Below are 57,671 nucleotides of genomic sequence, written 5' to 3'. Positions count from 1 at the left end.
CGAAGTATGAAGAATCGCCTTATCCGCTGGTCGACGACCTGGAGCGCTTCTATCAGCATATGGAACAGATGATGCTGAACAGCGGCTTTATCCGTGAAGCCAATCCTGGTCAGGTGATGAGCAAACTGCGCCGTCTTTATACCCGCGCGCGTCCGGAACGCGATGAACTCAACATTCTGCGCGGCATGCTTTCCTCCTTTGAAAAGCCAAAAAGCGATAAAAAATAACAGGTTAATAGTTGACTGAATTACCAGGTTAAATAGTTGAGTGTTTTACCAGGTTAAATAGTTGACCAATTTACTCGGGAATGTCAGACTTCAGAGCATCTGTTGCTAATCCTCCGATAACCGGACGCTATTGAGGTCGTATGCTATGAGACTGACATCCAAAGGACGTTATGCCGTTACCGCAATGCTGGACGTTGCCCTTCACTCCCATGAAGGCCCGGTCCCGCTGGCTGATATTTCAGAGCGTCAGGGCATTTCGCTCTCCTATCTGGAGCAGTTATTCTCGCGGCTGCGCAAAAACGATCTGGTCTCCAGCGTCCGGGGACCGGGCGGCGGTTATCTGCTGGGCAAAGCGTCCAATACCATCTCTGTCGGTGAAGTGATCACCGCTGTAGATGAGTCTGTTGATGCAACGAAGTGCCAGGGGAAAGAGGGCTGCCAGGGCGGCGAACGTTGCCTGACCCACGTACTGTGGCGCGACCTGAGTGTGCGCATCAGTGACTTCCTGAATAACATCACGCTGGCTGAGCTGGTGAACAATCAGGAGATCCTGGATGTCGCCGACCGGCAGAATGCGATTGATAATCGCCGCTTCCAGAGCCCGCGTACTCAGGAAATCAACATCAATCAGCGCGCCTCGTAATCCCCCCTGTTGCGGCCCTTACTGCTAACGCGGTCAGGGCCGAATCTGCTATAAAGACGTATGATTTTTTATACGGAGCTGTAGCGCAATGAAATTACCGATTTACCTGGATTACGCCGCCACCACGCCGGCCGATCCGCGTGTAGCCAGCAAAATGATGCAGTTTCTGACGCTGGATGGCACGTTCGGTAACCCGGCCTCGCGATCGCACCGTTTTGGCTGGCAGTCTGAAGAAGCGGTCGATGTTGCGCGTAATCAGATCGCCGAACTGGTCAATGCCGATCCGCGTGAAATCGTCTTTACCTCAGGCGCCACCGAATCTGACAACCTCGCGATCAAAGGTGCGGCCCACGCCCATCAGGCGCGCGGCAAACATATCATCACCAGCCGGACCGAACACAAAGCGGTACTCGACAGCTGTCAGCAGCTGGAACGTGAAGGCTTTGAGGTCACCTGGCTTACGCCAGGCACTGACGGCATTATCTCCCCTGACCAGCTGCGGGCGGCGCTGCGCGACGACACCATTCTGGTCACCCTGATGCACGTCAATAATGAAACCGGCGTGGTTCAGGATATCGCCGCCTTTGGTGAACTCTGCCGCGAACGTGAGATTCTGTTTCATGTGGATGCGACCCAGAGCGTCGGCAAGCTGCCTGTCGATCTCGGCGTGCTGCCGGTGGATCTGATGTCCTTTTCTGCTCACAAACTCTATGGCCCGAAAGGCATCGGCGCGCTCTATGTGCGGCGGAAACCGCGCGTGCAGATCGCCGCCCAGATCCATGGGGGCGGGCACGAGCGCGGTATGCGATCCGGCACCCTGCCGGTTCATCAGATTGTCGGGATGGGGGAAGCCTTTCGCATCGCAGCTGAAGAGCGCGAAACCGAGATGGCGCGTCTGCAGGCGCTGCGTGAGCGTCTGTGGCAGGGCATCAGCACCCTGCCGGGCGTGACCCTTAACGGCCATCCTCAGCAGAGCGCGCCCAATATTCTCAACGTCAGTTTCGCTGACGTTGAGGGTGAGTCATTGATCATGGCGCTGAAAGATCTGGCGCTCTCTTCCGGCTCGGCCTGTACCTCCGCCAGCCTGGAGCCTTCCTATGTTCTGCGGGCGCTGGGGCTGAGTGAAGAGCTGGCGCACAGTTCGCTGCGCTTTTCGCTGGGACGCTTCACCACCGATGAAGAGATCGACTATGCCATCGCGCTGGTGCAGAAATCCGTGACGCGTCTGCGGGCATTAATGAAATCCTGACACCCGGTCAGAATCCGGAAACGGCACCTGTCATTGCACTTCGCTGGCATCACCCGACGGAATCTGTTATCAGGTCTGTCTGCGGATTGCATTTAACATCTTATTAAAGCCGTTATAACAATCAGGCTGGATGAAACAGATAACGATTATGGAGCTTTTCGATGACCACACAACCGATGAACATCACGCTTAGCAGCCAGCCCGCCGATGCGCGCTGGGGCGAAAAAGCGATTCTCAGCAGCAACGACAGCGGCATGACGCTGCATCTGACCGGCGCGGATGCGCTGAATACCATTCAGCGTGCGGCGCACAAAATCGACAGCCAAGGGATCCGCCACGTGGCGCTCACCGGCGAAGGCTGGCATCTTGAGCAGTGCTGGGCATTCTGGCAGGGCTTCCGTGGCCCGAAAGTGCAGCGTCAGGTGGAGTGGCCGGCGCTGGGCGAACATGAGCAGGCGGAGTTTGACCGTCGTCTGAAAGCGATCGACTGGGTCCGCAACGTCATCAACCTGCCTGCAGAAGATCTGGGGCCGGAACAGCTGGCACACATGGCGATCGATCTGATCAGTGAAGTGGGCGGCAGCGCCGTCAGCTATCGCATCACCAAAGGTGACGATCTGCGCGAACAGGGCTACATGGGCCTGCACACCGTAGGACGTGGCTCGAATCGCCCGCCGGTCTTCCTGGCGCTGGATTACAACCCGACCGGTGATGAGAGTGCGCCGGTCTATGCCTGTCTGGTCGGTAAAGGCATCACCTTTGATACCGGCGGCTACAGCCTGAAGCAGAGCAGCTTCATGGATTCGATGAAGTCAGATATGGGCGGAGCGGCGACTGTCACCGGCGCGCTGGCGCTGGCGATTTCCCGTGGACTTAACAAGCGCGTCAAACTCTACCTCTGCTGTGCCGACAACATGGTCAGCAGCAACGCCTTTAAACTGGGCGATATCATTCGCTATCGCAACGGTAAATCGGTGGAAGTGATGAACACCGATGCGGAAGGACGTCTGGTTCTGGCCGACGGCCTGATCGATGCCAGCGAACAGAATCCGACGCTGCTGATCGACGCTGCCACCCTGACCGGCGCAGCCAAAACGGCGCTGGGTAACGATTACCATGCGCTGTTTACCTTTGACGACGTGATGGCGCAGTCGCTGATGGGCAGCGCGGTGAGCGAGAATGAACCTTTCTGGCGTCTGCCGCTGGCAGAATTCCATCGCAGTCACCTGCCGTCTAACTTCGCCGACCTTAACAATATCGCCAGTCCTTCCCATGCGGCGGGTGCCAGCAGCGCGGCAGCGTTCCTGTCCCACTTCGTCAGCCACTATCAGCAGGGCTGGCTGCATATTGACTGCTCTGCGACCTATCGCAAAGGCGCGGTCGATCAGTGGGCCGCAGGCGCAACCGGCCTGGGCGTGCGCACTATCGCCAACCTGTTACTGAAATAAGCTGACCCCAGCGGTGGCCGATGCCACCGCGATGCAGAGAGCAACTATGAACCGTCTTGAAGAGGTGCTGAAGCTGGCCGCAACTGAGCCAGCCCATCGGCCCGAATTTTTTCAACTGCTGCTGGAGTCCGATGTCTGGGTACCGGGTGAAAGCACCCAGCCACAGCTCGATGCCAGTACGCCGGTTGATCTGCAGCACTGGGAAAAAGAGGATGGCAGCAGCATCATTCCTTTTTTCACGTCGGAACAGGCGATGAGCGAAGCCGTCACGGGTGAACAGGCCTGGCTGCGTCTGCCGGTGCGGACGCTGTTTGAGATTACGCGCGGCGAAACGCTGTTTCTCAATCCAAAACTCCCTTCCGGCAAAGAGTTTACCCCGGCAGAGATTACGCATCTGCTGGCGGAGCAGGGCAGTGCGCTGAGTCAGCAGACCGTGCTGGAAGGCGGGCACGCCCTGCTGCTCTCTGAGGTGGCCGAGCCGCCTGCGCAGATGATCGACTCGCTGACGCAGCTGTTCAGCAAGCACAAAGAGGTGCGGCGCGCCTTTGTTGCCAGCATTCGCGAGCAGGCCGACGAAGCGCCTAATCTGCTGATTGGTATCGAAGCGGACAGCAACATTGAGGCAATCATTCAGGCGGCGGGCAGCGTGGCAACGGATACGCTGCCGGACGATGCGCCGATTGATATCTGCGAAGTTACCCTGCAGGACCGGGGTATCAGCCACTTCTTTACCGCGCACATCACGCCCTTTTATGAACGTCGCTGGGGCAGTTTCCTGCGTGACTTCAAGGGCAGCGAGCGGATTATCTGACGCAGTTAAAAACAGGCGGCTCATGGGCCGCCTGTTTTTTATTTCGCAATCGGTAAGTCGTCGCGACTGCCCCATTCACCCCAGGAGCCGTCATACAGCGTGACATCCCGCGCTCCCAGCGCCGTCAGCGCGAGGATTACCACCACCGCCGTGACGCCAGAGCCGCAGCTGGCCACTACCGGTTTGCTGATATCGACGCCGGCGTCAGCAAACAGCTGGCGCAGCGCCGCCTCCGGCTTCAGTTCTCCCTGTTCTACCAGACTGTTCCACGGCACGTTCAGACTGTTGGGAATATGCCCGCGATGTAATCCGGGACGCGGCTCGTCCACTTCCGCGTTGAACCGACTGGCCGCACGTGCATCCACGATCTGTGCGCCGCCTTCATGGCTGATCAGCAGCACGTCCGTCAGACGTTTCACCCGGCTTTCATCCGCCTGAGCCTCAAACTCACCTTCCGGCAGGCTGACCTCGCCGGTTTCCAGCGCAAATCCCGCTGCTTTCCAGCCCTGCAGTCCGCCCGCCAGGATCGACACCTGCGCGACACCAAAGGTCTTCAGCATCCACCAGGCGCGTGGCGCGGAGAAGAGATTGCCTTCGTCATAGACCACCAGGTGTTTATCGCTGCTGACGCCCAGCTCGCGCATCGCCACGGCAAAGCGTTCGGCGCGCGGCAGCATGTGGGGATAGGGGCTGGTGTGGTCGGACAGCGCTTCGATATCGAAGTAAGGGGCGTCGGGTAAGTGTCCCGCCAGATATTCAGCCTGAATATCACGCACGGCCTCCATGCCGGGTGGCAACATGCGCGCATCCAGAACCTGAAGCCGCTCATCATCATAGTGCTCTTGTAACCAGTCGGCGGACACAAACAGTGGCGTCGTCATAACAACCTCATCTCAGCAATCTGTGATAGCAGTGTCGGGGAATGTGGAGACCATCTCAAGCGATGCGTTAATAAAATGGGGCAGGGGAGGAGAAAAAGCCTGGCGTGCTGCTCAGGAATCGTCCGTCAGGGCCGCAGCACCGGCGCTTTTTCAGGCAAAATCATAACGAAGACGCCTCTGCGTCGACTCAGATCAAGAATTTTCAACAAATTAGGGATCTCTGATAGGCAATGCCGCACTCAGCCCCTATAATCGGCGCCGTTTATTGGCCGGGGGCTGCGCCGCCGGTTTCTTCAGGACGTCAAGACAGAGGTCATCATGGCAATCGAACGTACTTTTTCTATCATCAAGCCAAACGCCGTCGCTAAAAATGTGATTGGTGCTATCTACAACCGTTTTGAAAGCGCTGGCTTCAAAATCGTTGGTGCAAAAATGCTGCAGCTGAGCAAAGAGCAGGCTGAAGGTTTTTACGCTGAGCACCAGGGCAAGCCATTCTTTGATGGTCTGGTTGAATTCATGACCTCTGGCCCGGTTGTCGTTTCTGTACTGGAAGGTGAAAATGCCGTTCAGCGTCACCGTGACCTGATGGGTGCGACTAACCCGGCAAACGCACTGGCTGGCACCCTGCGTGCTGACTACGCAGACAGCTTCACCGAAAACGCCACGCACGGTTCAGATTCTGCTGAATCCGCTGCCCGCGAAATCGCCTATTTCTTCGGCGAAAACGAAATCTGCCCACGTACCCGTTAATCGCCTGGCGATAAACAGCAGGTCGGCTTTACAAAAATCTGCCTGAGGGAGCCACTCCCGCCTGTTATCAGGCCGCAGATGTTGTACAATATTGCGCCTTCATTGACTTCGCTTAATGAAGGCGCAATTTTTTTCACCTATCCCTGAACAGCGCCATAACGTGTAACAACGAGGCCAGAGAATATTATGTCCGAACAGATTGTGACGTCCGCGTCCGCATCCCCCATTGTCGTTTCCCCTAAAAGCCAGAAAATCAACCTGCTGGATCTCAACCGTCAGCAGATGCGCGAGTTTTTCCAGTCGCTGGGCGAAAAGCCGTTCCGTGCCGATCAGGTCATGAAGTGGATTTACCACTACTGCTGCGACGATTTTGAGCAGATGACCGACATCAACAAAAAGCTGCGTAACCGGCTGATGGAGCTGACGGAGATCCGCGCACCGGAAGTGGCTGAAGAGATGCGCTCCACTGATGGCACCATTAAATGGGCCATCCGCGTGGGCGATCAGCTGGTGGAAACGGTCTATATCCCGGAAGGCGACCGCGCCACGCTGTGTGTTTCTTCGCAGGTGGGGTGTGCGCTGGAGTGTAAATTCTGTTCGACCGCACAGCAGGGCTTTAACCGTAACCTGCGGGTGTCAGAAATTATTGGTCAGGTGTGGCGTGCGGCGAAAATCGTCGGCGCAGCAAAAATCACCGGCCAGCGTCCTATCACCAACGTGGTGATGATGGGCATGGGTGAGCCGCTGCTCAACCTCAATAATGTGGTTCCGGCAATGGAGATCATGCTGGATGACTTCGGCTTTGGTCTCTCCAAGCGTCGTGTGACCCTCTCTACTTCAGGTGTGGTGCCTGCACTGGACAAACTGGGCGATATGATTGATGTGGCGCTGGCCATTTCACTGCACGCGCCTAACGATAAGCTGCGTGATGATATTGTTCCGATCAACAAAAAGTACAATATCGAAACCTTCCTGGCAGCGGTGAAACGCTACATTGGCAAATCTAACGCCAACCAGGGACGCGTGACCATTGAGTACGTCCTGCTGGATCATGTCAATGACAGTACCGACGATGCGCATGAGCTTGCCGCATTACTGAAAGAAACACCGTGTAAAATCAACCTGATTCCGTGGAACCCCTTCCCGGGTGCACCTTATGGCCGCAGCTCAAACAGCCGCATCGACCGCTTCTCCAAGGTGCTGATGGACTACGGTTTTACCACCATTGTGCGTAAAACCCGTGGCGACGATATTGATGCCGCCTGTGGCCAGTTAGCGGGTGAGGTAATCGACCGCACCAAGCGTACGCTGCGTAAAAAAATGGCGGGTGAAGCCATCTCTGTGAAGGCGCTCTAGAAGCGTGACAGAGAACGTTTCCTGACGTGAAGACGCGTGGCAGGCTGCAGCCTGTCAATGTCAGGCAGAGGGAAACGATCGTGCGTAACGGATTACCCGCCAGTGTACTGGCGCTGTTTGTTGTAAGCGGGTGTGTCAGCCAGCCGCACTCATCCGGTGCTGAAGAGGTGCGTCTGCAGTTAGGGATGCACTATCTGGCGGCGGGTGATTATGCCGCCGCTGAGCGAAACTTTCTGCGCGCGCAGGCCGCCGCGCCAGAGGATTACCGGGTCTCGCTTGCGCTGGCACGACTGGCGCAACAGCAGGGCAATCAGACAGCAGCCCAGGCAGGGTTTATACTGGCACAGCAGCAGGCCCCGGATAATGGTTTTGTTGCTAACAATTACGGTGCGTTTCTCTGCGCTTTAGGGCAGTATGACGAAGCGCATCAACAGTTTAGTCGGGCAGAAACCGCTCCGTCGTCTGATGCACGCAACGACGCGCTTGAACTGGCAGGTTTTTGTTACCTGCAGGCGGGAGATGTTGTTGCCGCCCGCAGGACGCTACGCCGGGCCATTGAAGCCGACAGGCGAAAAGCTGATTCGCTGCTGGCGGAGGCTGAAAAGCAGATGGCTGAAAACCATCTGGCGAGGGTGCAGATTTTGCTCGACGTTTACCAGCTACAGTTGCCCGAAACGGCACGCAGTCTGGCGTTACACTTACGTTTCGCCGCGCTACAGGGAAATGCCGCAGACGTTTCACGTTATGGCGACCAGTTAGCGCGACGTTTTCCGCAATCGATACAGTACCAGCGTTATTTAGCTAATGAATACTGAAGCCACTCAAGAAAACTCTGCATTACATTCAACAGGTGATCGCCTGCGTCTGGCCCGTGAGCAGATGGGGCTGTCACAGCAGAACGTCGCTGAACGTCTGTGTCTGAAACTCTCTACCGTGCGTGACATCGAAGAGGACAAATCGCCTGCCGATTTAGCCTCGACGTTCCTGCGCGGTTACATCCGCTCTTATGCGCGTCTGGTGCACATTCCTGAAGAGGAACTGCTGCCGATGATGGCGAAACAGACGCCGGTCCGGGCGGCAAAAATCGAGCCGATGCAAAGTTTCTCCCTGGGCAAGCGCCGCAAGAAACGCGACGGCTGGTTAATGATTTTTACCTGGCTGGTGGTGTTCGTGGTGATTGGCCTGACCGGCGCCTGGTGGTGGCAGAATCACAAAGCGTCGCAGGACGATCTGGTGCCGATGACCGACCAGAACGGCAGCAGCGGCGATAGCGGCCAGTCGATTCCGCTGGGTGAGACCAGCGGTGACAGCGCGGCGCCAGCCGCGCCTGACGAAAGTAATACGGCCGCCAGCGACAACAGCGCGACCAGCACGCCAGCCACCTCTGCGCCGGCTGCCAGCACGACCACTACCCCAGCCACAACGCAGACCGACAGCAGCAATGCTGTCGTGTCACCGAGCCAGGCGCCACAGGACACCACATCGGCAGCACCGGCCACGACTAACCCTGCAACCAGCACGACACCACAGATGCCGGTCGGCGCTGCCGCAGTCAGTGAACCGGCGGCCGACCCGAATGCGGTGGTCATGAACTTCACCGCCGACTGCTGGCTGGAAGTGAGCGATGCCACCGGCAAAAAACTGTTCAGCGGCATTCAGCGTAGTGGTGGTAAACTGAGCCTCGCGGGCACACCTCCGTATCGTCTGAAAATTGGCGCGCCGTCCGCGGTTCAGGTGCAATATCAGAATCAGCCCGTTGATTTAAGTCGTTTTATCCGTAATAACCAGGTTGCTCGCCTGACGTTGGGTGCGCAATAACAGCGTATCGCGTACCGGGCAATTGTGGAGAAGAAATATGCATAACGAAGCACCCATTATCCGTCGTAAATCCAGACGCATTTACGTCGGCAAGGTGCCGGTCGGTGACGGCGCACCTATTGCCGTCCAGTCGATGACCAACACCCGCACCACTGACGTGGAAGCGACGGTAAATCAGATCAAAGCCCTTGAGCGCGTCGGTGTCGACATCGTTCGTGTCTCGGTGCCGACCATGGATGCCGCAGAAGCGTTCAGGCTGATCAAACAGCAGGTGAACGTGCCGCTGGTTGCAGACATCCATTTTGACTACCGCATCGCCCTGAAAGTCGCCGAATATGGCGTTGACTGCCTGCGCATCAATCCCGGTAATATCGGGAACAATGAGCGTATTCGTATGGTGGTTGACTGCGCGCGCGACAACAATATTCCGATCCGGATTGGCGTTAACGCCGGTTCGCTGGAAAAAGATCTGCAGGAAAAGTATGGCGAGCCGACGCCGCAGGCGTTGCTGGAATCGGCCATGCGTCACGTCGATCACCTCGACCGTCTCAACTTCGACCAGTTTAAAGTCAGTGTAAAAGCCTCTGACGTCTTCCTGGCGGTGGAATCTTATCGCCTGCTGGCAAAACAGATCGATCAGCCTCTGCATCTCGGGATCACCGAAGCGGGCGGGGCGCGCGCTGGCGCAGTCAAATCGGCGATTGGGCTGGGTCTGCTGCTGTCAGAAGGGATCGGCGACACGCTGCGTATCTCGCTGGCGGCCGATCCGGTTGAAGAGGTCAAGGTCGGCTTCGATATTCTGAAATCACTGCGCATCCGTTCGCGTGGGATTAACTTCATCGCCTGCCCGACCTGTTCACGTCAGGAGTTTGACGTGATCGGCACCGTCAACGCGCTGGAGCAGCGTCTGGAAGATCTCATCACGCCGATGGATGTCTCCATTATCGGCTGTGTGGTCAACGGACCGGGCGAAGCGACGCTCTCGACCCTGGGCGTGACCGGTGGCAGCAAGAAGAGTGGTTTCTACGAGGATGGCGTGCGTCAGCGCGATCGTCTCGATAACCATGACATGATCGATCAGCTGGAAGCGCGCATTCGTGCCAAAGCGTCGATGCTGGATGCCAGCCGCCGGATTGACGTGCAGCAGCTGGAAAAATAATGGCGTGCGCAGCCTGCGTGCGTGACTTTTTTGACTGAACCTGTGCGGTTTCATCCTCATAAGGTATGATGCCGGACAGGTTTTTTTGCATTAAGAGATTTTAACGTGGCGAAGAATATTCAGGCGATTCGCGGGATGAACGACTACCTGCCTGCGGATACCGCTCTCTGGCAACGGATTGAAGGCGTACTCAAGCAGACGCTGGCGAGCTACGGCTACAGCGAAATTCGCTTGCCGCTGGTGGAGCAGACCCCACTGTTTAAACGCGCCATCGGTGAAGTCACCGATGTGGTTGAAAAAGAGATGTACACCTTCGAGGACCGCAATGGCGAAAGCCTGACGCTGCGTCCGGAAGGAACCGCAGGCTGCGTGCGAGCCGGTATTGAGCACGGTTTACTCTACAATCAGGAGCAGCGCCTGTGGTACATGGGGCCGATGTTCCGCTATGAGCGTCCGCAGAAGGGCCGTTATCGCCAGTTTTACCAGATCGGCGTCGAAGTGTTTGGTCTGCAGGGACCGGACATCGATGCGGAGCTGATTATGCTCAACGCCCGCTGGTGGAAAGCCTTAGGCATTGCCGACCACGTTCGCCTGGAACTCAACTCCATCGGCTCACTGGAAGCGCGTGCGCACTACCGCGACGCACTGGTCGCCTTCCTCGAACAGCACAAAGAGGTGCTGGATGAGGATTGCAAACGCCGCATGTACAGCAACCCGATGCGCGTTCTCGACAGTAAAAATCCCGATATTCAGCAGCTGCTGAATGATGCGCCGCAGCTCGGCGACTATCTTGATGACGAATCACGCGACCATTTCAGCGGCCTGTGTGCCCTGCTGGATGACGCGGGCATCCGCTACACCGTCAATCAGCGTCTGGTGCGCGGCCTGGATTACTACAATCGCACCGTGATTGAGTGGGTCACCGACAGCCTGGGTTCACAGGGTACCGTGTGCGGCGGCGGTCGCTATGACGGCCTGGTAGAGCAGCTCGGTGGACGTGCCACCCCTGCGGTGGGCTTCGCGATGGGCATGGAGCGTCTGGTGCTGCTGGTTCAGGCGGTGAATCCGGAATTTGAACCGACGAGCAATGTGGATGTCTATGTTATCGCTTCCGGTCAGGGCGTGCAGTCCGCTGCGATGCAGCTGGCTGAGAAATTGCGCGATGAAGCGCCAGAGCTGAGGCTGATGACTAACTTTGGCGGCGGCAACTTCAGGAAGCAGTTTGCCCGCGCTGACAAGTGGGGCGCTCGCGTCGCGCTGGTGCTGGGCGAGGATGAAGTCAAAGCCGGTCAGGTCGTGGTGAAAGATCTGCGCCGTGGCGAGCAGCAAACGCTGGATCAGGCAGAGGCTGCTGCTGTATTGCGCACGCTGTTACAGGCGTAACACAGCACCAACCATAGAAAGGAGAAGGATTGCGTGGAAGTGTATAGCAATGAGAACGAGCAGACCGAAGCGCTGCGCAACTTTTTTACCAGCAATGGTAAGGCGTTAGCCATTGGCGTAGTCATCGGCATTGCTGCGCTGGGTGGCTGGCGTTACTGGAGCAGTCATCAGGACGATACCGCAAAAACGGTATCGGCCCAATATCAGCAGCTGACCACCGCCATGCAGGCGGGCAAACCTGAGACGCTGGAAGCGGTTAACCGGTTTGCCAGCGAAAACAGCAACACTTACGGTGCGCTGGCGGCGATGGATCTGGCGAAGCAGTATGTGGATGCCGGTCAGCTTGATAAAGCCGCAGCACTGCTGCAAAACGGACTGAAAGATACCAAAGATGCCAATCTGCAGGCGGTCATTAACCTGCGTCTGGCTCGCATTCAACTGCAACAGAATCAAGCGGATGCGGCGCTTAAAACCCTTGACGGTGTGAAGGGTGATGGCTGGACAGCCATTGTGGCCGATATTCGCGGCGAAGCGCTGCTGGCCAAAGGCGACAAGCAGGGCGCGCGCGATGCCTGGAGTAAAGGGGTGGAATCTGACGCCTCTCCGGCATTGAAGCAAATGATGCAGATGAAGATGAATAACTTAAGCTAAGCCAGTCAAGAGAGAGCGCATGGAATTACGTAAATACCTGCTGCCGGGACTGATTTCAGTCACTTTGCTCAGCGGTTGTTCGCTGTTTAGCGGCGAAGAAGATGTAGTGAAAATGGCCCCGCTGCCGAAGGTGGAAAATCAGTTTACGCCAGAGAAAGTGTGGAGCACCTCAGTCGGCGATGGCGTGGGTGATTTCTACTCCAATCTGCATCCTGCCTGGCAGGACAGTACGGTCTTCGCAGCCGATCGCTTTGGTATCGTGAAAGCGCTGGATGCCGCAGACGGTAAAGAAAAATGGAAAGTCGATCTCTCTGAGAAAACCGGCTTCTTCTCGAAAAATCGCTCAGCCCTGTTATCGGGCGGCCTGACGGCGGATGGCGATCGGATCTATGTCGGCAGCGAGCGCGGTCAGGTTTATGCCCTGAACAGCAGCGATGGCAGCCTGGCCTGGCAGACGAAAGTCGCCGGTGAAGCGCTGTCACGTCCGGTGGTCAGCGATGGCCTGGTGCTGATCCATACCAGCAACGGCATGTTGCAGGGGCTGGACCAGAGCAGCGGGGCAGTGAAGTGGAGCGTTAACCTGGATATGCCTGCGCTTTCACTGCGCGGTGAATCGGCTCCGGCTGTTGCGTTTGGCGGGGCCATTGTCGGTGGTGACAACGGCCGCGTCAGTGCCGTTGTGCTGAACCAGGGACAACTGATCTGGCAGCAGCGTATTTCTCAGGTCAGCGGCGCAACCGAAATCGATCGTCTGAACGATGTCGATACGACCCCGGTTATCGTCAACGGCGTGGTTTACGCGCTGGCGTACAACGGTGACCTGACGGCGCTGGATCTGCGTTCCGGCCAGATTCTGTGGAAACGCGAAATCGGCGGTGTGAAAGATCTGATTGTTGATGCCGGCCGCATCTATCTGGTCGATCAGGATGACCGTGTGATTGCCCTGAACGCGGATGGTGGCGTCGCTATCTGGCGTCAGAGCGATCTGCTGCATCGCAACCTGACTTCACCGGTGCTCTACAACGGCTATCTGGTGGTCGGCGACAGCGAAGGGTATCTGCACTGGCTGAACACCACCGACGGCCGTTTTGTCGCGCAGCAGAAGCTGGACAGTTCCGGTTTCCAGACCGAGCCCGTGGTCGCCAGCGACAAGCTGCTGATCCAGTCGAAAGATGGTGAGGTTTATGCGATTACCCGTTAACGGGTAAACGTCCGGCAGGTGAAATCCTCCGTTCCGACGGCTCCTGATTTAATCAGGGGCCGTTTCGTTTTTAGTCAGGCATGGTATTCTTTGCGCCTTAAGCCTGAACTTAACGGCCAGAGCCGTTATAATCACGCCATTCGGGCGATTCATTTTTTATTGAGGCATTTTGTTATGGTACCTGTGGTCGCGCTGGTTGGGCGTCCCAATGTGGGAAAATCTACGCTATTTAACCGCTTAACCCGCACTCGTGATGCGCTGGTAGCGGATTTTCCCGGACTGACTCGCGATCGCAAATATGGTCGCGCCGAAGTGGAAGGGCGCGAATTTATTGTTATTGATACCGGTGGTATCGACGGCACTGAAGAGGGTGTTGAAACGCGGATGGCCGAGCAGTCACTGCTGGCGATTGAAGAAGCGGATGTCGTACTGTTTATGGTTGACGCACGTGCGGGCATGATGGCCGCCGATCAGCAAATCGCTAAACACCTGCGTTCCCGCCAGAAAGCCACTTTCCTGGTGGCGAATAAAACTGACGGGCTCGATCCGGATCAGGCGGTTATCGACTTCTACTCACTCGGCCTGGGCGAGATCCACGCCATTGCGGCATCGCATGGTCGCGGTGTCACCAGCCTGATCGAAACGGCGCTGCTGCCGTGGATGGAGACGGTTGAGCCGGTCGAACTGACCGAAGAAGAAGAGAACCAGGCCTACTGGGCGGCGCTGGACGCCGAGGAGATTGCTGAGCAGGAAGCCGCCGAGGAAGAAGAAAACTTCGACCCGACAGGTTTACCTATCAAGCTGGCCATCGTGGGGCGCCCTAACGTAGGTAAGTCAACGCTTACTAACCGTATCCTCGGTGAAGACCGCGTAGTAGTCTACGATATGCCCGGCACCACCCGCGACAGTATCTATATTCCGATGGAGCGTGACGGACGTGATTACGTACTGATCGACACCGCCGGGGTGCGTAAGCGCGCCAAAATCTCTGACACCGTAGAGAAATTCTCGGTGATCAAGACGCTGCAGGCGATTGAAGATGCCAACGTGGTGATGCTGGTCATCGACGCCCACGCCGGTATCTCGGATCAGGATCTCTCCCTGCTGGGCTTTATTCTCAACAGTGGCCGCTCGCTGGTAATCGTGGTTAACAAATGGGATGGCCTGTCGCAGGAAGTGCGTGACGAAGTGAAAGAGACGCTGGACTTCCGTCTGGGCTTTATCGATTTCGCCCGCATCCACTTTATCTCTGCGCTGCACGGCAGCGGCGTGGGTAACCTGTTTGAATCGATCACTGAAGCCTATGACTGTTCGACCCGGCGCGTAAACACCTCGCTGCTGACGCGCATCATGAACATGGCGGCAGACGATCACCAGCCACCCCTGGTGCGCGGCCGACGCGTTAAGCTTAAGTATGCCCATGCCGGTGGTTACAACCCGCCCATCGTGGTCATCCACGGGAATCAGGTGAAAGATCTGCCAGATTCTTACAAGCGCTACCTGATGAACTATTTCCGCAAATCCCTGAATGTGATGGGAACGCCAATCCGTATTCAGTTCAAAGAGGGTGAGAACCCTTACGAAGGCAAGCGTAACCTGCTGACGCCGACTCAGCAGCGTAAACGTAAGCGTCTGATGGCGCATATGAAAAAGAATAAGCGTTAACGAGAAGAGGGCCATGAGGCCCTCTTTTTTTTATGCTGAACACGCCACTCAGGAGGAGAAAGGTGACTATTCACTGCGAAAAATGTCAGCAGCCACTGCGGCTCAGCGACGGCGAATTTATCTGTGACCGCTGCAGTGCGCACTATCCGGCGCAGCCCGTCTGTCCGGACTGTCACCAGCCACTGACGGTACTGAAAGCCTGCGGTGCGGTCGACTATTTTTGTCAACATGGCCACGGATTGATCTCGCGCAGGCGGGTGCAGTTTCAGCCGTCCACACCGTAAGATTTGGCTATGATTAAACGCACCGGTGAACCCGACCCGCCCGCCGTTTTGTAGCAAAAATGCTATTACGTCGTAACAAATGAGTTGTATATGTTCACTCGGTTATGTACCAGGTGGTACAATCCTGCCGCGTCGTGGGAGGGGCCAGCCACATCTGTATGCTTCCGGCCCTCAGATTCTTACGGACGCGGGTCTGTTTATAATTGATTTGAAACAGAACGGGGCTCTGCGCAGAACGTTTAAGGCGCGGAGTCCGGACGGCACCTGTCCGGACGTTCTGTTTATTCAGGAGAGATAGTTTATGGCTGAAACATCCTCCCGCTCCGCCAGGGGGTTGGGAATCGCATCCGTGCTGCTCGGACTGGTGCTGCTTGCTACCGGTCTGTTCTTTGCAATCGGTGGCGGCAAACTGGTTGCACTTGGCGGCAGCTGGTACTTTTTGATTGCAGGGATCGTCATCGTACTTTCCGCAATTCAGTTCTTCCGCCGCAAATCGTCGGCAGCGGTTCTTTTCCTGCTGGTCTTTATCGGCACGCTGATCTGGTCGCTGTTTGATGCCGGGCTGGATTTCTGGCCGCTGGTCTCACGCCTGATGGTGCCAGCCGGACTGACACTGCTGGCCTTCCTGATCTGGCCTTCACTGCGTAAGCATGAAGGTAAGCCCTCACTGGCAAAACCTTCCTATACCTTCTCCGCACTGCTGGCCGCAGGCATGGTGGTCACGCTGGTGCAGATGTTCCAGCCGCATCCTACCGTGGCCGGTAATGGTGAAGAGCTGCCGCTGATCCCGGTCGATAAAACCAAACAGCAGAAAGACTGGGATAACTACGGCAATACGCCGCAGGGCAGTCGCTTTGTGGCGCTGGACCAGATTACCCGCGACAACGTGAAAGATCTGAAAGTTGCCTGGACCTTCCGCACCGGTGACACCCCGATCAGCCCGACCGGTAACGGCGCAGAAGATCAGCAGACGCCGTTACAGATTGGCAACACGCTTTATCTCTGCACCCCACACAATAATGTGATTGCGGTGGAAGCGAACAGCGGTAAGCAGATCTGGAAACGCGAAATCAATGCGCAGGCTGAAGTCTGGCCGCGCTGCCGTGGCCTGGCTTACTTTGACGCGACGAAACCGCTGCAACAGCCGGACAAGCCGGGGTCAGTTCCGGTAACGGCCGTTACCCTGCCTGCCGGTGACACCTGTCAGCGTCGTATTCTGATGAACACCATCGACGCGCGTCTGATTGCCATCAACGCCGACAACGGTGAGTTCTGTGAAGACTTTGGCGATCACGGCATTGTCGATCTGAAAGCCGGCATCGGTAAGGCGCCAGACCCGCAGTATCAGCTGACCTCAGCCCCTACGCTGGCAGGCACCACTGTCGTGGTTGGCGGACGCGTGGCGGATAACGTACAGACCGATATGCCGGGCGGCGTGCTGCGTGGATTCGACGTTATCACCGGCAAGATGCGCTGGGCGTTTGACCCGGGCAACGTTGACCCGAATGCGATCCTGATGCCGGGCAAGGAGTACACCCGCAGTACGCCGAACTCCTGGGCTCCGATGTCATACGATCCGACCATGAATACCGTGTTCATTCCGATGGGCAGCTCCTCTGTTGACCTCTGGGGCGCGAACCGTACCCCACTGGATCACAAATATGGCGCATCCGTGCTGGCGCTGGATGCCACCACCGGTAAAGAGAAGTGGGTCTATCAGACCGTGCACAACGATCTGTGGGACTTTGACCTGCCAATGCAGCCAAGCCTGATCGACTTCCCGCAGAAAGATGGCAGCACCACGCCAGCGGTGGTGATCGGCGGTAAAACCGGCATGATCTTTGTGCTCGACCGGATGACCGGTAAGCCTTTGACCAAAGTCGAAGAGCTGCCGATGCCGCAGGGCCATATCCCGAACGAGCAGTACACCAAAACCCAGCCACACTCGACCGGCATGCCGCAGATTGGCAACCAGACGCTGAAAGAGTCTGACATGTGGGGAGCGACGCCGTTTGATCAGCTGGCCTGCCGTGTTGCCTTTAAATCGATGCGTTATAACGGCCTGTTCACCGTGCCGGACACCGACAAGTCGCTGAGCTTCCCGGGCTCGCTGGGTGGAATGAACTGGGGCAGCATGTCGACTGACCCTAACAATCATCTGCTGTTCGTTAACGATATGCGTCTCGGCCTGTGGGTGCAGATGATCCCGGCTGACACCAACAGCATTTCACGTGGCAGCAACGGTGGCGAAGCGATCAACACCGGTATGGGTGCAGTACCGCTGAAAGGCACGCCGTACGCCGTAAACAAAAACCGCTTCATGTCTCCGCTGGGCATCCCTTGTCAGAAGCCGCCATTTGGTACGCTGTCAGCGATCGACATGAAAACCCAGAAAATCGTCTGGCAGGTGCCGGTTGGTACCGTGCAGGACACCGGACCGTTTGGTATCAAAATGGGCGTGAAAATGCCGATTGGTATGCCGACGCTGGGCGGAACGCTGGCAACGCAGGGTGGCCTGGTCTTCATCGCCGGTACCCAGGATTACTATCTGCGCGCCTTTGATTCTTCAACCGGTAAAGAGGTGTGGAAAGCGCGCCTGCCGGTCGGCAGTCAGGGTGGCCCGATGAGCTACGTCTCACCGAAAGATGGTAAGCAGTACATCCTCATCTCGGCAGGTGGCGCACGTCAGTCACCGGACCGCGGTGATTACGTGATTGCTTACGCGCTGCCAGACAGTAAGTAATATCGCAAAAGGAAAAGGGCCGACATTGTCGGCCCTTTTTTTTGAAAAAATTCTGGCCGGTTCGCTGTAAGAGCGGGCATGCTCAGGAAACACGGTCAGATCGGAAAGTCGCAAAACCGTCATCCATGACGGCTCGGCCCGCGCCGTCCCTGGCGCGGGACGCTTTCCTCCTCTGACCGTGTTACCTTCACTTTAAGCTTATCCGTTGCAGCCAGATTCACATCAGATTATCAGCTCTCTACGGGCCAACATTGTCGGCCCTTTTTTTGCTTATTTGCCGTCGCGCCACAGCGCCTGCAATTCGGGAGGGGCGACCTGTTCCGGGATCAGCAGCACAATGGTGCCAACCTCACGGCGGGTCGCGTACTGGATCTGAATGCGAAAATAGCGCTGATCGCCACTGCCCACCTGCGCGGCTTTCTCCTCGGGTTCGCCCAGCGGCATCGCCTGTTCCAGCGCATGGCAGACGCGCTGTTTTTCAGGCGGTGGCAGATCGCCCAGCATAAAGCGACGCTCGGCGCGCAGCCCCGGAATAAAGGCCATGCCGCCTTCACGCGCGACGATGACCGTAGCGTCATCGGTGAGTTCGGGCAGTTCACTCATAGCACGCCAACCTCCTTCCACGCCTGTTCAATGGCACGGCCGACCGACGAATTAAAGCGCTTTTCACCGTGCTGAACGGTGAAGCGGGCAAAGGTCTTGAAGTCCGCATCCTGAGGCAGCTCGTCGTCACACAGGGTGTCATACCAGGCGTAGCCTGCCTGCTCCCAGGCAAAGCCGCCCAGCGCGGTGGCCGCCAGATAAAATGCCCGGTTAGGAATACCGGAGTTGATGTGAACTCCGCCATTATCTTCACGGGTTTTCACATAGTCATCCATGTGCGCCGGTTGCGGATCTTTACCCAGCATCGGGTCATCGTAGGCGGTGCCGGGTTCAGACATTGAACGCAAACCGCGCCCATTGATGCCGCTTGCCAGCAGGCCTTCACCGATAATCCAGTCCGCCTCTTCGGCGCGCTGTTTCTTGCTGTACTGTTTGACCAGGGAGCCAAAGACGTCAGACAGGGACTCATTCAGTGCGCCCGCCTGCTCAAAGTAGATCAATCCGGCTTCATTTTCCGTGACGCCATGCGCGAGTTCATGTGCCACCACATCAATCGCAATGGTAAAGCGATTAAAAATTTCGCCGTCACCGTCACCAAATACCATCTGCTGACCGTTCCAGAAGGCGTTCTGATACTTCTCTCCGTAATGGACGGTACCGAGCAGCTTCAGCCCCTGATTATCCAGCGAGTTACGCTGATAAGCCTGCCAGAAAAAGTCATAGGTGATGCCGAGGTAGTCCCAGGCTTCTTCAGCCGCCACATCATCACTGGCGGACTGGCCCTCCTGTCGAATCAGCTTACCGGGCAGGGTTTCTCTGCCCTGGGCATCATAAATTTCCCGGTCCACATGGCCGCCCGCCGCCGTTTTAGCCACGGCGGGCTTTTGCCAGTGTTCTGCCATCAGGTGCTGAACGTGGGTGAGGGTGCGACGCGCCTGCGCCTGCTGGTGACCGGAACCGTGAGCAATGATCTTACGAAGGATATAGGGAGGAATAACGCAGTAAGCCATCTGAAACTCCTTGGCAGCTGAGAAAGAGGTACCGGAGAGTACAGACCCGTCAGACAGACCACGTTGACAGGCCATCTGAAACGCTCTGGCAGCAGAGATGTACCAGAAAGTATAGACCGGTCACGGCGAATGCACGCGGTAAATGAGACCAGCCATAACTGGAAAGGAAGGGCGATGAGAGCGGAGCGGGTCAGGAGGCGGTTTTGCGGCGACGCTTTTTCTCAGGCAGTAACTGTGTGACCTGGCTTTCGACCCAGCCATCATCCAGACGGGTGCGCAGCAAGTCGCCGCTCTGCAGCTGCGCCGTTTTTTTCACCACCTGTCCGGTGGTGTCGGTCGTGACGCTGAATCCGCGTGCCAGCGTGGCCAGGGGACTGACGCCCTCCAGCTGCGCTACCAGCTGACCAAACTGCTGTTTTCCGCTGCTCAGCTGAGTGGTCATACTCTGCTGCAGGCGGTAGTGCCAGCTTTGCAGTTGCTTCTGCGCTTCGAACAGGCGCTGCTGCGGCTGTTGGGCACTGAGCCGGTGCTGCAGGCGATCCTGCTGACGGGTAGCGTGACGCAGACGGGTTTCCATCGCATCACCGAGACGCTGCTGCAGGCGGAACAGGGCAGTCTGCTGGCGGGCCAGACGCAGCTGCGGATGCTGCTGCTGCAGGCGATGCTCCAGGCGGCTGTAAAGCCGCTGCTGGCGCGCCAGATAGTAATCCATCGCCATCTCCAGCCGCTGCTGCTGCGACTGCAGCTGACGCAGCAATTCAAGCTGATTGCGGCTGACAATTTCTGCTGCGGCCGACGGTGTGGGCGCGCGTAAATCTGCGACGAAGTCGGCAATGGTGACGTCGGTTTCGTGTCCGACTGCGCTGACGATGGGAATGCGGCTGGCAAAAATCGCGCGCGCTACCCGTTCGTCGTTAAAGCTCCACAAATCTTCCAGCGAACCGCCGCCGCGCCCGACAATTAACACGTCGCATTCATTGCGCAGGTTAGCGACTTCAATCGCCCGGACGATAGCCGCAGGCGCATCGACACCCTGCACGACAGTAGGATAGATGACCACGGGCAGGGAGGGATCGCGGCGATGCAGCACGCGTAACACATCGTGCAGGGCGGCGCCGGTCGCCGAGGTGATCACCCCAACCTGACGCGCCGGTTCCGGCAGCGGCTGTTTATGCTGCGGGTCGAACAATCCTTCGGTCGACAGTTTTGCCTTAAGCAGTTCAAACTGCTGCTGCAAAAGCCCTTCGCCCGCCGGATGCATACTCTCGGCAATCAGCTGATAGTCGCCACGAGGCTCGTAAAGGGTGATGCTGGCGCGCACCAGCACCTGCTGGCCGTGCTGCGGACGAAAAGTGACGCGACGATTGCTGTTGCGGAACATGGCGCAGCGCACCTGAGCGCCATCATCCTTCAGCGTGAAGTACCAGTGACCGGAAGCCGGCTGAGTGAAGTTGGAGATCTCGGCGCTGATCCAGACCAGGCCCATCTCTTTCTCCAGCAGCTGACGCACTGTCGTATTGAGACGGCTGACGGTAAAAATATTGGCGTTGGATGGCAGCGACATGTGACGAAGATCAAATTCCAAATCAGCAGGTTAATTCACCGATACTACAGGGCTGCCAGTGCGGATCAAGAGTTTTTCGTAAATAATAGTGGAGGCAATCGATTACGGCCTGTATAATGCCGCGGCAATATTTTATCTAATCTCAATCACCCGAGGTGGAGTATTGCCATGTTAAGAATCGCTAAAGAAGCACTCACTTTTGACGACGTTCTGCTCGTTCCTGCTCACTCCACCGTCCTGCCTAATACGGCCGATCTCAGCACACAGCTGACCAAAAACATCCGTTTAAACATTCCTATGCTTTCCGCTGCCATGGACACCGTGACCGAAGCGGGTCTGGCAATTGCGCTGGCACAGGAAGGCGGCCTTGGCTTCATCCATAAAAATATGTCGATTGAACGCCAGGCGGACGAAGTGCGCAAGGTGAAGAAACATGAGAGCGGCGTCGTGACTGAACCGCAGACCGTACTGCCGACCACCCCACTGGCTGACGTCAAAGCGCTGACCGAGCGCAACGGCTTTGCAGGCTATCCGGTAGTTAACCGCGACAATGAACTGGTCGGTATCATCACCGGTCGTGACGTGCGCTTTGTGACCGATCTCTCTCAGCCTGTTTCTGCGGTCATGACCCCGAAAGACCGTCTGGTGACGGTGAAAGAGGGTGAAGCGCGTGATGTCGTGCTGCACAAAATGCATGAAAAGCGCGTAGAGAAAGCGCTGGTCGTGGATGACAGCTTCCATCTGCTGGGCATGATCACCGTTAAAGACTTCCAGAAAGCCGAACGTAAGCCTAACGCCTGTAAAGATGCGCAGGGCCGTCTGCGTGTGGGTGCCGCTGTCGGTGCCGGTGCAGGCAACGAAGAGCGTATTGATGCGCTGGTTGCTGCGGGCGTTGACGTGCTGCTGATTGACTCCTCTCACGGTCACTCTGAAGGCGTGCTCTCCCGTATCCGTGAAACCCGTGCTAAATATCCGGACCTCGAAATTGTCGGCGGTAACGTCGCTACCGGTGCCGGCGCACTGGCACTGGTTGAGGCCGGCGTCAGCGCGGTCAAAGTCGGTATCGGCCCTGGCTCTATCTGTACCACCCGTATCGTCACCGGTGTCGGTGTTCCGCAGATCACCGCCGTCTCTGACGCCGTGACTGCACTGGAAGGCACCGGTATTCCGGTCATCGCCGATGGCGGTATCCGTTTCTCCGGTGATATCGCAAAAGCGATCGCGGCGGGAGCCTCCTGTGTCATGGTGGGTTCAATGCTGGCGGGCACCGAAGAGTCTCCGGGCGAGATCGAACTATACCAGGGTCGTGCATTTAAATCCTATCGCGGCATGGGTTCACTGGGCGCGATGTCCAAAGGCTCTTCAGACCGTTACTTCCAGACCGATAACGCCGCTGACAAGCTGGTGCCGGAAGGCATCGAAGGCCGCGTGGCCTATAAAGGCCGTCTGAAAGAGATCGTCCATCAGCAGATGGGTGGACTGCGTTCATGCATGGGCCTGACCGGTTGCCCGACCATTGATGACCTGCGCACTAAAGCGGAGTTTGTCCGCATCAGCGGCGCTGGCATCAATGAGAGTCACGTACATGATGTGACCATCACCAAAGAGTCACCGAACTACCGTATGGGCTCGTAATTTCGATTTCCCGCCCGGCTTCAGCCGGGCGCTTTTATTTATTAAGTCACCGTTCTGGAACCCCCTCAATGACGACGGAAAATATCCATAAGCATCGCATTCTGATTCTCGATTTCGGCTCGCAATATACTCAGCTGGTGGCACGCCGCGTGCGCGAGCTTGGCGTTTACTGTGAACTCTGGGCATGGGATGTGAGCGAAGAGCAGATTCGCCAGTTCAACCCAAGCGGCATCATCCTTTCCGGTGGCCCGGAGAGCACCACCGAACTGAACAGCCCGCGAGCGCCGGAATATGTCTTTAATGCTGGCGTGCCGGTCCTGGGCGTCTGCTACGGTATGCAGACCATGGCGATGCAGCTGGGCGGCGCCGTTGCCGGTTCAAACGAACGCGAGTTCGGTTATGCGCAGGTTGAAGTGACCACGCCAAGCGCTCTGGTTCGCGATATCGAAGATGCGATCAGCGCGGCCGGTAAACCGCTGCTGGATGTCTGGATGAGCCACGGCGATAAAGTCACCGCTATCCCGGCTGACTTCGTAACCGTTGCCAGCACCGAAACCTGTCCGTTTGCCATCATGGCGAACGAAGAGAAGCGTTTCTACGGCGTGCAGTTCCACCCGGAAGTGACCCATACCCGTCAGGGCCTGCGGATGCTTGAGCGCTTCATCATCGACATTTGTGAATGTGAAGCCCTGTGGACGCCAGCCAAAATCATCGAAGATGCGGTAGAACGTCTGCGTGAGCAGGTAGGAAATGACAAAGTTATCCTCGGTCTGTCTGGCGGTGTGGATTCATCGGTAACGGCGATGCTGCTGCACCGTGCCATTGGCGACCGTCTGACCTGCGTGTTTGTGGATAACGGTCTGCTGCGCCTGAACGAAGCGCAGCAGGTGATGGATATGTTTGGCGATCACTTTGGTCTCAATATTGTCCATGTCCCGGCTGAGCAGCGTTTCCTGGACGCACTGGCGGGTATTGATGAACCTGAAGCCAAGCGTAAAACCATTGGTCGCGTCTTTGTGGAAGTGTTTGACGAAGAAGCGCTGAAGCTGGAAGACGTTAAGTGGCTGGCGCAGGGCACCATCTATCCGGACGTGATCGAGTCGGCGGCATCAGCCACCGGTAAAGCGCACGTCATCAAGTCGCACCACAACGTTGGCGGCCTGCCGAAAGAGATGAAGATGGGCCTGGTTGAGCCGCTGAAAGAGCTGTTCAAAGACGAAGTGCGTAAGATTGGTCTGGAGCTGGGCCTGCCGTACGACATGCTGTTCCGCCATCCGTTCCCGGGCCCGGGTCTGGGCGTGCGCGTGCTGGGCGAAGTGAAGAAAGAGTATTGCGATCTGCTGCGTCGTGCCGATGCTATCTTCATCGAAGAGCTGCACAAAGCGGATCTCTACAACAAAGTCAGCCAGGCGTTCACCGTCTTCCTGCCGGTTCGCTCGGTCGGTGTGATGGGCGATGGCCGTAAATATGACTGGGTGGTTTCACTGCGCGCGGTGGAAACCATCGACTTTATGACCGCTCACTGGGCGCATCTGCCGTATGATTTCCTGGGCCGCGTCTCTAACCGCATCATCAATGAAATCAACGGGATCTCCCGCGTGGTGTATGACATCAGCGGTAAGCCACCGGCGACGATTGAGTGGGAATGAGGCTATTATTTAACCTATTGTTTTAATTGATTTAGTGAGTGCCATTGATGATATTAACTACATTATCAATGGCATTTTTCATGGTATAAGGCCGACGCTGAATCGAAGATATAGCAAATACAACGTGAACGTATCAGCAAATGCCATGGTATCGACAACCGGATGCATTGCAGAGCTGTGCTGACGCTATCGATGCCGGCTTTTAGTCAGAACCGCTCTCTCGACCCAAGCCTACAGATCGTTAAATATGCGCCAGAAGAGCACCTCCTGATCGAAATTGTGAACAAGACAGCCGCCGCTCGGAATCGAAGTCTGCATATGGGTGAATAAAGTTTGCGGAAAACACGCAGAGAAAATACAAAAGCTTCAATGACGGAACATAGCAATGGCGATTAACGGAGAGCACGGTGTTAGTGCAGTCACCGTGGATGAACTACTCAAGCAAGGCCTTCGGATACCGAACTATCAACGCCCATACAGTTGGGAAGTATCGACCGCTCTACAACTAGTGGATGATCTCAGCGAAGCTCTTCAAGATACCAAACGAAAAGAGATTCCCTATGTTTTGGGTGCAATCATTCTTCATGATGATGGTGAGTATCTTAATGTAGTCGACGGACAGCAACGTCTGCTGACTTTGCGAATGATTCTTGCGGCCTTAGATCCGATAAATCATCAGATCTCGGTGTCTGGTAACAGCGAAACCCCTGTCTCTTTGGTTTGGATGGAGCTTCAAAGGCGCCTGTCGCATTTGGACGATAAAAAAGAATTTTTGGATTTTACCTGTCACAAATGTCAGTTGGTGCGCATTGTGACGGACGATATTGACGAGGCATTTCGTGTCTTTGATTCCCAGAACTATCGCGGCAAACCGCTTGCCCCTCACGACTTGCTCAAAGCACACCACCTGCGCGAAATGCAAGATGAGTCCGCTGTTATGAAAGTGGCTGTCGTTGAGGCTTGGGAAGCCGTAAAAGATGAGGATCTGGACAGGCTTTTTTCTACTTTTTTATACCGGATATCCAAGTGGTCACGAGGCGAAAGCTCGCTCGAATTTGCTATTCGGGACATCGGCATGTTCAAGGGAATTTCATCACAATCCCTCAGTTCATTTTCGCCAAATCTGCGATATCACCTTGCAGCACAAGCCGCTATGCCACTTCTAAGTGCATGGGCAGTGTCCTCTACACATGATGTACGAAATGCCGGGCGCAGCCGCTTTCAGCTTGATGCCCCGATAATCGCTGGGCGCTCATTTTTCGAGATGGTGACATTCATGCTTGACGAATTGAAGATACTGGAGAAAGAGGTTATCGATAGAGGTTTCAAAAACTTTGGCCCATCTCAAAGTCGCTACCGCTATGTGTACGAATTGTTCATTGCCGCACTGCTTTGCTATACAAACAAGTTTGGCGATGAAGATGTGGATGAAGTGCGAAATAGGTTATTCGCATGGGCATATGCCTTACGGGTCGAGTTACTTCGTGTGCAATTTGTATCTGCTGACAACCGAGCGCGAGGGAAAAACGATGCAAATAAATCGCCTTTTGTTTTGCTACGCAACGCGATGACTGGAAGTGTTGTCCGCAAACTTTCAATAGCAAGTCAGCCATACAGCGATAACCACGAAAAGGAACTCGTTGCTTTTATCAAGGGGCTGCAATGAGCAAGAATGAGTTGAAACCCGAACTGCTAACTGTCGGCAAGCTATTCGCGGACAATTATCTGATTCCTGTTTATCAACGGAACTATGCTTGGCGGGCCGAACAGATTGAACAACTTATCAGCGATATTCAAGACTCGGTGGCTGGGGGCCAGGACCACTATTTTCTTGGGAACCTAGTTGTAATCAAGCGGGGTAGAGAGGACGAGTTCGAAGTCATAGATGGACAACAACGACTTACAACCCTCTATCTGCTTCTGACCTTCCTGGAGCAAGACGGTGAGGGTGAGAAGCCGTCGGTTGGCCATGCAGGCCACTTGCAATATGAGTCGCGCGCACGGGCAACGGAAGCCCTGCGGCAAGTAGCACAGGAGGCGGCTAAGGAGCACGTCCGACCGCATAGCTCCACGAGTAATGCAGATGCTGGCATCCATGAAGGCTACAGCATCATCAATCAGTTCTTCAAACAAAATGAAGCCCTTAATCGCTCACGCGAAAAATTCTCCGATTTCTTGCTAACGAAGGTGACTGTCGTTCGTGCCTCGCTGCCACCCAATACCGACCTCAATCGCTACTTTGAGATCATGAACACTCGTGGGCAGCAACTCAAGCAGGTTGATATTGTTAAGGCTCGCCTGATGAGCAAGCTGCCCAATCAATATGAACGTGAATGCTTCGCATGGATTTGGGATGCTTGTGCTGACATGGATTCTTATGTCCAGATGTCTCTGACCCGTGGTGACACCAGTTTGCGAAATAAAGTATTTGGCGATGAATGGTCCTGGCTGGAGGTGACCAGCTTCGCGTCGCTAATGGAAAGTCGTCCGCAATCCGGCATCAATTCATCAAAGCAATCCTCCGAAGGGGTATCGTTGTCCTTGGATGAGGCGTTGTCAAAATACGCTAAAGAGATCGAGTCAAATTCCACTGAAGACGAGGGCAACGAGCGGTTTCGTTCGACTATTGATTTTCCGGCCTTTCTGCTACACGTCCTAAGAATTATGAAAGGCGATGAGGTCGAAGACGAAGGCCAGCTTGACGACAAGCGCCTCATCAAGTCATTTGACGACACCGTAAATAATGTACCCGATGCTAAAGCCGATTGGGTGCGTAGCTTTGCATTCATGCTTCTCAAGTGCCGCAACCTCTTTGATGGCTTCATCTTGAAGCGCCAATTCACGGCAAACATCAGTGACGATGGGGATTGGTCTCTCCAGCGATTAAAGAAAGGCGGCGCGGACAAGAAGCCAGCCCCGACTTACATCCATGTTTTCTCGGCCAGCAATGGAAACTTAGAGGAGGACGGCGGTGCTGACCCACATACCCGAGATGTGTTGCTGCTTCAGTCCATGCTTCGGATTACCTACACTTCTCCGCGAACGATGCACTGGATTACCAAAGTTCTTCGCTGGCTATTCGTTAAAGCCCCTCAAGAAGCGAAACATGCGGATCTTGCCGATTTGTTGAAGGGGTATGCCCGCAGCAAGGTCAAAGAGACATTCCCCTTTGAGGAAGATCAGCAACCACAAGGGTTTGGTATCAGCCGTATCGTCTTTTCGTATCTCGACTATCTTCTGTTGAGCGATTCCTCAAAACGAGATTTCAAATTTCAGTTCAGAACTTCCATTGAGCACTTTTATCCACAGCATCCGGACAAAGAGCAGTCTGGCGCAGTTGTTTCAGGTTCTAGCCTTAACCTGCTTGGCAACCTCGCGCTCGTAAGCGTCAGCGCGAACTCAAAATTCAGCAATAGCCTTCCCAGAGCGAAGGCCGAAAACTTCAAGGATACGATTGAACGTCAAAGTCCCAAGCTCATGAGAATGGCGGAAATCACTCGAAATATAAGCTGGGACGATCAGCAGATAACAGCACATCATAAAGAGATGGTGAAATTGCTTCGTGATGATGTAAGTCTGGTGGAGGCAAGTGGAAGATCCTACCCGGGGCGTTGACTTCTTTGAATAACCGCTTTTGGACGAATGTCCTTGTGGAGTGCAAGTTGTCGGTCTAAAAGCGTTTTGCGTCGGGTGACGCAATCAGTACAGTTCCCAGGTTTTCTTACCATGGCTTTTGTGTGGTATCTACATGCAAAGCAAATTTCATCCTATTGATTTTATAGTTTTTTAAAGTGGCATTGATCATCGCGTGGGGAATCAGCCTGTAGCCGGTTAACCCTGACGATGTTCAAGCCCGCTTCTCAGCGGGCTTTTTTCTGCCCAGACTGCCCGCCGATCCGCCGTTTTAACCTTTCAGCACATCCGCACCCGAACCTGGTGATTTTCTGTTCACTTTGCCGCAAATTACGCTATTCTGCTGGTCAGCAAAAGCACGTCGGGTTTCCTGTCTGACGCCCGCTTTTGACTCGCCGCTTTTACCGATTGTCCATATCTCAAAGCCGCCGCTTACGGAAACCGCCCGCACCGCAGGCGTTTCCTGATTCTGACGCCACCAGGAATGTTGTCATGCTCTCACTCAAAGTGTTCAGCCTGTTTTTTGTTGTCGTGTTGCTGCTCTCTCTGGGAGCCAGTATCGCCCAGGCGACCCGTCACAGCGAAACCGCAGAGCGGGGCGGCTGGTGGTCGGCGCGACGCGATTCAGCCGGTATGGCGCCCGACCCGCGCGCCTTCGCTAATCTGGCTATCGTGCAGGTCTATGCCGCGCCCACCTATGGCTGGAAAGGGCGGGTCGCGGTGCATCCCTGGATCATCTTCAAACGTGCCGGTGAAACGCACTACAATCGCTATGAAGTGATCAGCTGGGGCAGTGGCGATAAAGTGCGTCACAATACCAATCTTCCCGATGGCTACTGGTATGGTGCAAAACCGCGGCTGCTGGTGAACCATCGCGGACCCGAGGCAGAAGCGATGATCCCGCAGATTGAAGCGGCTATTCAATCCTATCCCTGGCCGACGACCTATCACGCGTGGCCGGGGCCCAACAGCAATACTTTTCTGGCGCACATTGGTCGCGAAGTCCCGGCCTTAAAACTCGATTTGCCTGCGAATGCCTTGGGCAAAGATTACCGGCCACTGTGGCGTCCGGTCGGGCTGCCGCCATCCGGGCGAGGTCTGCAGGTATCGGTTCTGGGTGTGGCAGGTGTCACGCTGGGAGCGGAAGAGGGGTTCGAAGTGAATCTGCTGGGTCTGAACATGGGCCTCGACTTTACCCCGTTCCGCCTGCGGTTGCCGTTTATTGGCGGGCTGGGTAACGACAATCTGCAGCAGGATAAGCCCTGATCGTCTGGCCCCGCTAACGGGGCCGGTTTGTTTCAGCACACGCCAAAATCGCCCTCTTCGTGATAGAGGTTGACGCTCTCTGCCTTCACTTCAATCTCTTTTTTGGTCGCATCATCCACCCTCGCGCAATACAGGGTGTCACCTTCAACGCGCAATACCTGCATTTTAGGGCCACCGGTTTTCGACTGAACAAAATCCTCTGCTTTAAACATAGTTTCTCCGTCGTGAGTCGTGATTGCTGCCAGCATCGCGCTGACATTTTTTTAAGTAACGTTTTCCAGTTTAGATCCTGACCGTTTTACTGTGTGAAAAAGTCTGCGTAAGCTCAGCCGGACAACAATATTTTTATCAGTTGTCATTTGACAACTTGTTAATCCGGCGGGAGGATAGGGAGGACGTGCGAAAGGAGAGGCATATGGAATATTGTTTTACATTACGGTTCAGCCTGCCGGAAGGGCATGCGCCGGCAGATGAGATGATGGAAGTGCTGGCCGCAGCCGGCTGTGACGATGCGCTGATCGGTCTGGGGATGCCGGGGCGAATCGCACTGGAGTTTACCCGGGAGTCAGGCTCTGCGACGGAGGCACTGGCAGAGGCAGAAGCGGCGGTCCTGCGCGCGATACCGGGTGCCACGCTGGTGGAAGCGGCGCCTGACTTTGTGGGACTGACTGATGTAGCCGAGCTGATCGGCATGTCGCGGCAGAACATGCGCAAGCTGATGCTCAGCCACCGCCCGCCATTTCCGCTGCCGGTGCATGACGGCAAAACCGCCATCTGGCACCTGGCAGATGTACTGGAGTGGCTGAACCAGCGCGGTAACTATGTGCTGCCGGTGGCGACCCGGGAACTGGCGCAGGTGACGCGCCAGCGTAATCTCAGCGGGTCACTGCAACGCTACGGTCTGCTCGCCTGAGGATCAGTGCGTGGTCAGAAACAGCGTCGCCAGTCCCAGGAAGATAAAGAATCCGCCGGTGTCGGTGATGGCGGTAATCAGAACGCTGGAGCCGACGGCCGGATCGCGCTTCAGTCTGGTCATTACCAGCGGTACCAGCACGCCCATCAGCGCCGCCAGCAGCAGATTAAGCGCCATGGCCAGCATCATGACGCCGCCCAGCGCCATATTGTCATACATCAGCCAGGTGATGCCGCCCATGATGCCGCCCCAGAAGAGGCCGTTGATCAGCGCCACGCCCAGTTCACGGACGATAAGAAACGAGAAGTTCCCCGGCTCCACCTGATGCAGCGCCAGCGCGCGCACAATCATGGTGATCGTCTGGTTACCAGTGTTGCCCCCGATCCCGGCCACTATCGGCATCAGTGTCGCGAGGGCGACGATTTGCGAGATGGTCCCTTCAAACAGCCCGATAACGCGTGAGGCAACAAAGGCGGTACAGAGGTTGATCGCCAGCCAGGCCCAGCGTTTACGGACTGACTTATGCACCGGGGCAAAGACATCCTCTTCCTGACTGATACCGCCCATCTTACGGATATTGCTTTCGTTTTCGGCGTTGACCAGGTCGATGATATCTTCAATGCTTACACGGCCAATCAGTTTGCCTTTTGCATCGGTAACGGCGGCAGAGATGAGGTTATAACGTTCAAAGGCGCTGGCGGCGTCTTCAGCCTTGTCATTAAGCTGGAAGGTGGTGGGGCGTGCGTTCATCACCTCGCTCACCAGCGTGTTGGGCTTATTCAGCAGGATATCGGTCAGCAGCAGTTCACCCAGCAGCTGATTATCTTTATTCGTGATGAAGAGTTTATCGGTGCCGCCCGGCATACTTTTGCGCTTGCGCAGGAAACGCTGCACCGTCGCCAGCGTGACATCTTCTCGCACCGTCAGGATGTTGAAATCCATCACCCTGGCGACGCGGTCGCGGTCAAACTGCACCATGCTGAGCATCCGGGCGCGCAGGCCAGGTTCCACCGTGGCCAGCAGGCGTCCGGTCAGATCACGCGGCAGATAGCGCGCCAGCCAGACCTGATCGTCGATATCCAGCGGCTGGATGGCGCGCAGGATATCGCGGTCGCTCATCTCCTCCGTGAGGCTGGCCCAGACCGTTTCTGATGCTTCAACCAGCACGTGACCGCGTCGCTCGTTTGGCACCAGCCGCCATAGCGCCTGGCGCTCCTCTTCCGGCAGGGCTTCGAGAATATCGGCAAGGTCAGCGGCATGCAGCTGAAGAATATCCTGTTCCAGCGCTTCACGCTGGGCCGCATTTTCACGTTGCTGTTCAGGCGGCTGATCGCCGGATTTCTCCAGCAGGGCATCAACCAGATCGTGTTCATTGAGCAGCAGCGTCAGAATGCGATGACGGGTTTCACTTAAACGTTGAGAGTGAGAGGCAGACACATTGGATCCCTTTAGTCTGAAAGCACCAGCACGAAGTGTAGCGTTTCGCCTGAAAAAGGGATGCAAAAAAGCGTCCGATCGGTCGGATAACGTTTTAAATTCAGTTCAGAAGGGGACTGTGCGTTAGCGGGTATCGCCTGATGTCACTGTAACAGGTCCAGGCGTCGCTTTCTGTTGCTGATGATGTTCGAAGGCAGCAGGCAGGATGAAAATCAGGCGACTAAAGAGAATGATAAAACTGATCAGCAACACGATGCGGGTCATGGTGCCGGTTTTCTGACGTCTTCGGGGAGAAATAGCGCTGTTCACGCGGGGTGGTTCCTGTAGTGACCCTCATCGGGGCGATTGCAATATTTAGTCACAGTCGCCCGATGAAATCAATCACTGTTGAAAAAAACAGCAGATAATGATCAGTAACTCGCTTTCTGCGCCAGCAGCGTGGCAAAGCGGCAGGTGATGCGCTGGCCGTTTTCATCTTTACGGTGCAGCTGGCCGGGATGCTCGTTGTACTTCACGATGTGCCAGTTGCGATAGTAGTGACTGAGTTCACCCGATTTAAACGCAAAAGAGAAATCAGCCGGGCAGGGCATATCGTCCGTATTCATCGCCGCGACAATCAGGTTAAAGCCATATTTCACCGTGCAGGCCTGCATGTCCGCAATCAGCTGTGGAATGGTCTGCGGCTGCAGAAACATCATCACCACGGTCGACAGCACAAAGTCATAGCCGCCATTAAAGCGCGTCGTGTTCAGGTCATGCTGCGCGGTGTGGATACCGCTGAGGTTTTCCTGCGTCACAATCTCCTGCAGGCGCGCCAGACTTTGTGGATTGTGATCCCACGCCGTCACGTCAAATCCCTGCTGATTCAGAAACAGCGTGTTACGGCCCACGCCACAGCCAAGATCCAGCGCCTTGCCGACGGTGAGCTGGGGCAGCGCCGCAACCACTTCAGAGTGAGGCGGAGTCAGGCCATAGGTTTCGGCGAAGTAGTTTGCGCCTGAAAGCAGTGTGGTTGGTTGTGTCATAGTCATCAGTTCAGTTAAAAGGGCGCCTGGCGCCCGTAAGGTCAGGCTTCTTCTTTAAGGATCAGTTTCCATCCCGTCACGTCATTCCAGTAAACCTGCTCACGTTCGAGATCGAGCTGAACCAGGTTGTTCTGACTGAAATAGCCTGTAGGGAAGGTCAGCGTCCAGTGGCCGTCATCACACTTCAGGCTTAACGCATCCGGGCGCGTCGTGGCCTGGCGCTGATTATTGAGCAGCGTACCCAGGCGCAGCAGGAAAATCAGCGGGATAAACTGCTTTTTCTTGAACAGCGTGACGCGCGGCAGCTCATCGAGTTTAATCGCTTTGCGATGGAATCTGACCAGCGCAGCCAGCAGCATCTGCTGGTCCTGATTGAAACCGGGCAGGTTGGTGTTTTGCAGGATGTAGGCGGAATGGCGCTGCAGCGCGCTATGGTTAATGGTCAGGCCGACTTCATGCAGCATGGCCGCCCACTTCAGCAGCGCAGCCAGTTGCGGATTGGCCAGCTTAGGATTCTGCTCGCTCCACTGCACATAAAGCTGCTCGGTGGTGTCAAGTACGCGTCGCGCCTGATCGCTGTCGATGGCGTAGTGATTCGCCAGACTCTGTGCGGTCCGGCTGCGAATATCCTGATGGCGGAAGCGGCCTTCCATCTCATAGAGCACGCCTTCACGCAGCGCACCGTCAGAGAGGCGCAGCTCGCGGATCGCCAGCGCATCAAAGACGCCACAGAGAATCGCCAGTCCCGGCACGAAGACGTTTTTGCGCTCTTCAGAGAGGCCCGGCAGGCTCAGTGCCGCAAAGGATTTATGCTTCATCACCTCGTCATAGAGCTTGTCGAGACGCTCAGGGGTGATCAGTTTCTCTTTCTCATCCATCGCCTGCAGCACTTCACAGGCGGCTTTGATGGTTCCGGACGCCCCAAGCGCATATTTCCAGCCATGCAGACGGTACTGCCACGCCAGCGTTTCCAGCTTCTGCGCGGCCGCTAAACGGGCACGACGGAAGTTTTCACGGCTGATTTCCCCCTTAGGGAAATAGAGCTGGGCGAAACTGACGCAGCCCATGCGGCGGCTCTCAACCAGCTGCGGTTCAAAATCCTCGCCAATCACCAGCTCGGTTGAGCCGCCGCCGATGTCGATCACCAGCTTGCGGCCTTTTTCCGGCTGCGTATGCTCCACGCCCATAAAGATCAGACGCGCCTCTTCATGACCTGAAATCACCTCGATCGGGTAGGGGATCACCTCAGCCGCCCGCTGCAGGAAGGTTTCGGCATTTACCGCCTCACGCAGCGTATGGGTGCCGACAATCGTCACGTTGCTCGGGCTGAACCCTTGCAGGCGCTCGGCGAACAGCGCCAGACAGGCTAAGCCGCGCTCCATCGCCTCTTCGCTGAGTTTGTGCTGAGCATCCAGCCCGTCAGCCAGATGGACGCGCTGCTTCAGGCGACCCAGCACCTGCATCGCACCGTCGACGACCCGCGCAATCACCATATGGAAACTGTTCGAGCCCAGGTCAATCGCCGCAAACTCCTGGGGTTTAGGCGTACTTTTATGAGAAATTGGCATAGGATTTAGTCAGGTTGTTCCAGTTTCTTGATGTAATCATAGATGGCCAGCTGCGAGCGCACTTTACGGCGATTGCCTCGCTGGACGTAATGGTTACTCAGCTCTTTGTCGACGATGCGGGCTTTCACCGTATCACTCAACTGAATGGCAATAATGTCGAGTATGCGCTGCCGGATGCGTGGATCGAGAATCGCCACCGCCACCTCGATACGGTAATCAATATTACGCGTCATCCAGTCAGCGGAGGAGAGGAACACCTTCTTATCGCCGCCATTCTCAAAAATATAGACGCGATCGTGTTCCAGATAGCGGTCAACAATACTGATGACGCGAATGTTCTCGCTGATCCCCGGCAGATCCGGGATCAGTGAGCACATGCCACGCACCAGCAGATTGACTTTTACCCCTACGCTGGAGGCTGTATAAAGCCGATCAACCAGCCCTTTGTCCACCAGATTGTTTATTTTCAGAGTAATGCCGGAGGGCTTCTGCTGCTGGGCATTGGCGATTTCGGTGTCGATCAGTTCATACAGCATCCGGCGTGAGTTCTGCGGAGACACCATCAGGTGATCGAACGTCACGGGCCGGTAGGGGTTCTCAATAAAGTTGAACACCCGACGCACTTCGTTGGTGATACGCGCATCGGCGGTCAGCAGGGAGTAGTCCGTGTAGAGCCGGGCGGTCTTCTCGTTAAAGTTGCCGGTGCCGATATGGGCATAGCGCACAATCTCTTCCCCTTCACGGCGTGAAATCAGGAACAGCTTGGCGTGGATTTTCAGGCCAGGGGCGGAGAAAATCACATGCACACCGGCTTCGGTCAGGCGTTTAGCCCAGTAGATGTTGGCTTCTTCATCGAAGCGCGCCTGCAGCTCAACCACCACCGTGACCTTCTTACCGTTATAAGCGGCGTGGATCATCGCATCCATGATGCGCGAGTGTTTGGCGACGCGGTAAATATTGATTTTGATCGCCAGCACGCTCGGGTCAAACGACGCCTGACGCAGCAGCTCCAGCACATGCTCAAAGGTGTGATAAGGATAATAGAGCAGTACGTCGCGGTCGCGGATCGCATCAAAGCCGTTGCGGTAGCCGTCGAAGCCAATATGGCGGATCTGCGGCAGCGGACGATTTATCAGGTTGTTTTTGCCGACGTTCGGGAAGCCGATGAAATCTTTAAAGTTGTGATAGCGACCGCCGGGCAGAATCGAATCGAAGTTAGAGATAGAGAGCTTGTGGCACAGCAGTTCAACCATCGCCTCCGGCATATCGCGCTGATAGACGAAACGCACCGGCTCCGCCGTCAGTCGCTGCTTCAGGCTGGAGGACATCAGCTCCAGCAGGCTCGACTCCATCTCCGTCACCAGATCGTACTCGGCGTCACGCGTCATTTTCATGGAATAGGCGTTGAGCGCGTCGTAGTCGTAAAAGCCTTTGAAAATATCATCCAGGCAGTAACGTAAAATGTTGTCGAGCAGGATCATCGGCTTACGGCGACGCGGTGGCTCCGCCGGAAGATTGATAAAGCGCGGCACCTTGTCGGACGGGATCTCCAGCAGCGCATAGCGGATGTCGTCACCCCGGATAATCTCGACCGCCAGGTAGGTGTAGTCATCTTTAAGAAATTCGGTCAGGTCGGTTTCATGGGTGATCAGAATCGGCGAGATGTGCTGACGCAGCTCATGCTTAAAGTAGTGACGCAGCCACGCCTGCTGATTGGGCGACAGCTGACGTTCGTTGATCAGGAAGATCTGGTTGCGCGCCATCTCCAGCAGCAGTTCGTTATAGAGGGCATCGAACTCCTGATCGGACTTCATCACCCGCTGCTGAATTTTCTTAAACAGATGACGTGGCGTACTGGCGGAACCCTGCTCTTCACCAATCAGAATACGGCGTTTCAGGTCGGCAAAACGCACTTTATAGAATTCATCGAGGTTGTTGGAGTAGATACCCAGAAAGCGCATCCGCTCAATCAGTGGATTGCTTTTATCTGCCGCTTCCTGCAAAACCCGTTCATTAAAGGATAACCAGCTCAATTCTTTTTCAATATAAAGCTTTACCTGACCCATTCTCACTCCATTTAGCGGTTGCAGGACTGAAGATCCAGTGTCCCTGAACATTATGGCGAGAGTATGGCAGCGTTGTCCAACGCCAGGAGTTGTCTTATCAACCCGCTACGGGCAACATAGCGGCTTATTTCAGCCTGCTGCCGGAACCGCATGAGCGTAAACCACATTCCTGTCCAATTCAGCGATCGTAAGCGTCGTGCCATTGACCGCCTGACGCGGCGGCTGGTCACCTGCTGCGGCGTGGCGATCCTGCTGCTGATGCTGCTGCTGTTCTGCTGGCTGATTGGAGTGGTACTGCCGCTGTTTACGGCGCCGGGTCTGCAAATCGCCTCCAGCCAGCAACTCTGGGATCGTGCGCCTGCATTAGCGATGGGCAATCAGGGCAAGGTCGGCTGGCGTATCAGCGAACGCGGCGCGGCGCGCTTTATTCCGCTGGATGGGCAGCCCGCAGAACCGGCACTGGCGCTGACGCCACCACCGGGTGCGACTGTGCAGAGTGCCGACGGGCAGACGCTGCTGCTCAATATTGAGGGAGCGCTGACGCTGCTGCAGCCCACAGCCGACCAGCAGTGGCGCTTTCCGCTGGGCGACAAACCCTTTCATTTACCCGCTGGCGCGGTGACGAAGATGGCGCTGGCAACCCGCCATGCCGATCAATGGCGTATCGCGGCGCTCACCCAGGCCGGACTTCAGGTGCTGACGATCGGCACCGATCGTCAGGCTGCTATTCTCTCGCTGCCTCAGCGTCAGCTTGATCTGCTGGCGCTTTCACCGACAGGCGATCTGCTCTACACCACGGAAGGCAACCTGCTGCGCGTCTGGCAGCTGGGTGATGCACAGGCCTCATTACGCGAAACGCACACCCTGCCGCAGCCGCCGCAAAGCCTGCACCTGCTGGTGGGCGGTGCAAGCCTGCTGATTCAGGATCGCAGCGGCGTGACACAGTGGTTTGCTGTGGCCGGCGAGCAGGGGCCGCGCCTCCAGCGCATAAAGACCTTCGCGCAGAGCGACGGTGAGACGCTTCTGGTGACGGAGCCGCACCGTCGCGTGTTCGCCACACTCAGCAGGCAGGGGCTGCTGCGGCTGTTCGCCAGCAAGCAGAGCGGCCCGATACTGGAGCGTCAGCTGGCGCCCGGCATCGTACAGGCGCAGTTTTCACCCCGCGGCGACAGCCTGCTGATTGAGCGGCCCGGACACTGGCAGATGCTGCGGCTCGATAACCCGTGGCCCGACGTCACGTGGCGTAATTTCTGGCAGAAAATCTGGTATGAGAACTATCCCGCGCCGGACTGGGTCTGGCAGTCGACCGCCGCGGGCGACGGCTATCAGGCAAAGTTCAGTCTGGTGCCGATGGTGACGGGCACGCTGAAAGCGGCCGGGTTAGCGCTGCTGTTTGCCACGCCGCTGGCGCTGGCCGCCGCCATGTACACCGCGTGGTTTATGGCCCCCGGCCTGCGACGCTGGGTGAAACCGGCGATTGAGATGATGGGGGCGCTGCCGAGTGTGGTGGTCGGGCTGATTGCCGGCCTCTGGCTGGCTCCGCATATTGGTCAGGCCCTGCTGGGGGTGCTGCTGCTGCCGCTCACCCTGGCGGGCGCGCTGCTGCTGTGCGGGGTATTCAGCGCCCGCTTACCGCCGCGCTGGCGTCAGCCCGGTCGCGAGGTGCTGATTCTGCTACCGCTGCTGCTGTCAGTGACGCTGCTGACGCTGTGGCTACCCGCTCGGTTTATGCCGGATGCCGGCGACTGGCTGCCGCATTATGAGCAGCGAAATCTGCTGGTGGCCGCACTGGCGATGGGCTTTGCGCTGGTGCCGCTGATCTTTACCCTCTCGGAAGATGCGCTCTTCAGCGTCCCTGCGGCGCTGGGACAGGGCTCGCTGGCGCTGGGCGCGACGCCGTGGCAGACGCTGACCCGCGTGGTGCTGCCCGGTGCCTCTGCCGGTATTTTTGCCGCGCTGATGGTCGGTCTGGGGCGCGCCGTGGGAGAAACCATGATTCTGCTGATGGCGACCGGCAACACCCCGCAAAGTGAAGGGGGCCTGTTCAGCGGCCTGCGCGCGCTGTCCGCCAATATCGCTATCGAGATGCCGGAAGCGGCGGCGGGCAGTGCTCACTACCGGGTGCTGTTTCTCAGCGCTCTGCTGCTGCTGCTGTTTACGCTGGTTATCAACACTATTGCAGAGCTGATCCGGCAGCGGCTGCGTCAGCGATACAGTCAGCAGGAGGAGCAGGCATGAAGGTGATGCGCCAGAACGTTCGCTGGCGGTGGTTAACCGCCGGCGCGGTAGCCGTCTGCCTGCTCGCCTTTACGCTGCTGATTGGTTTGCTGGCCTGGCAGGGGGTGCGTGCCTTCTGGCCGCAGCGCGTTGACCTTTACAGCTTCAGCCAGCCGGACGGCGGCGAGACGCGCCTGCTGGGTGAAACGCTGGAGCATCAGCGGCACTTTCCCGCCCCGGCCGATGAGCAGGGCAACCAGGGGGAGAAGGTTCATCGCTATCTGATTAAGACCGGTAACCGGGAGTGGGATGCGCCCGATTTCCGCGTGGTTTACAGCCGTCAGGCGGCGCAGGTCACTCAGCCCGCCGATGTCATGGTGCTGCAGCGGCGCGGCCACGGTCAGGCCTATGGCTGGTTTGTCGGGCTGCGTGAAGACAATGAAGAGTTAACCGCCAGAGACCCGGATGCGCTGCTGCATCAACGGCTCGGGCAGGTGCAGACCCTGGTGCGCCAGGCCAGCCAGATCCGCCGCGTCGATATGGCGCGTCTCAACAGCCAGCGGGAGCAGTTAGACGAGCAGGCGGAGGCACGACGGGCCGCCGGACGCTTTGATCTGCAGACCGAGTCGGAATTTCAGGCCAATCAGGCCGCCCTGCAGCGCCGTTTCAATCAGCTGAGTGAGACGCTGGCCTCTCTGCAGCAGCAGAGTCAGCGCGATCTGCTGATCCTGCGGGATGTGCACGGCACCGAACATGCGATTCCGCTGACCGACATTGTGGACAGCTGGAAGCCCAATGCGATGACGGCAGGCGGCAAAATGCTGCATTTCCTGCATCAGCTGTGGCGCTTCGTCAGCGACTCCCCGGCGGAGGGCGAGAGTGAATCGGGCGCGTTTCCGGCCATTTTCGGCACCGTGCTGATGGTGCTGCTGATGTCGGTGGTGGTGATGCCGCTGGGCGTGATCGCGGCAATCTGGCTGCATGAATATGCCGGACGTCATGCGCTGACCCGGCTGGTGCGTATTGCGGTGGTCAATCTGGCGGGCGTCCCCTCGATTGTCTATGGCGTCTTTGGCCTGGGCTTTTTCGTCTGGCTGGTGGGCGGCACGATAGACCAGCTCTTCTTCGCCAGCGCGCTGCCCAATCCGACGTTTGGCACGCCAGGGCTGCTGTGGGCCTCACTGACGCTGGCGTTACTGACGCTGCCGGTGGTCATTGTCGCGACCGAAGAGGGACTGTCCCGTATTCCCAACAGTCTGCGACAGGGGTCGCTGGCGCTGGGCGCAACGCAGGCGGAAACCCTGTGGAATGTGGTGCTGCCTATGGCGGTGCCCGCGATGCTGACCGGTCTGATCCTGGCGGTGGCGCGGGCGGCCGGGGAAACCGCACCGCTGATGCTGGTGGGGGTAGTAAAAATGGTGCCGGAGCTGCCGGTAGATGCGGTGTTTCCTTATCTGCATCTGGATCGCAAGTTTATGCATCTGGGCTTCCAGATTTACGATCTGGCGTTTCAGAGCCCGAATATTGAAGCTGACCGGCCGCTGGTGTTTGCCACCGCGCTGCTGCTGGTGCTGATTATTCTGTCGCTTAATCTGCTGGCGATGGCCCTGCGTCACCGTCTGCGTGAACGCTATCGCCTTATGACTCAATAACAGGCTATGACTATGATGTCCGACACGGATATGGCGCTTACCGTTAACCATCTGTCGCTGTGGTATGGCGAGCGCCAGGCGCTGCAGGATATTTCGCTGCAGGTGCCGAAAAACAGGATCACCGCGCTGATTGGTCCCTCAGGCTGTGGTAAATCGACGCTGCTGCGCTGCTTTAACCGCATGAATGATGTGATCGATCACTGCCGGGTTGAGGGAGAGGTGCTGCTGGGCTCGCTGCCGATACTGCGACCGGAGCAGGATCTCTCCGCGCTGCGGCGTCGGGTCGGGATGGTGTTTCAGCGGCCGAATCCGTTTCCCAAGTCGATCTATGAGAATGTGGTTTACGGGCTGCGCCTGCAGGGGGTACGCGACCGGCGGGTGCTGAACGAAGCCTGTGAGCGTGCGCTGCGTGCGGCGGCGCTCTGGGGCGAGGTGAAAGATCAGCTGTCTCAGAATGCGCTGACGCTCTCGACCGGACAGCAGCAGCGGCTGGTGATTGCCCGCGCTATTGCGATTGAACCGGAGGTTCTGCTGCTGGATGAGCCGACCTCTGCGCTGGACCCCATTTCGACGCTGGTGATTGAAGAGCTGATGACCACGCTGAAGCAGCATTTCACCCTGGTGCTGGTGACGCATAACATGCAGCAGGCTTCTCGCGTGTCAGATTACACCGCATTCATGCATCAGGGGGTGCTGGTGGAGTTTGATGAGACCGACCGTATCTTCACCGCGCCGAAACAGCGCCGGACCGAAGATTATATTACGGGGCGTTACGGCTGAGTCCGCAACGGGAAAGTGGCGCTCTGTCACTGGCTCAGGGGGCCTGTGTCCTGCGTAAAGACGCAAAAGACGCCCTCCATGGCGGGCTCAGCGCGGGCCCTCCATGGCCCGCTATGCTTTACTCCGGACACCGGCCCCCCTCGCTTCAGGTTTATCCGCTGTCTGTGGGACTTCCGGTGTATCAGTCGTTAGCATAGCCCTGCGGCGGCAATGGTTCGCCATCCAGCCAGGCCTTACCGTCACGCATCGCCAGCCGTCCCTCAACAAACCAGTCGATGACCAGCGGATAGATGGCGTGCTCCTGATGCTGCACCCGCTCCGTGATCTCCGCCTCCGTGTCGTCGGCAAAAATCGGCACTTTTGCCTGCAGGATCACCGGCCCGCCATCCAGCTCGTCAGTGACAAAATGCACTGACGTGCCATGCTCGCTGTCACCGTTCTCCAGCGCCTGACGATGCGTATGCAGGCCCGGATATTTCGGCAGCAGGGAAGGGTGAATATTCAGCAGGCGATCGTGAAAATGGGCCACGAATGCGCTGCTGAGAATACGCATATACCCCGCCAGGACGACAAGGTCGGGCGAGTACGCTTCAATCTCAGCGATCAGCTGGCGATCAAAGGCGTCCCGGTCGGTGAAATCGCTGGCGGCCAGCGCGTGAGCCGGGATGCCCGCCTCACGCGCCCGCGTTAAGCCAAAGGCAGCGGCGCGGTTGCTGAACACGGCAGCCACGCTGCCGTGAATGCGCCCGCTGGCGCAGGCGTCAAGGATGGACTGAAGATTGCTTCCGTTGCCGGAGATCAGTACAACCAGCTTTTTCATCCGTTGATGACCACACGCTCTTCCGCCTCTGACGCTTTGATCACGCCGAGCTTCCAGGCTTTCTCACCGGCCGCTTCCATCAGCGCAATCGCTTTATCCGCGTCGGCCGGGCTCAGGGCGATGACCATCCCGACGCCGCAGTTAAAGGTGCGGTACATCTCGAAACGGCTGACGTTACCGGCCTGCTGCAGCCAGCTGAAGACGGCCGGCCACTGCCAGCTCTTCTCATCAATCACCGCCTGGGTGTTGTCGGGCAGCACGCGAGGAATATTTTCCCAGAAGCCGCCGCCGGTCAGGTGTGCGATAGCATGCACATCGACCTGTTCAATCAGGCTCAGGATATTTTTCACGTAGATGCGGGTCGGTTCCAGCAGATGATCAGCCAGCGGTTTGCCTTCCAGCTGTTCGGTCAGCGGATCGGTGCTGCTGACTTCCAGAATCTTGCGCACCAGCGAATAGCCGTTGGAGTGCGGGCCGCTGGAGCCGAGGGCGATCAGCACGTCGCCATCCTGCACCTTGCTGCCATCAATGATTTCTGATTTTTCCACCACGCCCACGCAGAAACCGGCCACGTCATAATCTTCGCCGTGATACATGCCTGGCATCTCGGCCGTTTCACCGCCGACCAGCGCACACCCTGACTGCAGACACCCTTCGGCGATGCCGGTGATCACCGCAGAGGCAGTGTCCACGTCCAGTTTGCCGGTCGCGTAGTAATCCAGGAAGAAGAGCGGCTCAGCACCCTGTACCACCAGGTCGTTAACGCACATCGCCACCAGGTCAACACCAATGGCGTCGTGACGTTTGAGATCCATCGCCAGACGCAGCTTGGTACCAACGCCATCGGTGCCGGAGACCAGCACGGGTTCACGGTATTTCTGCGGCAGCGCGCAAAGCGCACCAAAACCGCCCAGTCCACCCATCACTTCCGGGCGACGCGTCTTTTTCACTACGCCTTTAATACGGTCAACCAGGGCATTACCAGCATCAATATCAACACCGGCGTCTTTGTAACTGAGAGAGGTTTTGTCGGTCACTGCGAGGTCCCCACGCGAGTTGCGGTTGGTGGTTAAAATAAAGCGCGGCAATTCTAACAGTGCAGGCAAACGTTTGCGAGTCCGGGATTGCGCATCGGACAATTTTCATTAATCCTTGTTTTATCCCGGCCAGACTCGCGGCTTTGCGCAAGGACAGGTGGCGCAGAGCGGAAAAGGCGGTATAATCCCGCGATTTTTTTTAGCTCAACTCATTCCGGGAGAACACCAATGAAGATCGTGGAAGTCAGACACCCGCTGGTCAAACATAAACTGGGCCTGATGCGTGAGCATGATATCAGTACAAAGCGCTTTCGTGAGCTGGCGTCTGAAGTGGGCAGCCTGCTGACCTACGAAGCGACCGCCGATCTGGAAACGGAGCGCGTCACCATTGAGGGCTGGAACGGCCCGGTTGAAATCGATCAGATCAAAGGCAAAAAGATCACGGTGGTGCCGATTCTGCGTGCCGGTCTTGGCATGATGGAAGGGGTTCTGGAGCACGTTCCCAGCGCCCGTATCAGCGTGGTTGGGGTTTACCGTGATGAAGAGACGCTGGAGCCGGTTCCCTATTTCCAGAAGCTGGTTTCTAACATCGAAGAGCGCCTGGCGCTGGTGGTAGACCCGATGCTGGCGACCGGGGGCTCAATGATCGCCACCATCGACCTGCTGAAAAAAGCGGGCTGCACCAGCATTAAAGTGCTGGTACTGGTTGCCGCCCCGGAAGGGATCGCTGCACTGGAGAAGGCACACCCTGACGTTGAGCTCTACACGGCGTCCGTGGATCAGGGACTGAATGAGAAGGGTTACATCATTCCCGGACTCGGCGATGCCGGGGACAAGATTTTCGGAACCAAATAAATCGCATAGCCGACCAGAGAGTCGGCTTTTTTTTGCAAAAAAAAGCTCTCCGACCGGGGCGGGTTTGCCGCAGGGCTGACCCGCGTGCCTGAGGCTGTGCCTGAAGCGCGCACCCGTGGGGAAAATAACATAAGGGGATAAATGATGACTCGTCGCGCCATTGGCGTCACTGAACGACCGCCGTTACTGCAAACCATTCCACTCAGCCTGCAACACCTGTTCGCCATGTTTGGTGCCACGGTGCTGGTGCCGATTCTGTTTCACATCAACCCGGCGACGGTTCTGCTGTTTAACGGCGTCGGCACGCTGATCTACCTCTTTATCTGTAAGGGCAAAATCCCCGCCTATCTCGGTTCCAGTTTCGCCTTTATCTCGCCGGTACTGCTGTTACTGCCGCTGGGCTATGAGGTGGCGCTGGGGGGATTTATCCTCTGCGGGGTACTCTTTTGCCTCGTGGCGCTGATTGTTAAACGCGCGGGAACCGGCTGGCTGGACGTGATGTTTCCGCCAGCGGCGATGGGCGCGATTGTCGCCGTAATCGGTCTGGAGCTGGCGGGCGTAGCGGCCAATATGGCGGGCCTGCTGCCGGCAGAAGGCAGTGCACCCGACAGTAAAACGGTGCTGATTTCGCTGGTGACCCTGGCCGTCACGGTATTTGGTTCGGTGCTGTTCCGCGGCTTCCTGGCGATCATCCCTATCCTGGTCGGCGTGGTGGCGGGTTATCTGCTCTCCGCGTTTATGGGCATCGTGGACTGGCGCGGCGTGGTCAGTGCCCCCTGGTTTGCCCTGCCGACCTTCTATACGCCGCGCTTTGAGTGGGTGGCGATGCTGACGATTCTCCCCGCCGCGCTGGTGGTGATTGCCGAACATATCGGGCATCTGGTGGTCACGGCTAACATCGTGAAGAAAGATCTCATCCGCGACCCCGGCCTGCATCGCTCAATGTTCGCCAACGGCTTATCGACGGTGATCTCCGGCTTCTTCGGTTCCACCCCGAACACTACCTACGGCGAAAACATCGGCGTCATGGCGATTACCCGTGTCTACAGTACCTGGGTAATTGGCGGTGCGGCGATTCTGGCGATCCTGCTCTCCTGCGTCGGCAAACTGGCGGCGGTGATCCAGGCGATCCCGGTGCCGGTTATGGGCGGCGTGTCGCTGCTGCTGTATGGCGTGATCGGCGCATCGGGTATCCGCGTCCTGATCGAATCGAAAGTCGATTACAACAAAGCGCAAAACCTGATCCTGACCTCGGTGATCCTGATCATTGGCGTCAGCGGCGCGAAGGTGCACATCGGCGCGGCAGAGCTGAAGGGCATGGCGTTAGCGACGATCGTGGGCGTCGGACTCTCATTGATCTTCCGGGTGATCTCGCTGCTGCGTCCGGAAGAAGTGGTGCTGGACGCCGAAGAATCCCGCGAGCCCTGATCGCATCGTGACGGACAGGATCGGGGCAGGGACGCCCCATTCATCTCTTTCTGAAAACTGTGGTAGACTTCCCCCGATTTTTTGCTTGTTCTCTTGCTGAGGTGCTTCTGAACACGCCGGCACAATTGTCATTGCCACTCTATTTACCTGACGATGAAACCTTCGCCAGCTTCTGGCCGGGGGAGAACCCGTCGCTGATTGCCGCGCTGAAAGGCGCTCTCAGCCAACAACATGGCAGCTATCTCTACTTCTGGTCACGCGAAGGCGGCGGGCGGAGTCATCTGCTGCACGCCGCGTGCGCCGAAATGTCCGCACGCAGTGAAGCGGTGGGGTATGTGCCGCTGGACAAACGCACCTGGTTTGTACCGGAAGTGCTGGAGGGGATGGAGCAGCTGTCACTGGTCTGCATCGATAACATTGAGTGCATTGCCGGTGAGCCGGAGTGGGAGATGGCGATCTTCGATCTCTATAACCGCATTCTGGAAACCGGCAACACGCGGCTGTTCATCACCGGCGATCGTCCACCGCGCCAGCTGAATCTTCAGCTGCCCGATCTCGCCTCGCGCCTGGACTGGGGGCAGATCTATCGCCTGCAGCCGCTCTCCGATGAAGATAAACTGCAGGCGCTGCAACTGCGCGCCGGGTTACGCGGCTTTGAGCTGCCGGAGGATGTGGGACGTTTCCTGCTGAAGCGACTGGATCGTGAAATGCGCACCCTGTTTGAGACGCTGGATCGGCTGGATCGTGCCTCGATCAGCGCCCAGCGCAAACTTACCATTCCCTTTGTTAAAGAGACGCTCGGCCTTTAAAGAATGTCGAGCACCGCTTCCGGCGGACGTCCGATTCGCGCCCGATGGCCCTTGATCACAATCGGCCTTTCAAGCAGTTGCGGATGGGCGGCGAGCGCGTCCAGCAGCGCACTTTCCTCTTTATCACTCAACGCCAGTTCGCTGTAGAGCGCTTCTTTCGTGCGCATCAGCTGGCGTGCGCTCTGCATCCCCAGTTTCTGCAGCAGACTCTGCAGTGTCTCGCGGTCAGGCGGCGTCTGCAGATAGAGCACCACTTCCGGTGTCAGGCCGCGGGCGTTCAGCAGGGCCAGAGTTTCTCGACTCTTGCTGCAGCGCGGGTTGTGGTAAATCGTCACCATGTCAGGCTCTCCCTTTCTGGCTGTTATGCTCAGCCTTTCTGATATTGTTTGAAACGCTGCTGCAACTGACGCAGCTGATCGATACGGGCATCGTAGCGCGCCTGTTTCAGGCTGCCGAGCGGCACCTGGGCGCTGGCGCTGCTCAGTGCGCTAATCGCCTGATCGAGCTGACCATTCAGTGCCAGACTCTCGGCCCGCGCCGAGAGCTCCTCATCATTCAGCCCCTGCTGAGCAGAAGCCTGCGCCAGTAAATCCCAGCCGTTGGGGTCATCCTTGTTTGCCCAGGTGTAGCGATTCAGAATGCGGCTGGCGCTGGCATACTGTTTCGCTTCCACATAGGCATTCGCCAGGTTGAGCTGCACCACCGGGCTGTTTTTCGCCCCGGTAGCCGCGGTGAGCAGGGCAATCGCCTGCTGCGGCTGGTTCAGACCGATATCGATATCGGACATTATGTCGAGGAACCAGACATTACCGGGCTGCTTCGCCAGCAGCGGGGTCATAATCCGCTTCGCGTCGGCAAAACTCTTCGCCTGCAAAAACTGTATCGCTTTGCCATATTGTGAGGCCAGCTGCTCACGCGAATTGCCGCTGGCATACTGGCTAAGCAGTTCGTCAGTAAGCTGATTGCGCCCGGTGGAGTACATGCCCAGCGCCCGGACCTTCGCCAGATAGAAATCTTCCGTCGACTGCACGACTACTGGCCGCATCTGGTTGGCGCGGTTTCGGGCATCCGCCAGACGGCTGTCGGGCAGGGGGTGCGTCAGCAGAATTTCCGGTGGCTTTGACGAGAAGCGGCTCTGATCGGCCAGCTTCTGCAAAAAGTTCGGCATCGCCTGCGGATCGAATCCGGCGCGCTGCAGCACCTGAATCCCGATGCGATCTGCCTCCTGCTCATTGCCCTGGGTAAAGCTGATGATCCCCTGCTGGGTGCCCGCCAGCGTACCGGTCAGTGCGGCCATGCCCGCCTGCGGACTCGCCATCGCCAGCAGAATAGAGCCCAGCGCACCGACCCAGGTCAGCGGCGCATTGCGCTTCTGATCTTCCATCGCGCGCGCCAGATGGCGCTGGGTAACGTGAGAAATCTCATGCGCCATTACCGACGCCAGCTGGCTTTCATTCTCGGTAAAGCGGAACAGCGCGGAGTGCAGCACCACATTGCCGCCAAAAAAGGCAAAGGCGTTCAGCTCATCGTTCTGTATCAGAAAGAAGTGGAACGGCGTTTTCACCGAGTCAGCGTGCGCAACAAGGCGCTGGCCGAGCTGATTGATGTACTGATTAAGAAGCGGATCGTTGATCAGCGGTGCGCTGGCGCGAAGCTGGCGGACATAGAAGTCGCCCATCTGCAGCTCCTGATTAATCGACAGCGTCGAACCGGCCGTGGTGCCAATATCGGGAAGAGAATCACTGACATCAGCGTAAGCCGGTGACAGCGTGGACAGAATGAGCGTCGGCAGAAGCGCGGCGATCAGCGTTTTTTTTAACCGGTTCAACATGCCTTAATCCTGTAGAGAGGCTCTGAAAAGAGACAGGTGCGCAGCGGGTAGGTTCCCTTTTCCGCAGATAACGACGGTTTGCGCCTATCTTAACCAGTGCCCGAAAAGAAAGAAATGCTGTTTTCGGGGCCAGCCGGCGGCGCGGTTTGTGCAAGATCAGCGAATATAACGAAAAAATTTGAACATCCCTGAAACCTAAACCGTAGTTAAACGGATAAGCCAGGGCAGGGGATTGCCCGCGCCGGCGCGCAATTATACAACGGCTTATTTACCCTGCTGATCGAGTCCGGCATGAATAAAGCAGAATCTTCTGTCGGTCTTCTGACGTTAATCCGCATTACTTTTTAAAGTTATGTAAATTCACTCAAAAAAACTGAATATGGCATGATTTTTTCCAGGCCAAATCTGAAAAAAACAGCGAAACGCATGGGTTTAATCCTTTTTTTACATTGATAAATTCAATCGTTATTCCGGCCATATCTGTTTTTTTCTATTTAACGCTGGCTGTTATTTTTTAAATCTTTCCCCTGTCGCCATAAATAAGGCGGCCCTTATCGCGGGCCAGTGATAAGAAGACGGCTTTAAGCAGCTAATGAAATTTTTCGATTAATTCAGGCGGTGAATCATTTCTGCTGTCATCAGCAGCGTGCCTGCCCGCCTTTCCTTCAGGAGAGAATCACGTCCGCGCTGTGATATAGATAGCCGACCTGATTCAGTCCTGAATCGGCCAGAGATTATTTGCCGGAGAGAAGTGTTATGCGTTCAGCTATTTCGTACGCGTTAATCGCCATTATCGGTGGCGTAGTGGGTGCGGCTGTTACACAGAGTGGCACTATTTATGACAAAGTCACACGCCATTTTGTCTCAGAGCCTCAGGAACCCGCCGGATTCTGGAGTACACCGGCGATTGAAGGCTACGGCAAAATTCATTATGAGCCTGATGCCGCTTTTAAGCCGGTGCCGGGTCTGAGTAATAAAATTGTTTTCCAGATCACCCGCAGCGATGGCGCGATGACCGCACCCAATCTGGGACTGGAGCGCGTCGCGCGGGTAGTGAATCTTTATATCGCCTCTGGCGTTCCGGCCGATCAGCTGAAGTTTGTGGTTTCGGTTACCGGTGACGCGACCCCCGCCATGCTGGATAACGCCCATTTCAAACAGTTTTATGGCATCGACAATCCCAACCTGAAGCTGATTAACGAGCTGAATCAGGCGGGTGTAAAAGTCTCCGTGTGCGATCAGTCGGTGGCCTTCCACCACTATCCCAACAACTGGATTGATAAATCCGTTGTGCACGCGCTTTCCAGTCCAACCACGGTCTCAACGCTGCAAAACCAGGGGTATGCGTGGCTGGCAATGTAATTAACGTTTTATTTAATCGGGAGAATATCTGATGCGTCCAGCAGCTTTAGTGGTGGTGGCAGCCGTCGCGGGATTTATTGGCGGCAATGTTTTACAGCTGCCCGCTTTATTTGGTAAGGCCAGCGATAAACTGGCGGAGAATAAAACCGAGCCTGCCGACTTCTGGAGTACACCGGCAATTGAGGGGTATGGCAAAATACATTATGTCGATACGCCAGCCTTTAAACCCGGCACAACGACAGGCCTGAGTAATAAAATCGTCTTTCAGATCAACCGCAGTGAAGGGGATATTCGTAAGCCGAATCTCGGTCTGGAGCGCGTCGCGCGTGTAACCAACCTCTATTATGCGGCGGGTGTTCCGCTCGATCAGCTGAAATTTGTGGTATCCATTAACGGCGACGCGGTTTCATCTGCCCTGAACAATGCGCAGTTCAGCAAAGCCTACGGTGTCGATAACCCGAACCTGAAATTAATCAGCGAACTGAAAAAAGCGGGTGTGCAGGTCACTATCTGTGACCAGTCAGTGGCGTTTCATCAGCTGGAGCGTGACTGGATCGACCCGATGGTCACCCACACGATCTCCAGCGGCACCACGGTCGCCACCCTGGAAAACAGCGGTTACGCCTTCCTGATGCTCTGATCCTCCTGACAGCGGCGTCATTGCCGCTGTCATCTGCTGCGCTTTGCTTTTCCTGTAAGGCGGACCGGCCTTACTCCTTTCTTCTCACCGGATGCGCCCTGTCGCTTCAGGCTGGCCTTAATTGCCGCGCCTCCCACAGTAAAACGTCATGTTTACCGGGATTCAGGACCTCTATCCATCGTGCTTTTTCCCTGTCAGCAGGTAAGCCCCGATCATTAAATCAGTGCCAGGATAATTTGTATTTAGTCGGCTGAAATTTGTCTTAATGCTGCTCAAAAAGGCCAGCAGGGTGTAGACTTAAGCCCGGATTATCAGCTGGCTTTCATTAAAAAAATAATCAGGCATTCATGACATGACTTCCTTCTTCGGGGCGGCAACGCCATGCTAAAGCTGTTTCGGCCTAAAGCCGATTTGCGCAATCTGATCGCCCTGCTGGTCATTGTCAGTATTGTCATTACGCTCGCCAACACACTTTACGCCACCTGGCGCGTGCAGCGTCAGGTGCTGATCGATTCCACGCTTGAAGCTAACCGCGCCTATGCCGCCAAGCTCGCCTCTACCAGCGAAATCTTCTTCCAGCTGGCGCAGTCACAGCTGCACTTCAGCGCCAATCAGCTCAGCCGTGACTTCAATAATGATGCGTTGCTGAGCAGTGAGGTCAACCGCCTGCGTGAGCAGACCACCAGTTTTAACTCGGTGGTGGTGGTGGACGGGCAGGGTGTGGTCAAAGCGATCTCGCCTGAGTCCCTGACCCTGAAAGGCATGCATCTCACCAGTGATGCCTCGCGCGAAGCGCTGACGCTGCGGCAGCCGGCAATCAGCAAACCGACGCTGTCACCGGCTAATAATCTGCTGGTGTTTGTCTCGTGGCCGATCTGGAGCGAACAGGGCGACTATCTGGGCTACGTCGGCGGCACCATCTATCTGAAAAAGAAAAGTATTCTGAATGCGCTGCTGGGTGAACAGTTCTATCGTGATGGCACCACGGTCTATGTGCTCGACAGTAATAATGAGGTGCTGTATCACCAGAATCGTCAGCTGGTGGGCAAAACCCTGCCTGCCATCGTCAGTCCCAACGGTGAGGAGACTAACGGCTCGCTGATGATGACCGGTGCGGGAGAATCCACGCAGCTGGCCGGCTATGCCGTCGTTCCGACCACCGGCTGGACGGTGGTGGCCCTGAAGCCCATCAATGCCACGCTCGATCCGCTCTCCGGGCTGTTAATGAAAGTGCTGAAAAACTCGGTGCCGTTTGCGCTGCTGACCCTGCTGGTGGCTGTGGTGCTGGCGCGACTGATCGCCCGCCCGCTGTTTCAGCTGGCGCGCAAAGCCAGCCGGATGGATGCGCAGGGCGTCTCTAAGGAGATTGGCGGTATCAGCGCCTGGTATTTTGAGGCCGCACAGGTGAAGCGCGCGCTGCTCACCGGTATCGGCCTGGTGCAGGATAAAATCGGCCGTCTCAGCTCAGAAGCGCAGACCGATCCGCTCACCCAACTGCTGAATCGCCGGGGGCTGAACGCGGTCCTGGAGTATTACCGCACGCTGCGCCAGCCTTTCGCGGTGCTGGCGCTGGATATCGACCATTTCAAAAACGTTAACGACAGCTGGGGCCATGACGTCGGTGATCGGGTGATTCAGCAGGTGGCCAGCACGCTGCGTGCCAGCGCCCGTCACTCGGATGTGGTGTGCCGCAACGGTGGGGAGGAGTTTCTGATGCTGCTGCCAGGAACGTCGCTGGATGAAGCGCAGGTCATCGCAGAGCGGGTGCGGCAGGGCATTGCAGAAGCCTGGCTCAGGGATGTGGGGCGGATTACCCTCTCTATCGGCGTCGCGGCCTGGAAAGGAACGCAGGATGCCGGGCTGGAAGTGAGCCTGAAACAGGCGGATGCCGCGCTTTATGAGGCAAAGAATGCCGGGCGCAACTGCGTTATCGTTGTCCGATCTTAACGGTTCGGGAAGCGGGGAGGGCGGGGAAAGAGAAAGAAGAAGGGCGCGGCACCCAGGCTACCGCGCCCTTAAGATCATGCGGACTTGACGTAATCCAGCACCATGTCGTGGTGATTCGAGGTTTTGAAGTTATCAAACACTTTCTCAACCTTGCCCTCTGCATCCACCAGGAAGCTGATGCGATGAATGCCGTCATAGGTTTTACCCATAAACGTTTTTTCACCCCAGACGCCAAACGCCTGGCAGACTTCATGGTTTTCATCTGAGAGCAGGGTAAAGTTCAGCAGCTCTTTTTCCGCAAAACGTGACAGTTTTTCCGGTTTGTCGGTGCTGATACCCAGCACTTCCACACCCGCTTTTTTCAACTCATCCATGTTGTCACGCAGACCGCACGCCTGCACGGTGCAGCCTGGCGTCATCGCTTTCGGGTAGAAGTAGACCAGAACGCGCTGTCCCTGGAAGTCGGTCAGATTCACTTGTTCGCCGTCCTGATCGGGCAGGCTAAATGCGGGTGCGGTGTCACCGGCTTTCAGTGGATTCATCACATCTCTCCATTTTTTTATTCAGGCTGTGGGTAATACACCATCCAGCGAAAAACAACCAGAGGGAACGTTACCATCAGGGGGTATTTCACCACATAGCCGGTCACGTTTCAGTGGCAGTAATGTGGAGAAATAACTCCGGTTTATTTTCAAAGTTTAGCGCACCGCGCTGACAGATTCGCTGCTGTCGGCGTCTGACACACTATAGAGGCGCAGCGTGCCCTGGGCATTCAGCTCCTGACACAGCGCATTGAACGCCTGCTCAAAGGTGGTGCCGCTGGTGCGTGTCGGACTGTGTGCCGTCATCTGAATATAGAGTGTCGGCGGCAAACCCTGTTGCGCGGGGGTGATGCGCGACACCAGTTCGGCCACGTTCATCTGATGCTTATCAATGAGATCGGTAAAGCGCTCGATGATGTGCGGTGAATCGGCGACCTCAACCTGGATAAAGGCGGTATCAGGCATCGGCGGGCGTAACCGCGCGTTGGTACGCTTCATGACGATCAGCAGCTCCAGCTCTGCCCCTTTCAGCGGCAGCGTCGATTCAATTAGCGTGATCGCATTCCAGCTGCCGGACAGCAGCATGATAAACGTGAACTCATCCCCGAGCATGGCAAGACGACTGTCTTCAATATTGCAACCACAGCTGCTGACGTGTCGGGTAATGGTGTTGACGATACCCGGACGGTCAACACCGAGGGCGGTGATCACCAGATGATGGGGCTGAGATTGCGACAAAATGGCTTTTCCTCTGCTTTCGCTAATAACCATAAGGTAAACATAAAAAAAACTGCTGACAAGCGCGGGAATAGCGTGGCTTGCTTGCTTTTCCCTAAGCGTAAAACGTACCATGAAGCACTTGTTTGTCGAGGGGATCGCCAATGTTTACGGGAAGTATTGTTGCACTCGTTACGCCAATGGATGACAGCGGTAATGTCTGCCGGTCGAGTCTGAAAAAACTGATTGATTATCACGTCGCCAGCGGCACCGCGGCGATCGTTTCCGTCGGCACCACAGGCGAGTCTGCCACCCTGAGTCATGAAGAGCATGGCGATGTGGTGATGCTGACCCTGGAACTGGCCGATGGCCGTATTCCGGTGATTGCCGGAACCGGGGCTAATGCCACCGCTGAAGGCATCTCCCTGACGAAGCGTTTTGAACATTCCGGCGTGGTGGGTTGCCTGACCGTCACCCCTTACTATAACCGCCCGACGCAGGAAGGGCTGTTCCAGCACTTTAAAGCGATTGCTGACAGCACCAGCCTGCCACAGATGCTCTATAACGTTCCCTCACGTACCGGTTGTGACATGCTGCCGGAAACCGTTGCCCGCCTGGCCGAAATCAAAAATATTATCGGAATCAAAGAGGCAACCGGGAACTTATCGCGGGTTAGTCAGATCCAAGAGCTGGTTAATGAAGATTTCATTCTGGTGAGTGGCGATGACGCGACGGCACTGGACTTTATGCAACTGGGCGGCAAAGGCGTCATCTCGGTGACCGCGAACGTGGCTGCGCGCGAAATGGCGGAAGTCTGCCAGCTCGCACAGCAGGGCAATTTCGTCGAGGCACGCCGCCTGAATCAGCGTTTGATGCACCTGCACCAGACGCTTTTCTGTGAACCCAATCCTATCCCGGTGAAATGGGCAGCGAAGCAGCTGGGATTAATCGCTAACGACACGCTGCGTCTGCCAATGACGCCACTGACAGCAGCCAGCCAGCCGAAAGTGGAACAGGCGCTGGTGAAAGCGGGTTTGCGATAATTTAGGGAGTTTGAATGAATTACTCAGTAAAGCGGTCAACAATTGCCACAGTGGTGGGGCTTTCTACCCTGATGCTGTTGTCGGCCTGTTCAACCGATCAGCGTTATAAGCGCCAGGTCAGCGGCGACGAATCCTATCTTCAGGCCAGTGAACTGCATGAGCTGAAAGCGCCTGCCGGGATGATCCTGCCGGTGCAGCGTGGCGACTATGATGTGCCCCGCACCGCCAGTCAGGGCCCTACCGGCAAGCAGCTGGACATCCGTCCGCCAGCACAGCCGCTGGCACTGATGAACGGCACCCGCGCGCAGTTCAGTAACAACACCGGCGCGCTGATCATTGATAACAGCCGTGGCTCGGTCTGGTCGCAGGTCGTCAATGTGGTGCAGTCCTACAAATTCCCGATCGCCTCCCGCAATGATGCCGGTCAGCAGCTGACGACCGACTGGGTTCAGTGGAACCGTGCGGATGAAGATCAGCAGTACCGCGGTCGCTATCAGATCAGCGTGCAGTCGCAGAGCTATCAGCAGCTGCTGACCGTGCGTCTGCTGGAGCTGCAGCAGGATGGGAAAACCATCACTTCACCTGCCCAGATCCAGCGTTACACCGCGCAGATGCTGAATGACATCAGCACCGGCATGGACAAGATCGATACCGCCAGTGAAAACGCGGCAACCGGCCGGGTGAACGGCGCGATCGATGTGCAGAGCGGTGCCGATGATACCGGTCTGCCTATGCTGATCCTGCGAACGCCTTACAACGTGGCCTGGCAGCGTCTGCCAGACGCAATGAAACGCGTTGGCATGGAGGTGACTGACACCACCCGATCTACCGGCAGCATGAAGGTGACCTACAAGTCACTGAGCAGCAGCGACTGGGATTCCTTGGGCGCGAAAGATCCGGAATTGCCGAACGGCGATTACAAAGTGCAGGTCGGCGATCTCGACAACCGCACCAGTCTGCAATTCATCGACCCGAAAGGGCATGTGCTGACCCAGTCGCAGAACGATGCGCTGGTGGCCGTGTTCCAGGCGGCGCTGAACAAATAAAGTTGCCTCAGGCCGGAGATTCTCCGGCCTTTTTATTTTGTTTTTGGCATAATAGCGCGCGGCGAAGTAAACGATTGCGTCAAGGCAATCGCCGCAGCGGCGCTGGCCGCTGAACACCCGTTATTTCAAGTCTGGAGTGAACAAGATGCAAAAGCGAGCTGAGTTGTATCGCGGTAAAGCGAAAACCGTATACAGCACCGATAACCCGGATCTGCTGATACTCGAATTCCGCAACGATACGTCAGCAGGTGATGGCGCCCGAATCGAGCAGTTTGATCGTAAGGGAATGGTTAACAATAAGTTTAACCACTTCATCATGACCAAATTGCAGGAAGCGGGTATCCCGACCCAGATGGAAGCGCTGCTGTCCGATAATGAGGCGCTGGTCAAGAAGCTGGAGATGGTACCAGTAGAGTGTGTGGTGCGTAACCGCGCCGCAGGATCGCTGGTAAAACGTCTGGGCGTCGAAGAGGGCATGGTGCTTAATCCGCCGCTGTTTGATCTTTTCCTGAAAGATGATGCAAAGCATGACCCGATGGTCAACGAATCCTACTGCGAAACCTTTGGCTGGGTCAGTAAACAGAACCTGGCGCGGATGCAGGAGCTGACCTTTAAAGCTAACGAGGTGCTGAGCAAGCTGTTCGACGAGGCAGGTCTGATTCTGGTCGACTTCAAACTGGAGTTTGGTCTGTTCAACGGTGAAGTGACGCTGGGCGATGAGTTTTCCCCGGACGGTGCGCGCCTGTGGGACAAAGAGACGCTGGATAAAATGGACAAAGACCGTTTCCGCCAGAGCCTGGGGGGTGTAGTGGAAGCCTATGAGGCGGTGGCACAGCGACTGGGCGTTAAACTCGACTGAGTCTGACGACCGTGCAGAACATAAAAAGGAGAGCCCCGGCTCTCCTTTTTTCATTTTGGCGTAAAGCTGGTGATTGCTTCGTCGCACAACTAAAATCATGCCATCTGAAGATTATCAAAGGGAGTAGAGCATGCGCTGGCAAGGGCGTCGCGAGAGCGACAATGTAGAGGACCGTCGCGATCAGTCATCCGGTTTTGGCGGCGGCGGACGCCAGATTCGTCTGCCACGTGGCAAAGGCGGCATCGTGCTGCTGATTGTGGTGGCGGTAGCAGGCTATTACGGTTACGACCTTACCGGACTGCTGACCGGCGGCGACGTGGCACCGACCAGTCAGCAGCAGCGCAGCGTCAGCGCCAATGATGATGAGGCGGCGAAATTCACGAAGGTGATTCTGGCTACCACTGAGGATACCTGGGGCAAACTGTTCCAGCAGATGAACAAGCAGTATGTGGCCCCGAAGCTGGTGATGTATCGCGGCGCAACCCGCACCGGCTGTGGCACCGGCCAGTCCGTGATGGGACCGTTTTACTGTCCTGCTGACCAGACCGTCTACATTGACCTCTCCTTCTACGACGAGATGAAGACGAAACTGGGCGCGGGCGGAGACTTTGCTCAGGGGTACGTGGTCGCCCATGAAGTGGGTCACCACGTGCAGAAGCTGCTGGGCATTGAGCCAAAAGTGCGTGAAATGCAGCAGGGCGCCAGCCAGACACAGGTCAATCAGCTCTCCGTCAAAATGGAACTGCAGGCGGACTGTTTTGCCGGTGTCTGGGGACACTACATGCAGAAGGAAAACATCCTGGAAGCGGGCGATCTGCAGGAGGCGCTGAATGCTGCCGAGGCGATTGGTGATGATCGTCTGCAGCAGAAAGGCCAGGGGCGCGTGGTGCCGGACAGCTTTACCCACGGCACCTCTGAGCAGCGCTACACCTGGTTCAAGCGCGGATTTGATGGTGGCGATCCGGGACAGTGCAACACCTTCGCCAGCAACTGATGTCTCTGCCACAGCAGACGCAGCTAATGCAGCAGTCCGGTGTCCGTCGTCTGGCGGTGATCAGCGGCGATCCGGCCTGGTGTGTGAGGCGGGCCGCAGAGTGGCGTGAAATGCTCCCGGGCGACTGGCTGCAGGTGAGTCCTGAACCGCTGTTTACAGGTTCCTCTGATGCTCCCGAACCGCATAAACCGCCCGGAGCGCTGCGAACGCTGCTTGGCCGCGAGTTTCATCACGCCATTTTTGACGCCCGACAGGGCTTTCATGCCGAGGCTTTCGCTGCGCTGGCGGGGACGCTCAGCGCCGGTAGCTGGCTGTTACTGCTGGTGCCGCCCTGGGGGCAGTGGTCGCAGCAGCCTGACGCCGATAGCCTGCGCTGGGCAGATGTTGCGGAACCGATCGCGACGCCCGGTTTTGTTCGCCACCTGCAACAGCTGATCATCGGCGATAAGCAGGT

The 57,671-nt window shown here is 56.7% G+C and carries 52 protein-coding genes (2 of these 52 only partly in view); 36 read left to right on the top strand and 16 right to left on the bottom strand.

The annotated features are described in order from the left end of the window. The 5 genes from trmJ to sseB all read left to right on the top strand — a co-directional run. Positions 1–227 carry the final stretch of a tRNA (cytosine(32)/uridine(32)-2'-O)-methyltransferase TrmJ gene (gene trmJ / locus AC6I7A_RS14625; protein WP_009088708.1) on the top strand. The gene continues 511 nt to the left of window position 1, outside the view, so 227 of the gene's 738 nt are visible here — the last part of the coding sequence; the start codon falls outside the window, past its left edge; the stop codon is at positions 225–227. A 145-nt stretch (positions 228–372) separates the two neighbouring features. Beyond that, positions 373–870, top strand: coding sequence for a Fe-S cluster assembly transcriptional regulator IscR (gene iscR, locus AC6I7A_RS14620; RefSeq protein ID WP_009088710.1), 498 nt, complete (start codon positions 373–375; stop codon positions 868–870). Positions 871–958: 88 nt separating this feature from the next. Next, positions 959–2,119: an IscS subfamily cysteine desulfurase gene (locus AC6I7A_RS14615; RefSeq protein ID WP_058957398.1), complete on the top strand. Its 1,161-nt coding sequence runs from the start codon at positions 959–961 to the stop codon at positions 2,117–2,119. Positions 2,120–2,280: 161 nt separating this feature from the next. After that, positions 2,281–3,567, top strand: coding sequence for an aminopeptidase PepB (pepB, locus tag AC6I7A_RS14610; protein ID WP_058957399.1), 1,287 nt, complete (start codon positions 2,281–2,283; stop codon positions 3,565–3,567). Between the two features lie 46 nt (positions 3,568–3,613). After that, entirely contained in the window at positions 3,614–4,378 is a 765-nt protein-coding gene (gene sseB, locus AC6I7A_RS14605; protein WP_009088716.1) for an enhanced serine sensitivity protein SseB, read from the top strand. A gap of 38 nt (positions 4,379–4,416) precedes the next feature. Here the strand turns inward: sseB and sseA are convergent, their stop codons facing one another. Continuing rightward, on the bottom strand, positions 4,417–5,259 hold the full coding sequence (gene sseA / locus AC6I7A_RS14600) for a 3-mercaptopyruvate sulfurtransferase (RefSeq protein ID WP_058957400.1): 843 nt from the start codon (positions 5,257–5,259) through the stop codon (positions 4,417–4,419). Between the two features lie 318 nt (positions 5,260–5,577). Between sseA and ndk the strand changes: the two genes are divergently transcribed. The 11 genes from ndk to AC6I7A_RS14545 all read left to right on the top strand — a co-directional run bounded on the left by ndk (position 5,578) and on the right by AC6I7A_RS14545 (position 18,269). Beyond that, entirely contained in the window at positions 5,578–6,009 is a 432-nt protein-coding gene (ndk, locus tag AC6I7A_RS14595) for a nucleoside-diphosphate kinase (RefSeq protein ID WP_003848684.1), read from the top strand. Positions 6,010–6,195: 186 nt separating this feature from the next. Continuing rightward, positions 6,196–7,365, top strand: a complete 1,170-nt coding sequence (gene rlmN / locus AC6I7A_RS14590) for a dual-specificity RNA methyltransferase RlmN (protein WP_009088720.1) — start codon at positions 6,196–6,198, stop codon at positions 7,363–7,365. An 80-nt stretch (positions 7,366–7,445) separates the two neighbouring features. After that, entirely contained in the window at positions 7,446–8,180 is a 735-nt protein-coding gene (gene pilW, locus AC6I7A_RS14585; RefSeq protein WP_058957401.1) for a type IV pilus biogenesis/stability protein PilW, read from the top strand. Then, on the top strand, positions 8,170–9,183 hold the full coding sequence (gene rodZ / locus AC6I7A_RS14580) for a cytoskeleton protein RodZ (protein WP_009088726.1): 1,014 nt from the start codon (positions 8,170–8,172) through the stop codon (positions 9,181–9,183). The genes pilW and rodZ overlap by 11 nt, the downstream gene beginning before the upstream one ends. Positions 9,184–9,220: 37 nt before the next feature. Continuing rightward, on the top strand, positions 9,221–10,342 hold the full coding sequence (ispG, locus tag AC6I7A_RS14575) for a flavodoxin-dependent (E)-4-hydroxy-3-methylbut-2-enyl-diphosphate synthase (protein WP_009088728.1): 1,122 nt from the start codon (positions 9,221–9,223) through the stop codon (positions 10,340–10,342). A gap of 105 nt (positions 10,343–10,447) precedes the next feature. Then, positions 10,448–11,725, top strand: coding sequence for a histidine--tRNA ligase (gene hisS / locus AC6I7A_RS14570; protein WP_046102368.1), 1,278 nt, complete (start codon positions 10,448–10,450; stop codon positions 11,723–11,725). Positions 11,726–11,758: 33 nt separating this feature from the next. Continuing rightward, a complete protein-coding gene (locus AC6I7A_RS14565; protein WP_009088731.1) occupies positions 11,759–12,376 on the top strand; it encodes a YfgM family protein in 618 nt (205 codons plus the stop codon). Between the two features lie 19 nt (positions 12,377–12,395). Continuing rightward, a complete protein-coding gene (gene bamB, locus AC6I7A_RS14560) occupies positions 12,396–13,577 on the top strand; it encodes an outer membrane protein assembly factor BamB (protein ID WP_058957402.1) in 1,182 nt (393 codons plus the stop codon). A gap of 174 nt (positions 13,578–13,751) precedes the next feature. Then, positions 13,752–15,242 (top strand): ribosome biogenesis GTPase Der, encoded by a 1,491-nt coding sequence (der, locus tag AC6I7A_RS14555; RefSeq protein WP_009088735.1) that lies wholly within the window; start codon positions 13,752–13,754, stop codon positions 15,240–15,242. Positions 15,243–15,304: 62 nt separating this feature from the next. Beyond that, positions 15,305–15,526, top strand: a complete 222-nt coding sequence (locus AC6I7A_RS14550; RefSeq protein ID WP_009088737.1) for a zinc ribbon domain-containing protein — start codon at positions 15,305–15,307, stop codon at positions 15,524–15,526. A gap of 301 nt (positions 15,527–15,827) precedes the next feature. After that, positions 15,828–18,269, top strand: a complete 2,442-nt coding sequence (locus AC6I7A_RS14545) for a glucose/quinate/shikimate family membrane-bound PQQ-dependent dehydrogenase (RefSeq protein WP_009088739.1) — start codon at positions 15,828–15,830, stop codon at positions 18,267–18,269. Between the two features lie 270 nt (positions 18,270–18,539). Here the strand turns inward: AC6I7A_RS14545 and AC6I7A_RS14540 are convergent, their stop codons facing one another. The 3 genes from AC6I7A_RS14540 to xseA form a co-directional block, all read right to left on the bottom strand. Beyond that, the gene (locus tag AC6I7A_RS14540) at positions 18,540–18,872 is read right to left on the bottom strand and encodes a protealysin inhibitor emfourin (RefSeq protein WP_009088741.1); all 333 of its coding nucleotides are present in this window, start codon (positions 18,870–18,872) and stop codon (positions 18,540–18,542) included. Beyond that, positions 18,869–19,882, bottom strand: a complete 1,014-nt coding sequence (locus AC6I7A_RS14535; protein WP_058957403.1) for a M4 family metallopeptidase — start codon at positions 19,880–19,882, stop codon at positions 18,869–18,871. Before AC6I7A_RS14535 ends, AC6I7A_RS14540 begins: the two co-directional genes overlap by 4 nt. A 190-nt stretch (positions 19,883–20,072) precedes the next feature. Next, positions 20,073–21,446 carry an exodeoxyribonuclease VII large subunit gene (gene xseA / locus AC6I7A_RS14530; protein WP_046102426.1) on the bottom strand — a complete coding sequence of 458 codons (1,374 nt, stop codon included), beginning with the start codon at positions 21,444–21,446 and terminating at the stop codon, positions 20,073–20,075. A gap of 168 nt (positions 21,447–21,614) precedes the next feature. Here xseA and guaB point away from each other — a divergent pair, with 168 nt between their 5' ends. The 5 genes from guaB to AC6I7A_RS14505 all read left to right on the top strand — a co-directional run bounded on the left by guaB (position 21,615) and on the right by AC6I7A_RS14505 (position 29,629). After that, the gene (gene guaB, locus AC6I7A_RS14525) at positions 21,615–23,081 is read left to right on the top strand and encodes an IMP dehydrogenase (RefSeq protein ID WP_009088747.1); all 1,467 of its coding nucleotides are present in this window, start codon (positions 21,615–21,617) and stop codon (positions 23,079–23,081) included. 68 nt (positions 23,082–23,149) lie between these two features. Then, positions 23,150–24,730 (top strand): glutamine-hydrolyzing GMP synthase, encoded by a 1,581-nt coding sequence (gene guaA / locus AC6I7A_RS14520; RefSeq protein WP_009088749.1) that lies wholly within the window; start codon positions 23,150–23,152, stop codon positions 24,728–24,730. Positions 24,731–25,115: 385 nt separating this feature from the next. Then, complete coding sequence (locus AC6I7A_RS14515) at positions 25,116–26,396, top strand: DUF262 domain-containing protein (protein WP_058957404.1); 1,281 nt, start codon at positions 25,116–25,118, stop codon at positions 26,394–26,396. Next, positions 26,393–28,345, top strand: coding sequence for a DUF262 domain-containing protein (locus tag AC6I7A_RS14510; protein ID WP_058957405.1), 1,953 nt, complete (start codon positions 26,393–26,395; stop codon positions 28,343–28,345). The genes AC6I7A_RS14515 and AC6I7A_RS14510 overlap by 4 nt, the downstream gene beginning before the upstream one ends. 510 nt (positions 28,346–28,855) lie before the next feature. Beyond that, positions 28,856–29,629: a DUF3750 domain-containing protein gene (locus AC6I7A_RS14505; protein WP_046102365.1), complete on the top strand. Its 774-nt coding sequence runs from the start codon at positions 28,856–28,858 to the stop codon at positions 29,627–29,629. A 32-nt stretch (positions 29,630–29,661) separates the two neighbouring features. On the opposite strand, the gene AC6I7A_RS14500 is transcribed toward AC6I7A_RS14505, so the two are convergent. Next, positions 29,662–29,841, bottom strand: a complete 180-nt coding sequence (locus AC6I7A_RS14500; protein WP_009088756.1) for a GDFGVC terminal motif YodC-like protein — start codon at positions 29,839–29,841, stop codon at positions 29,662–29,664. Positions 29,842–30,044: 203 nt separating this feature from the next. On the opposite strand from AC6I7A_RS14500, the gene AC6I7A_RS14495 reads away from it, so the two are divergent. Further along, on the top strand, positions 30,045–30,542 hold the full coding sequence (locus tag AC6I7A_RS14495; protein ID WP_058957407.1) for a helix-turn-helix transcriptional regulator: 498 nt from the start codon (positions 30,045–30,047) through the stop codon (positions 30,540–30,542). A gap of 3 nt (positions 30,543–30,545) precedes the next feature. Here AC6I7A_RS14495 and mgtE read toward each other — a convergent pair whose 3' ends face one another. The 5 genes from mgtE to ppk1 all read right to left on the bottom strand — a co-directional run bounded on the left by mgtE (position 30,546) and on the right by ppk1 (position 36,638). Then, positions 30,546–31,979, bottom strand: a complete 1,434-nt coding sequence (gene mgtE, locus AC6I7A_RS14490) for a magnesium transporter (protein WP_058957408.1) — start codon at positions 31,977–31,979, stop codon at positions 30,546–30,548. 123 nt (positions 31,980–32,102) lie between these two features. Then, entirely contained in the window at positions 32,103–32,288 is a 186-nt protein-coding gene (locus AC6I7A_RS14485; protein WP_033736145.1) for a YfgG family protein, read from the bottom strand. Positions 32,289–32,389: 101 nt separating this feature from the next. Continuing rightward, positions 32,390–33,004 carry a tellurite resistance methyltransferase TehB gene (gene tehB, locus AC6I7A_RS14480; protein WP_009088764.1) on the bottom strand — a complete coding sequence of 205 codons (615 nt, stop codon included), beginning with the start codon at positions 33,002–33,004 and terminating at the stop codon, positions 32,390–32,392. Between the two features lie 41 nt (positions 33,005–33,045). Beyond that, positions 33,046–34,572, bottom strand: a complete 1,527-nt coding sequence (gene ppx / locus AC6I7A_RS14475; RefSeq protein ID WP_058957409.1) for an exopolyphosphatase — start codon at positions 34,570–34,572, stop codon at positions 33,046–33,048. Between the two features lie 5 nt (positions 34,573–34,577). Continuing rightward, the gene (gene ppk1 / locus AC6I7A_RS14470) at positions 34,578–36,638 is read right to left on the bottom strand and encodes a polyphosphate kinase 1 (protein WP_046102362.1); all 2,061 of its coding nucleotides are present in this window, start codon (positions 36,636–36,638) and stop codon (positions 34,578–34,580) included. Between the two features lie 150 nt (positions 36,639–36,788). Here ppk1 and AC6I7A_RS14465 point away from each other — a divergent pair, with 150 nt between their 5' ends. From AC6I7A_RS14465 to pstB, 3 genes are read left to right on the top strand one after another with little or no spacing between them, the layout of a single operon-like run. Then, complete coding sequence (locus AC6I7A_RS14465; RefSeq protein ID WP_058957410.1) at positions 36,789–38,876, top strand: ABC transporter permease subunit; 2,088 nt, start codon at positions 36,789–36,791, stop codon at positions 38,874–38,876. Next, entirely contained in the window at positions 38,873–40,507 is a 1,635-nt protein-coding gene (gene pstA, locus AC6I7A_RS14460; protein ID WP_058957411.1) for a phosphate ABC transporter permease PstA, read from the top strand. Before AC6I7A_RS14465 ends, pstA begins: the two co-directional genes overlap by 4 nt. Before the next feature lie 12 nt (positions 40,508–40,519). After that, positions 40,520–41,287, top strand: a complete 768-nt coding sequence (gene pstB / locus AC6I7A_RS14455; RefSeq protein ID WP_058957412.1) for a phosphate ABC transporter ATP-binding protein PstB — start codon at positions 40,520–40,522, stop codon at positions 41,285–41,287. Between the two features lie 181 nt (positions 41,288–41,468). Here pstB and purN read toward each other — a convergent pair whose 3' ends face one another. Together purN and purM are read right to left on the bottom strand one after the other, a co-directional pair. Continuing rightward, a complete protein-coding gene (gene purN / locus AC6I7A_RS14450) occupies positions 41,469–42,107 on the bottom strand; it encodes a phosphoribosylglycinamide formyltransferase (RefSeq protein WP_058957413.1) in 639 nt (212 codons plus the stop codon). After that, positions 42,104–43,144: a phosphoribosylformylglycinamidine cyclo-ligase gene (gene purM / locus AC6I7A_RS14445; RefSeq protein WP_058957429.1), complete on the bottom strand. Its 1,041-nt coding sequence runs from the start codon at positions 43,142–43,144 to the stop codon at positions 42,104–42,106. Before purM ends, purN begins: the two co-directional genes overlap by 4 nt. A 228-nt stretch (positions 43,145–43,372) precedes the next feature. Between purM and upp the strand changes: the two genes are divergently transcribed. The 3 genes from upp to hda all read left to right on the top strand — a co-directional run bounded on the left by upp (position 43,373) and on the right by hda (position 46,236). Next, a complete protein-coding gene (gene upp / locus AC6I7A_RS14440) occupies positions 43,373–43,999 on the top strand; it encodes a uracil phosphoribosyltransferase (protein WP_009088774.1) in 627 nt (208 codons plus the stop codon). Positions 44,000–44,143: 144 nt separating this feature from the next. Then, positions 44,144–45,427: a uracil permease gene (uraA, locus tag AC6I7A_RS14435; protein ID WP_046102358.1), complete on the top strand. Its 1,284-nt coding sequence runs from the start codon at positions 44,144–44,146 to the stop codon at positions 45,425–45,427. A gap of 107 nt (positions 45,428–45,534) precedes the next feature. Beyond that, complete coding sequence (gene hda / locus AC6I7A_RS14430; protein ID WP_219854829.1) at positions 45,535–46,236, top strand: DnaA inactivator Hda; 702 nt, start codon at positions 45,535–45,537, stop codon at positions 46,234–46,236. Here hda and arsC read toward each other — a convergent pair. Further along, complete coding sequence (gene arsC, locus AC6I7A_RS14425; RefSeq protein WP_058957414.1) at positions 46,233–46,574, bottom strand: arsenate reductase (glutaredoxin); 342 nt, start codon at positions 46,572–46,574, stop codon at positions 46,233–46,235. The two genes, hda and arsC, sit on opposite strands and share 4 nt — an antisense overlap. Positions 46,575–46,603: 29 nt before the next feature. Continuing rightward, positions 46,604–48,067 carry a beta-barrel assembly-enhancing protease gene (gene bepA, locus AC6I7A_RS14420; protein ID WP_009088781.1) on the bottom strand — a complete coding sequence of 488 codons (1,464 nt, stop codon included), beginning with the start codon at positions 48,065–48,067 and terminating at the stop codon, positions 46,604–46,606. 756 nt (positions 48,068–48,823) lie between these two features. Between bepA and AC6I7A_RS14415 the strand changes: the two genes are divergently transcribed. From AC6I7A_RS14415 to AC6I7A_RS14405, 3 genes are all read left to right on the top strand, one after another. Further along, complete coding sequence (locus tag AC6I7A_RS14415) at positions 48,824–49,429, top strand: DsrE family protein (protein WP_058957415.1); 606 nt, start codon at positions 48,824–48,826, stop codon at positions 49,427–49,429. A 31-nt stretch (positions 49,430–49,460) separates the two neighbouring features. Then, a complete protein-coding gene (locus AC6I7A_RS14410) occupies positions 49,461–50,069 on the top strand; it encodes a DsrE family protein (RefSeq protein ID WP_009088786.1) in 609 nt (202 codons plus the stop codon). A gap of 381 nt (positions 50,070–50,450) precedes the next feature. Further along, positions 50,451–52,016, top strand: coding sequence for a sensor domain-containing diguanylate cyclase (locus AC6I7A_RS14405; RefSeq protein WP_009088788.1), 1,566 nt, complete (start codon positions 50,451–50,453; stop codon positions 52,014–52,016). A 74-nt stretch (positions 52,017–52,090) separates the two neighbouring features. Here AC6I7A_RS14405 and bcp read toward each other — a convergent pair whose 3' ends face one another. Together bcp and AC6I7A_RS14395 are read right to left on the bottom strand one after the other, a co-directional pair. Further along, the gene (gene bcp, locus AC6I7A_RS14400) at positions 52,091–52,558 is read right to left on the bottom strand and encodes a thioredoxin-dependent thiol peroxidase (RefSeq protein WP_009088790.1); all 468 of its coding nucleotides are present in this window, start codon (positions 52,556–52,558) and stop codon (positions 52,091–52,093) included. Positions 52,559–52,714: 156 nt separating this feature from the next. Beyond that, positions 52,715–53,296, bottom strand: coding sequence for a glycine cleavage system transcriptional repressor (locus AC6I7A_RS14395; protein WP_058957416.1), 582 nt, complete (start codon positions 53,294–53,296; stop codon positions 52,715–52,717). A gap of 143 nt (positions 53,297–53,439) precedes the next feature. On the opposite strand from AC6I7A_RS14395, the gene dapA reads away from it, so the two are divergent. The 5 genes from dapA to AC6I7A_RS14370 form a co-directional block, all read left to right on the top strand. After that, on the top strand, positions 53,440–54,318 hold the full coding sequence (gene dapA, locus AC6I7A_RS14390) for a 4-hydroxy-tetrahydrodipicolinate synthase (protein ID WP_009088794.1): 879 nt from the start codon (positions 53,440–53,442) through the stop codon (positions 54,316–54,318). 14 nt (positions 54,319–54,332) lie between these two features. Next, positions 54,333–55,364, top strand: a complete 1,032-nt coding sequence (gene bamC, locus AC6I7A_RS14385) for an outer membrane protein assembly factor BamC (RefSeq protein ID WP_058957417.1) — start codon at positions 54,333–54,335, stop codon at positions 55,362–55,364. A 145-nt stretch (positions 55,365–55,509) separates the two neighbouring features. Then, a complete protein-coding gene (gene purC, locus AC6I7A_RS14380) occupies positions 55,510–56,223 on the top strand; it encodes a phosphoribosylaminoimidazolesuccinocarboxamide synthase (protein ID WP_009088797.1) in 714 nt (237 codons plus the stop codon). Positions 56,224–56,353: 130 nt separating this feature from the next. Further along, positions 56,354–57,217: a KPN_02809 family neutral zinc metallopeptidase gene (gene ypfJ, locus AC6I7A_RS14375; protein WP_009088799.1), complete on the top strand. Its 864-nt coding sequence runs from the start codon at positions 56,354–56,356 to the stop codon at positions 57,215–57,217. Next, positions 57,217–57,671 carry the beginning of a tRNA(Met) cytidine acetyltransferase TmcA domain-containing protein gene (locus AC6I7A_RS14370; protein ID WP_058957418.1) on the top strand. It continues 1,528 nt past the right edge of the window, so the window shows 455 of its 1,983 coding nt (coding positions 1–455); it begins with the start codon at positions 57,217–57,219; its stop codon lies beyond the right edge, outside the window. The genes ypfJ and AC6I7A_RS14370 overlap by 1 nt, the downstream gene beginning before the upstream one ends.

This window comes from Type-F symbiont of Plautia stali (assembly GCF_059731105.1).
The sequence above is the reverse complement of the archived record's forward strand: the minus strand, read 5'-3'. Positions and strand labels throughout refer to the sequence as shown.

What these genes read in the sequence shown, in the direction of transcription:
- ndk (WP_003848684.1), top strand. Translation starts at nt 5,578, where the DNA reads ATGGCAATCGAACGTACTTTTTCTATCATCAAGCCAAACGCCGTCGCT.
- dapA (WP_009088794.1), top strand. Translation starts at nt 53,440, where the DNA reads ATGTTTACGGGAAGTATTGTTGCACTCGTTACGCCAATGGATGACAGC.
- bcp (WP_009088790.1), bottom strand. Translation starts at nt 52,558, where the DNA reads ATGAATCCACTGAAAGCCGGTGACACCGCACCCGCATTTAGCCTGCCC.
- AC6I7A_RS14405 (WP_009088788.1), top strand. Translation starts at nt 50,451, where the DNA reads ATGCTAAAGCTGTTTCGGCCTAAAGCCGATTTGCGCAATCTGATCGCC.
- sseB (WP_009088716.1), top strand. Translation starts at nt 3,614, where the DNA reads ATGAACCGTCTTGAAGAGGTGCTGAAGCTGGCCGCAACTGAGCCAGCC.
- ispG (WP_009088728.1), top strand. Translation starts at nt 9,221, where the DNA reads ATGCATAACGAAGCACCCATTATCCGTCGTAAATCCAGACGCATTTAC.
- guaB (WP_009088747.1), top strand. Translation starts at nt 21,615, where the DNA reads ATGTTAAGAATCGCTAAAGAAGCACTCACTTTTGACGACGTTCTGCTC.
- AC6I7A_RS14465 (WP_058957410.1), top strand. Translation starts at nt 36,789, where the DNA reads ATGAGCGTAAACCACATTCCTGTCCAATTCAGCGATCGTAAGCGTCGT.
- bamB (WP_058957402.1), top strand. Translation starts at nt 12,396, where the DNA reads ATGGAATTACGTAAATACCTGCTGCCGGGACTGATTTCAGTCACTTTG.
- guaA (WP_009088749.1), top strand. Translation starts at nt 23,150, where the DNA reads ATGACGACGGAAAATATCCATAAGCATCGCATTCTGATTCTCGATTTC.
- iscR (WP_009088710.1), top strand. Translation starts at nt 373, where the DNA reads ATGAGACTGACATCCAAAGGACGTTATGCCGTTACCGCAATGCTGGAC.
- bepA (WP_009088781.1), bottom strand. Translation starts at nt 48,067, where the DNA reads ATGTTGAACCGGTTAAAAAAAACGCTGATCGCCGCGCTTCTGCCGACG.
- purC (WP_009088797.1), top strand. Translation starts at nt 55,510, where the DNA reads ATGCAAAAGCGAGCTGAGTTGTATCGCGGTAAAGCGAAAACCGTATAC.
- sseA (WP_058957400.1), bottom strand. Translation starts at nt 5,259, where the DNA reads ATGACGACGCCACTGTTTGTGTCCGCCGACTGGTTACAAGAGCACTAT.
- AC6I7A_RS14495 (WP_058957407.1), top strand. Translation starts at nt 30,045, where the DNA reads ATGGAATATTGTTTTACATTACGGTTCAGCCTGCCGGAAGGGCATGCG.
- pepB (WP_058957399.1), top strand. Translation starts at nt 2,281, where the DNA reads ATGACCACACAACCGATGAACATCACGCTTAGCAGCCAGCCCGCCGAT.
- ppk1 (WP_046102362.1), bottom strand. Translation starts at nt 36,638, where the DNA reads ATGGGTCAGGTAAAGCTTTATATTGAAAAAGAATTGAGCTGGTTATCC.
- AC6I7A_RS14505 (WP_046102365.1), top strand. Translation starts at nt 28,856, where the DNA reads ATGCTCTCACTCAAAGTGTTCAGCCTGTTTTTTGTTGTCGTGTTGCTG.
- der (WP_009088735.1), top strand. Translation starts at nt 13,752, where the DNA reads ATGGTACCTGTGGTCGCGCTGGTTGGGCGTCCCAATGTGGGAAAATCT.
- AC6I7A_RS14500 (WP_009088756.1), bottom strand. Translation starts at nt 29,841, where the DNA reads ATGTTTAAAGCAGAGGATTTTGTTCAGTCGAAAACCGGTGGCCCTAAA.
- AC6I7A_RS14540 (WP_009088741.1), bottom strand. Translation starts at nt 18,872, where the DNA reads ATGAGTGAACTGCCCGAACTCACCGATGACGCTACGGTCATCGTCGCG.
- ypfJ (WP_009088799.1), top strand. Translation starts at nt 56,354, where the DNA reads ATGCGCTGGCAAGGGCGTCGCGAGAGCGACAATGTAGAGGACCGTCGC.
- xseA (WP_046102426.1), bottom strand. Translation starts at nt 21,446, where the DNA reads ATGTCGCTGCCATCCAACGCCAATATTTTTACCGTCAGCCGTCTCAAT.
- AC6I7A_RS14415 (WP_058957415.1), top strand. Translation starts at nt 48,824, where the DNA reads ATGCGTTCAGCTATTTCGTACGCGTTAATCGCCATTATCGGTGGCGTA.
- uraA (WP_046102358.1), top strand. Translation starts at nt 44,144, where the DNA reads ATGACTCGTCGCGCCATTGGCGTCACTGAACGACCGCCGTTACTGCAA.
- AC6I7A_RS14410 (WP_009088786.1), top strand. Translation starts at nt 49,461, where the DNA reads ATGCGTCCAGCAGCTTTAGTGGTGGTGGCAGCCGTCGCGGGATTTATT.
- pstA (WP_058957411.1), top strand. Translation starts at nt 38,873, where the DNA reads ATGAAGGTGATGCGCCAGAACGTTCGCTGGCGGTGGTTAACCGCCGGC.
- tehB (WP_009088764.1), bottom strand. Translation starts at nt 33,004, where the DNA reads ATGACACAACCAACCACACTGCTTTCAGGCGCAAACTACTTCGCCGAA.
- purN (WP_058957413.1), bottom strand. Translation starts at nt 42,107, where the DNA reads ATGAAAAAGCTGGTTGTACTGATCTCCGGCAACGGAAGCAATCTTCAG.
- AC6I7A_RS14545 (WP_009088739.1), top strand. Translation starts at nt 15,828, where the DNA reads ATGGCTGAAACATCCTCCCGCTCCGCCAGGGGGTTGGGAATCGCATCC.
- arsC (WP_058957414.1), bottom strand. Translation starts at nt 46,574, where the DNA reads ATGGTGACGATTTACCACAACCCGCGCTGCAGCAAGAGTCGAGAAACT.
- bamC (WP_058957417.1), top strand. Translation starts at nt 54,333, where the DNA reads ATGAATTACTCAGTAAAGCGGTCAACAATTGCCACAGTGGTGGGGCTT.
- AC6I7A_RS14515 (WP_058957404.1), top strand. Translation starts at nt 25,116, where the DNA reads ATGGCGATTAACGGAGAGCACGGTGTTAGTGCAGTCACCGTGGATGAA.
- rlmN (WP_009088720.1), top strand. Translation starts at nt 6,196, where the DNA reads ATGTCCGAACAGATTGTGACGTCCGCGTCCGCATCCCCCATTGTCGTT.
- AC6I7A_RS14615 (WP_058957398.1), top strand. Translation starts at nt 959, where the DNA reads ATGAAATTACCGATTTACCTGGATTACGCCGCCACCACGCCGGCCGAT.
- AC6I7A_RS14510 (WP_058957405.1), top strand. Translation starts at nt 26,393, where the DNA reads ATGAGCAAGAATGAGTTGAAACCCGAACTGCTAACTGTCGGCAAGCTA.
- AC6I7A_RS14535 (WP_058957403.1), bottom strand. Translation starts at nt 19,882, where the DNA reads ATGGCTTACTGCGTTATTCCTCCCTATATCCTTCGTAAGATCATTGCT.
- pstB (WP_058957412.1), top strand. Translation starts at nt 40,520, where the DNA reads ATGATGTCCGACACGGATATGGCGCTTACCGTTAACCATCTGTCGCTG.
- upp (WP_009088774.1), top strand. Translation starts at nt 43,373, where the DNA reads ATGAAGATCGTGGAAGTCAGACACCCGCTGGTCAAACATAAACTGGGC.
- ppx (WP_058957409.1), bottom strand. Translation starts at nt 34,572, where the DNA reads ATGCCAATTTCTCATAAAAGTACGCCTAAACCCCAGGAGTTTGCGGCG.
- rodZ (WP_009088726.1), top strand. Translation starts at nt 8,170, where the DNA reads ATGAATACTGAAGCCACTCAAGAAAACTCTGCATTACATTCAACAGGT.